Below are 57671 nucleotides of genomic sequence, written 5' to 3'. Positions count from 1 at the left end.
CGATCTCTACCGTGTTATCTGTGCTGCCAGAATCAACGACAATAATTTCATCTGCCCACGAGACAGACTTTAGGCAATCGGCGATCAGTTCCGTTTCATTTTTGGTAATCATGACGACGGATAAACGTTTATGCGCGTTCACTATATGCCCTATGGTGTTGAAAATGATGATACAGACGAGAGAGGTGTTCTCTTGCCGTCTAAGCGTTGAACCCAATGGCACCGAGATTTTTAAGTGCCATTGGGTGAGCAGCATGATTCTAGCGTAACGCTATTCTGACGTAACTATGATGGCCTGCTGGGCTGTGGTGATTCATTTTTCTTACGTTGCACAAATGGAATATGCTTCGCCAGAAGGAGCGCGGTCAGAATGACAAACAGGTGCCCTTCCGTTGAGTCCAAAAGGAATGAGTTAAAGAGATTACCACTTAAATAAATGACCAGAAGAGTAATAAAAATGCTTTTCTCTCGAGAAGGTTGTTTCCAGGCGGCGAGAGCAAAATTGGCCATCCATAGTAAGAAGATGATAAGGCCTACGGCACCATTCTGTATCGTTTCCAGTAAATACTGGTTGTGTGGGTTATTTACGCTGTAACCTGTTTCCGGGTTGTGATACCAGAAGCTTCCTGCGCCATTGCCCAACAGCGGAGCCTGCTCAATTAATTGCGTCGCCTGTAAAATAAACGCGGTCCGTTGCCCCATTGAACTGTCACAAGCAGAATACGCATCGCCCGTTTTTTGCTGTAGACAGTTTTGTATTTCGTGGACGCCAAGCGTAATTCGTTCGGCTGCACGGTTAGGAATCGTAAATAACAGGCAAATGACGACAACGCCAGAGCCTAGTGCGAGCAGGGCCTGACGCGGTTTCAGAGAGAGCAATGCCCAAGCGCCAATACCTGCAATAAGGGCGATGTATCCGATTCTACCTTGCACCATAAACAGTATGTTGCAGCAAGCGACTAGTGCTAATAGTAGGTAACCGATCCGTCCAGATCCCTGGCTGATTCTGGCTCGCTCAAGCCAGAGAAATACGGCCATGGCCATAAAAAAGTTTTGAGTAATCTGTAGCTTAAAAACGGTCGGGTTCGCAGGGTCGATATGCCCAGGAAATAGATGAAACAAACCACCCGCTAGGCTCAGTGCAAGGACAATACCATTTCCCAATAGAAAGCCGCTGAATAACGCCTTGCTCTGTGCTGATTGGAGCACAAAGAATAAAGCAAGAGGCAGGACGTACAGCAGCTTCTTATATTTTTCGACCATCTCCGGCCCTGCCTCATGATGATGAGTGAGCAGGGAAAGTGCTAATAAGCCGGTCATCAGCGCAGGCAGAATCACCATCGGATGAATAATCATCTGGCGCCAATACTTCATATCCCGGTATTTCAAGACGCAGAGGAGCGCCAGGACCAACGCGACTTTCAACAGTTGATTCGAAAGCGGTAGAGAAAGCCCAAGTAAGAAGGCGGTAATGGTAGGGAAATTTCTCTTATCGGCGTCCGTAAGGATCGCGGGAAAAAAATCAAGTTTCATACAATCTCACAGGTGTAAAAAGCGACTTGTTGGCGTCTTCTTAATTTACAGATTAATAGGTTTAGGAAAGCCATTTGCGGGTCGCAGCAATCACGTCAGAGACCGGAATGGCATCAAGGTAACGCTCCTGTGTATTAGTATCAATTTCCTCAGGCTTGGGGAGTGGGCGATAGTCGCCAGCCCATAATAATGTGTGTGGTGCCTGCCATGGATGCCACTGTTTCAGATTACTCGGGCCAAATAGCGCAACAGAAGGTGTTTGTCGTGCAGCGGCCATGTGCATAGGTGCAGAATCAACACCAATAAATAACGTTGCTTTATCAATCAGTACCGCGAGCTGAGGTAATGCCAGCTGTCCGGTCAGATTTACGACCTGCGCTGGGTTTGCCACGTGATTAAGAATGGTTGTGGCTATCTGTAATTCTTCAGCTGATGGCCCGCCAGCAAGCACGATGCGTTGTCCCTGATTTGCCAGATGATCAATCAAGGCAGCGAAGGAGAGTGCAGACCAGGTTTTGAACGCCCAGCGAGCGCCCGGGTGGATCAATATATAGTCAGGTAAGCTGTGCTGTTCGAGTAATTGGTTAACACACTTTTCATCTTCTGGTAGCCAGCACATATTCACTGAGGTATCCGTGTCAGGAAGGCTCAGAGGCGATAGGATGGAAAGGTTATTTAAAACAGTATGTTGATCATTATGCTGCGTAGTTTCAACCAACATATCATGGCAAGATTTCCATAAGATGTTGTCTCTTTTTGGCCAATTGAAGCCAATGCTGACACCAGAAGTGAGAAACTTACAGTAAAGCGCAGCACGCCATTGATCGGAAAGGTTGATGATGAGGTCGTATTGTTGCGCCTTCAGCGTTTTCCAAAGCGTACTTTCTCCATGCAATTGTGCACGGATGCCTTCATGTTTGAGATTCCTGTCAACCGTAAAACAGGTGTTAACCGCCGGGTTACCAGAGAGCATGACCTCTGTACCGCGATAAACCAGTACATCAATCTGGGCACTCTCGTAATGCTGTTTCAGCGTCCCCAGGAGCGGGGTGGTCAACAAAACGTCACCGAAATGTCGTAGTTTGATTACCAGAATTCGCTTAACGCGTTCTCTGGAGAGCCGTTTTTCTTTCGAATGCATCTGCATTGCCAAAAACTCGTCGGTTATATAAAAGATTGTAATTGTTGAAAGATTGTTTGGGATGAAATGGTATCCATGGAATTGTCACCAGACATTTCCACCACCTGATTCATCCCGTAGCCGCCAATCAGCCCCGGGTCGGTTGGCCCATATAAGGTGATATTTGGGCGATCCAGCGCTGCCGTCAGGTGGCTAAGTCCGGTATCGACGGAAACGACGACTTTGGCGCCAGCTAATACCTCGGCGACCTGTTGCAGCGTGAGGCGTGGTAAGACGTCAACATGCGGAAAGCCTTCCGCCAGCCGTAAGGCGCGCTGGTGCTCATGCTCCGCTCCCCAGGGGAGTTTGATGCGTAATCCACTCGGTGCTAATAGAGCAATCAGTTCACGCCAGTGTGCTTCTGACCAGTGTTTTTCATCACGCGTCGTGGCGTGGAGAAACACCAGATAGCGATTGGCGTCTGCGGGTGACTGAGAGAGAAAACGCGAAGCAATCGCATAGTCGCCACGCTCGGTGGGTTTCCGATAGTTCAGGCTGGCGGCAAACAGTTCCCGTACGCGCTCGACGGCATGCTGCCGACGGCTTATTGGGTGGCGGTAGTTATAAAACCAGCTTGCCAGTGGTTCACGTGCACTTTTGCAATCCAATCCGTGCTTCTTTCCGTTGGCGAGTCGCGTAACCAGCAGCGCGCTTTTAATCAGCCCTTGCGCATCAATAACCGCATCGTAGCGATACTGGCGTAGTTGGCGTGTGAACTCTGCACGCTCCTGACGTATCGGAGCGCTGAACCAGCTTTTGCGCCAGCGGCGTATTGCGACGGGAATTACGCGAGAAACCGCCGGGTGCCAACTGGGAATTTGCGCGAAACCTTCTTCAACCACCCAGTCGAACTGGATACCGGGAATAGCCTGCATTGCATCGGTTAAGGCGGGCAGCGTATGCAGCACATCGCCCATCGACGATGTCTTCACAATCAGCACTCTCATGCGTCCGCTCCCGGAATGAGACTTTCTCTTGGAACGATATACTTATCCAGTGCGCTGAGCACGCGTTCAGGCTGAATGTCGATCAAACTCTGGTGATAACCCTGTTCGGCATCCCCTTTGCGCACTCGGTGATAGCCGGTAATCAGGCGAATCACCTCGGCCTGATGGGACAGCGGCGGGGTAAAATCGGGGCTGCTTGGGCCATAAAGCGCGACAAGCGGACGATGAAGTGCCGCCGCAACGTGCATGAGCCCAGAATCGTTGCTGACGACGGCGTGGCAGGCGGCAATGAGCACTACCGCCTGTTCCAGCGAGGTTTTCCCTGCCAGATTAGCGCAATGCTGTCGTGCCTCTTCCGTTAATCCTTGAAGGATATCGTCACAGGCCGAACGGTCATTGGCCGAACCGAACAGCGCTATCTGGTAGCCGCGCTCGATCAGTGATTGTGCCAACGCCGCATAGTGATAATGCGGCCAGCGTTTGGCGGGGCCGAACTCGGCACCGGGGCAAAAGCCGATGATGGGGCGCGCATCGCTGAGATCGAAGGCCTGCATCATGTCCGCAATTTCGGCCTGATTAACCTGCAACTGTGGCCACAGTAAAGGCTGCGGTAAGTCTTCGGCCCGACGAATACGGCTACGATCGTAGGCTAACGCAGCATAGCGCTGAACCATCATCGGAAATGCGGCTTTATCCAGCACGCGTACGTCGTTCAGCAGCCCGTAACGCATTTCGCCACGCCAGCCTGTACGCTGCGGAATGTTGGCAAAGAAGGGGACCAGCGCGGATTTAAAGGAGTTAGGCAGCACGTAAGCGCGGTCATAGCCCGCGTCGCGCAGCGATACGCCAAGACGGCGACGTTCGCCCAGCTCCAGTGCGCCGTGACCTAGCGGCATGGCTAACGCCTGATTGACTTCCGGCATCCGTGCCAGCAGCGGACGGCACCAGGCCGGTGCCATCACGTCAATGACCGCTTCCGGGTGTTCAGCCTTCAATGTGCGATAAAGGCTGTGCGACATCATCATATCGCCGACCCAGGAAGGGCCGATGACCAAAATTTTCATACCGCTTATGAATCCTTATCCGATTAAACGGTACGGTTCAGCCAGGCCATATATTCTGCCACACCTTCGGCGACGGTTTTGAACGGCTTGTCATAGCCTGCGGCACGCAAATTGGTGAGGTCGGCTTGTGTATAAGCCTGATAGCGGCCTTTCAGCTTCTCAGGGAACTCGATGTATTCCACGCTGCCTTTTTTATGGAAGGCGAGGGTGGCGTCCGCGACAGCCTGGAAGGATTCGGCGCGACCAGTACCGCAGTTGAAGATGCCGGAAACACCGTTTTGCCAGAACCACAGATTGACGGCCGCGACATCACCGACGTAGATGAAGTCACGTTGGAAGTTCTCGCTACCGGAGAACAGCTTCGGATTTTCACCCTGATTAATCTGGTTATTCAGGTGGAATGCGACGCTCGCCATGCTGCCTTTATGGCCTTCGCGCGGTCCGTAGACGTTGAAATAGCGGAAACCGCAGATCTGCGATTCAGCTTCTGGAAGAATTTCACGCACGTACTGGTCGAACAGGAATTTGGAGTAGCCATAGACGTTCAGCGGCTGCTCGTATTGACGCTCTTCGATAAAGTTATCGTTGCGACCGCCATAGGTTGCGGCAGAAGAGGCATACAGGAACGGAATGTTGCGATCGAGGCAGTAATGCAGCACGTCTTTGGAATACTGATAGTTGTTATCCATCATGTATTTGCCATCCCACTCGGTGGTGGAAGAGCAAGCGCCTTCATGGAATACGGCATCGATATCGCCCAGATCGTCACCTGCAACGATGCTGGCGATGAAATCTTCTTTATCCACGTAATCTGCGATGTCCAGATCGACCAGATTGGCGAACTTGGTGCCGTCTTTCAGGTTATCGACAACCAGAATGTCCCGATAGCCGATGTCATTCAGAGATTTTACGATATTGCTGCCGATAAAACCGGCACCGCCAGTAACGATAATCATGGGCGCGACCTTTATTAATCTTGCCGGTGAGGCACCGCGCCCCACACTGTTTATGACCGCTATAATAGCATTTCATTTTACTGCAAGCAGCCAGAGCTTAATTTATCCCGTGTTGCTCCCACGTTTTTAAGATGATTCAGGCCGTGACGAAGCCAGCATTTTCAGACTGTTTACCCCGCATTTCTGCCCACATCCGCTAGCTTAAAAACCATAACGCAATCTTTTTATGGGAGAGTGACGCTATGCCTGCCGCGTTTTATCAACAACTTACTGCACAAATTATGGCTGCACGCACCGAAGGGGTGTTTAAGGAGGAGCGCATCATTACCTCTGCGCAGCAGGCTGAAATCGAGGTGATGGACAGCAACCACCTGCTCAACTTCTGTGCCAATAATTATCTTGGTCTGGCGGACAGCCCTGAGCTGATTGCCGCTGCAAAAGCCGGATTGGACAGCCACGGTTTTGGTATGGCATCGGTGCGCTTTATTTGTGGAACGCAGGATATCCACAAACAGCTGGAGCGTAAGCTGGCGGAGTTTCTGGGAATAGACGATGCGATTCTCTATTCCTCTTGTTTTGATGCTAACGGTGGGCTGTTTGAAACGCTGATGGGGCCGGAGGATGCGATTATTTCCGATGCGCTCAATCATGCCTCAATCATCGACGGTATTCGGCTATCGAAGGCGCGGCGCTACCGCTATGCCAATAACGATATGAGCCAACTGGAAGCACAGCTGCAACTGGCCAGAGCGGAAGGGGCAAGACACGTCATGATTGCCACCGACGGCGTTTTTTCGATGGATGGCGTCATTGCCGATTTGCAGGGGATTTGCGATCTGGCGGATCGCTATGATGCGTTAGTGATGGTGGATGATTCGCATGCGGTGGGATTTGTGGGCGAACAAGGGCGCGGAACGCATGAACGCTGCGGAGTGATGGATCGCGTTGACATCATCACCGGGACGTTGGGCAAAGCGCTGGGTGGCGCATCGGGCGGTTATACGGCGGGCAAGCATGAGGTGATCGACTGGCTGCGCCAGCGTTCTCGACCCTATCTATTTTCCAACTCGCTCGCCCCTGCCATTGTCACCGCGTCGCTCAGGGTATTGGGCTTGCTGGAACAGAGCGGCGAACGGCGTGAGCGTCTGTGGGCAAATGCCCGTCTGTTCCGTGAAAAGATGACGGCCGCAGGGTTCACGCTAGCGGGAGCCGATCACGCCATTATTCCCGTCATGTTGGGTGAGGCACAGCTGGCACAGGATTTTGCGCAGGCGCTACAGCGGGAAGGTGTTTATGTCGCCGGCTTTTTCTATCCCGTTGTCCCCCTCGGTCAGGCGCGTATTCGCACCCAAATGTCGGCCGCCCATACGCCGCAGCAAATCGAATTCGCCGTCGAGGCGTTTATCCGCGTGGGTAAACGTCTGGGTGTGATCATCTGAGGAAACCATCATGAAAGCATTGGCAAAACTGCGGCCGGAAGAAGGCATCTGGATGGTGGACTCGCCCACGCCGGAGCTCGGGCATAACGACATCATGATTAAAATCCGCAAAAGCGCGATCTGCGGAACAGATGTGCATATCTATAACTGGGACGAATGGTCGCAGAAGACGATTCCCGTTCCGATGGTCGTCGGGCATGAGTACGTTGGCGAAATTGTCGCTATCGGTCAGGAAGTTAACGGTTTTCATATTGGCGATCGGGTCTCTGGCGAAGGGCATATTACCTGCGGCTACTGTCGCAACTGCCGTGCCGGACGGCGTCATTTATGCCGTAATGCTATCGGCGTCGGGGTAAACCGTCCCGGTTCATTCGCGGAGTATCTGGTGATTCCTGCGTACAACGCGTTTCGCATTCCCGACAATATTTCTGATGAGCTGGCCGCCATTTTCGATCCCTTCGGCAACGCGGTGCATACCGCACTGTCCTTCGATTTAGTGGGGGAAGATGTCTTGATCGCTGGCGCAGGGCCGATAGGCATGATGGCGGCGGCGGTATGTCGCCACGTTGGTGCAAGGAATGTCGTGATTACCGATGTGAATGCGTACCGTCTGGATCTTGCCAGTAAAATGGGGGCCACGCGCGTCGTCAATGTGGCGCAGGAAAATCTGGCGGACGTGATGATCGAACTGGGCATGACCGAGGGGTTTGATATCGGTCTGGAGATGTCGGGTGCGCCATCGGCCTTTCGCGCTATGCTGAAAGCGATGAATCACGGTGGGCGCATCGCTATGCTGGGTATTCCGCACGAACCGATGTCGATTGACTGGGGAGAGGTGATTTTTAAGGGATTGTTTATCAAAGGGATCTACGGACGAGAAATGTTCGAAACCTGGTACAAGATGTCGGCGCTGATTCAGTCTGGACTGGATTTGTCACCGATTATCACCCACCGCTTTCACATTGATGAATTTCAGAAAGGGTTCGATGCCATGCGCTCGGGTCAGTCGGGCAAGGTGATTCTCAATTGGGATGAGACATAACCCTGCCGAGGCGAACCCGCGCGATGGCAAAAGAGAATGTGCACTCAGAGATTACGGCTGTTTGGGCGCTTCGGTCTCACCTGAAGCAATCCAGGTCTGCCAGCGGTGCTTGATAAATAGCACGGGGGCGCTTTCCCGAATGCTGCTGCTCACCAGTTTGAAGAACACATCGTTCTTCACCGGTTCCGGCGGCTGTTTGACTTGGCACTGCGGTATACCGCGGAACGGATTACGTGGTTTGACTGGCTGCTGCGGCTGAGGCTCATACTGCCGCGTCGGCTCATTCAGCAACTGGCTGGGGCGGACTAAGACAATATCGGTATCCAGCGTGGGCAACATCTGCTGTAAGACGCGGATGGTTGAAGGATGTGGGTGCCCGATAGCGATGGCAGAACCGCTGCGGCGGGCAATTTGCACCGCACGGGTAAACTGTTTGCGAATCTCGGCTTCGTTTTGCGAGTCATCCAAAAAGACTTTGCGTTTGATGACCTTAACGTTCGTTCCAGCCGCGGCCTGGCTTGATTGGCTGCTGCCAATGGTCATGCTATCGAGGAAATAGAGCTGGTAGGCGCTCAGCGCCTGCATGACTTTTTGCATACCCGGCAGGCTGGCGGTCATCGCGCTGCCCATATGGTTATTCAACCCCACAGCGTAAGGCACGTTATTAACCGATTGGCGGATAATGCGCTGAATTTCTTCGCTGCTCATGTCTGGGCGTAACGTATCGCGCTCCAGCGGCTGCTTGCTCATCGGTGCCATCGGCAGATGGATCAGCACTTCTCGCCCTTGCTGGTGAGCTTTGGTCGCCATTTCACGGGCGTACGGCGCGTTGGGTAATACCGCGATGGAAATCGCCGTCGGCATTGCCAGAATCTGGTTCTCATTATGCGGACGATAGCCGAAATCATCGATAACGATGGAAAGTTTTCCGGCCAGTGCCAAAGGAGACAGGGCGAGCAGACTCAACGCCAATAGTGGTGTTTTGGTTAAATAAGACAAGACTATCTTCCCAGCCAAGGTTGTGGATTGACCGCCTGACCCTGGCGACGGATTTCAAAATACAGTCCAGGCTGACTCTGCCCGCCGCTGGTGCCGACCAGCGCAATGGGTTGGCCTGCCTTGACCTGAGCGCCAACGGAAACCAATGCGCTCTGGTTATAACCGTACAGGCTCATATCGCCTTTACCATGCTGCACAACAACGACCAGCCCGTAGCCCTGTAGCCAGTCGGCCATCAGTACGGTTCCGTCGGCGATCGCCTTCACTTCCGTTCCTTCCGGTGCGGTAATCACCATACCTTTCCAGCGCAGCTCGCCCTGCAACGGTTCACCGAAACGATGCTCAATACGTCCATTAACTGGCCAGATGGCTTGACCTGAAGGTCGCCCTAAACCGCCGGTTCGAGCCATGAGTGAGCGTTCACCTTCAGTCGGTTTGTAACTGCTGCCGCTGCGTTTGGCCTGCTCTTCTTTAGCGCGAACTTTGGCGGCCTCGCGCGCTTCCCGTTCGGCACGGGCTTTCGCTTCTCGCTCAGCGCGGGCGATCTGATCGCGCAACCGCGTTTCATTCTGGCGCAGTTCCGTCAACTGTTGCTGATCTTTTTCCAGCGAACTTTCCAGCGTCGACAGCGTTTTCTTGCGATCGGACTGTGCTTGCTCCAGCGTCTGCTGTTGCTGCTGTTGGTCGCCCAGCAGCGTTTTTTGCTGTGCTTGTTTTTGTTCCAACTGACGCTTTTGGTCAGCCAGCTCTACGCGCGTTTGCTGCAATTCGTGGATAGATTTCTGCCGTGCTTCATTCAGGTAGCCAAAGTAGGCGAGGATGCGCTCGTTGCGCTGGCTCTCTTCTCCGCTCAGCATTAATTGCAGTGCGCTGTGCTGACCTTGCCGGAAGGCGGCGTCAAGCTGACGGGAAAGTAGCGTTTGTTGCTTATCCTGCTGAGATTGCAGTTTTGCGATAGAGGCGCTGAGGCTGGTTAATTCTTTATTGAGCGTGGACAGCGTATTGCGCGTTTCATGCAGTTGACGACTGGCCTGAGAGATGGACTGCTCCTGCTTTTTCAACTGCTGGACTAAGGCACTGCGCTGCTTTTGTTGTTCTTGAACGCTTTTTTCTTTCGCGGCGATATCTTGTTGCAGGGTCTTAAGCTGTGCCTGATTATCTTCAGCCTGGCTGAGCGCGGGCAACAGCAAAACGCCAACGCAGAGTGCGCTGACGCAGCGGGTGAGTAGCCTTTGTAATGCGGATAAATGGCGATCCGCGCTACATGCTACTCGACTCTGTACAAATAACGCGTTTTTACTCATAGCGGTGAATTATTCCACGATGAACAGCAGCTTACCAGTTGTCTCTTGTCTGATTTCTATTTCCAGACGTGACAAGCATGGCACAAAGGTGGGCGTCTGGGCGCATCAATATAGAGATAAATGGAAAGCTCGCCGCAGATTCGATACGCTATATTGGCTTACTGGCTGTAATTGCCGTATCGCGCAGGTATACTCAGGAACCTTATATTTTTGTTGCTTAACTGATCCGGGAGTCGTTACACCCCATGCAAGAGATTATGCCATTCATTAGCAAGCACCCTATTTTGAGCATTTCCTGGGTTGCCCTGTTGGTTGCGGTCATTGTGCTTACTGTGAAGAGTAAACTGTCGAACGTGAAGGAAGTGGTTCGCGGTGAAGCGATCCGACTGATTAATAAAGAAGAGGCTGTCGTCGTTGATATCCGTAACCGTGACGACTATCGCCGTGGCCATATTGCCAGCGCATTTAACCTGTTGCCGAACGACATCAAGAACGGCAGCGTAGGTGAACTTGAAAAACATAAGTCGCAGCCGATTATCGTGGTATGCGCCAACGGTCTCTCTTCACGCGAAGCAGCCGAGAATTTGCACAAAGCCGGTTTTGAGCGTGTGCAGGTACTGAAAGACGGTCTGGCTGGCTGGAGCGGTGAGAATCTGCCTTTAGTCCGCGGCAAATAAAACGGTTTGTGGTAAAACTATCCGCATCGTGCCAAGTGTATCAATCATACACCGTGAAAATGGTGGCGATTTTGCAGGATAACCGACAGGCTGATTGCAGTACTACCGTTATTGCAACTACAGTGATTGCAGTATGACAATGACAGAAATGTGCTGACGTCCGCCCACTTATGACGACGGAAGACGTCAAGAGAATCTAACAAAAGGGTATTACTTAACATGTCTGAACAAAACAACACAGAAATGGCTTTCCAAATCCAGCGTATCTACACCAAAGATATCTCTTTTGAAGCGCCGAATGCGCCTCAGGTGTTCCAGCAGGAATGGCAGCCGGAAGTAAAACTGGATCTGGATACGGCCTCTAGCCAACTGGCTGATGATATCTATGAAGTCGTACTGCGCGTGACCGTAACGGCTTCTCTGGGTGAAGAAACTGCATTTCTGTGTGAAGTTCAGCAAGGTGGTATCTTTACCGTTGGCGGTATCGAAGGAACTCAACTGGCGCACTGCCTGGGCGCATACTGCCCGAACATTCTGTTCCCTTACGCGCGTGAGTGCATCACCAGTCTGGTTTCTCGCGGTACCTTCCCGCAACTGAACCTGGCACCGGTTAACTTTGATGCACTGTTCATGAATTACCTGCAGCAGCAGACCGAAGGTGAAGGCGCTGCGCAGCATCAGGATGCCTGATGAACGCGTCTGACGCTTCAATGACCGTCATCGGTGCCGGTTCGTACGGCACCGCGTTGGCCATTACGCTGGCGCGTAATGGCCATAGAGTCGTGCTGTGGGGTCACAACCCTGTGCACATTCAGGCGTTACAGGCCGCTCGCTGTAATCAGGCATTCCTGCCGGATGTGCCTTTCCCTGATTCGCTACAGTTGGAAACCAACCTCGCGCAGGCGCTTGCTGCCAGCAGAAACGTGCTGGTCGTTGTGCCGAGCCATGTGTTCGGCGATGTCTTGCGTCAATTGAAACCTCACTTGCGTGCCGATGCGCGTATCGTGTGGGCGACCAAAGGGCTGGAAGCGGAAACGGGACGCTTGTTGCAAGATGTCGCACGCGAAGCGTTGGGCGAAACCATCCCGCTTGCAGTGGTATCCGGCCCGACATTTGCCAAAGAATTAGCGGCAGGCATGCCGACGGCGATTGCACTGGCATCAACGGACAGTGAATTTGCTGACGATCTGCAACGGCTGCTGCACTGTGGGAAGAGCTTCCGCGTTTACAGCAACCCCGATTTTATCGGCGTGCAGCTGGGCGGTGCGGTGAAAAACGTCATAGCGATCGGTGCCGGGATGTCTGACGGCATTGGGTTTGGCGCGAATGCGCGTACCGCGTTGATCACCCGCGGGCTGGCAGAAATGACCCGGCTTGGTGCGGCGCTGGGTGCGGATCCTACCACCTTCATGGGGATGGCGGGGCTTGGCGATCTGGTGTTGACCTGTACTGATAATCAGTCCCGTAACCGGCGCTTCGGCATGATGCTGGGGCAGGGAATGGATGTACAGAGCGCGCAGGATAGCATTGGTCAGGTGGTTGAAGGGTATCGCAATACGAAAGAGGTGCTGGCATTAGCACAGCGCTACGGCGTTGAAATGCCAATTACTGAGCAACTCTGGCAGGTGCTGTATTGTGGGAAAGACGCCCGAGAGGCGGCGCTGAGCCTATTGGGGCGCACGCGTAAAGACGAAACCGCCAGGTTATAAAACACGTCGTTCTATGCTGGGCTTCCTAATCCTGGAGGCTCATAGTATCTTCATTTTCTTGTATACGAGCGGTGGCGCTAATCAACCCGCTGTTTGAGAACAGATATACGTTGTGGTGTGTGGTATCTCGGAGAGTAAGGCAATGTCGACAGAAGAACTGGAACTGGTCTGGACCAATATCAAGGCAGAAGCGCGCAGTCTCGCAGACTGTGAACCGATGCTGGCCAGCTTTTTTCATGCCACATTGCTGAAGCACGAAAATCTGGGTAGCGCATTGAGCTACATGCTAGCGAACAAACTGGCAAATGCGATCATGCCTGCGATTGCTATTCGTGAAGTTGTGGAAGAAGCCTACCGCGCCGATCCACAGATGATCGTTTCTGCTGCGCGCGATATTCAGGCCGTTTGCCTGCGCGACCCAGCGGTGGATAAATATTCGACGCCGCTGCTCTACCTGAAAGGGTTTCATGCATTACAAGCTTACCGCATTGGTCACTGGCTTTGGTCGCAGGATCGTAAAGCGCTGGCGGTCTATTTCCAGAATCAGATCTCGGTTTCTTTCGGTGTTGATATTCACCCGGCGGCGAGAATCGGCTGCGGGATCATGCTCGATCACGCAACGGGCATTGTGATCGGCGAAACGGCTGTCGTTGAAAACGATGTTTCCATTCTGCAATCCGTGACGCTGGGCGGTACGGGTAAAACGAGTGGCGATCGTCACCCTAAAATTCGCGAAGGCGTGATGATTGGCGCTGGCGCGAAAATTCTGGGGAACATTGAGGTTGGCTGTGGCGCGAAAATTGGCGCTGGTTCTGTCGTGTTGCAATCGGTGCCTCCACATACGACGGCAGCTGGTGTTCCGGCTCGTATCGTCGGCCGCCCGGAAAGCGATAAACCTGCTATGGATATGGACCAGTATTTCAACGGGGTCAATCGCGGCTTCGAATATGGCGATGGTATCTAGCCCCGTTGTGTAGGCGATTCACCGTTCTGTCTATCTATCTCGAACGTGTCTCAACCAGAATATAAGCCACCGATAAATAAGGTGGTTTTTTGTTATTTCGGCTAAGAAACGTCTGAAAGCACCTCTGAACTCGTTATCTATTTAAGTACAGTTACTGTTTATCCCTTCATAATAGGCTGGCTTAGTTTCCCGTCTATATAGGCAGATGACGTAAACTGAACTATATATTCTGGTAAGAACCAAAAATAGCTTTGTCTGGATCACCTTTGTTTGAATGGAATCGTGACGCTGTTACAGAGAACCTTATATGTATTTGAAGCGAATTTTAATCACGTTGAGTTTGATTACACTACCCGTTGTCCCTTTTTTGAGTTACGCAGCAGAAAGCATAAATAATGTAGGGATAAATAATACAAGCAGCACGGCAAATCTCGCACCTGTCGCGGTTGATTCCAGTGAGTCGGCGTCGGATAAGCAGGATGAAAGCTGGTGGCAGAGAAGTAAAAATAATCTGTCTACGACCTGGAATTCGCCGCAGAGCCACGATATTTATATCCCGGCGATCACCTGGCATAACCGCTGGACGTACGATAAAGAAAAGACGGATAGGTACAATGAAAGACCATGGGGCGCGGGCTACGGTGTTTCCCGTCTGGATAAGGATGGGGACTGGCACGGGCTTTATCTCATGGCATTCAAAGACTCCTACAACAAATGGGAGCCTATCGGTGGCTATGGCTATGAAAAGCGCTGGCGGCCAACCAGCGATCAGGATTTTCAGCTGGGTCTGGGCTTTACGGCGGGTTTCACGATGCGTGATAACTGGAACTATATTCCAATTCCCGTCTTATTACCTTTGGCATCAATAAGCTACAGCAAGCTCTCTTTCCAGGCAACTTACATTCCCGGAACATACAATAACGGTAATGTATTCTTCGCCTGGTTCAGATGGCAGATTTAATTGCTCAGTCACAGGGTCTCTTTATTTTATAAAAAGAGGCCCTATTTTTTGCTAAAAGAGTAGCACTGACAGAATATATTTAATGACGTGGATGCACCCTGCTAAAGGTTATTTCACGTCACCCCTCCCCGTTGTGAAGATTATTTTTCGTTTGTTTACTATTCACCCTCATGTAAACCATATTGCCTGAAATTCATTCAGTCATCTCCGTTACAATGGCGATACTTTTTTCTCAGTGGATGCTGTTGTGCCATTACTTACTATCACCACTATTTTGTGGGCATTTTCATTCAGCCTGATTGGCGAATATCTGGCGGGTCAGGTTGATAGCTGGTTTTCTGCGATGTTCCGCCTGACGGCGGCGGCAGTGGTGTTTTTGCCGTTCCTACGCCTGCGGGGTTACACGCCGCGCGTCATTTTCTTGTATATGTTAGTGGGTGCTTGCCAACTGGGTATCATGTACCTGTTCGTATTCCAGGCTTACCTGTACCTGACCGTACCTGAGTTTTTACTCTTTACGGTGATGACGCCGCTATACGTCACGCTGATTTACGATCTGCTTGCCCGACAGCGCCTGCGCTGGGGTTACGTGATGAGCGCGCTGCTGGCAGTATTCGGGGCGGCGGTGATCCACTATCACGGCGTGAGTGAGCATTTCTGGTGGGGATTCCTGCTGGTTCAGGCGGCGAACGTGTGTTTTGCTGCGGGTCAGGTGGGTTATAAGCGCCTGATGGAACTCTATCCTGTGCCGCAGCACTGCGCGTTTTCCTGGTTTTACCTGGGGGCGGCAATCGTGACGATAATCGCGTGGCTGCTCTTCGGTAATCTGGATAAATTACCCACCACAACCTTGCAGTGGGGTGTTCTGCTCTGGCTTGGGGTTGGCGCTTCTGGCCTGGGTTATTTTATGTGGAACTACGGCGCAACTCAGGTCGATGCCGGAACGCTTAGCATAATGAACAACTTTCACGTGCCGGCTGGACTCTTGGTCAACTTCGCTATCTGGCATAAAACGCCAGACTGGCTGAGCTTTATCGTAGGGACGATAATTATTACGTCCTCACTGTGGGTACACCAGCGTTGGGTCGTGAAGCGTCCTTTACAAACGGTAAGTGCTCACAAGCGTGCTGACGCGCCGAACGAATAAACGCATCAATCACCGGTTGGCGCTGCTCTCCGTCACGGACGGCAGCGTACAACCGGCTCCACAGCCCGTCACCCAGCGATTTAGTCACAATCAGCCCCTGACGCTCGAAGCTTTCCACCACCCAGTGCGGTAGCGCGGCGATGCCCATGCGGGCGGCGACCATCTGAATCAGCAGCAGCGTATTATCCACGCTTTTCAGCGTCGGACTGATGCCTGCCGGTTGCAAAAAGTGACGCCAGACGTCCAGTCGTTGCCGCTGTACTGGATAGATCATCAGAGTCTCGGCGGTGAAATCCTCCGGTTCAATTTTCTCTTTTCCTGCCAGCGGATGGTCGGGAGCCAGTACCAGCCTGACTTCAAAATCAAACAGAGGTGAATAGTGCAGACCGCTGCGCGGCATGATGTCGGAGGTCATAACCAGATCCAGCTCGCCTTGTTGAAGCGCTGGCTGAGGATCGAACGTCACGCCTGATTTAAAGTCCATCGCCACCTGCGGCCAGTGCTGATGGAACTCGTCTAGCGCAGGCGTCAGCCACTGAATACAGCTATGGCACTCAATAGCCAGACGCAGCGTGGTTTGGTGCGGCTCATGGCACGACTGCAACGCCTGCTGGATTTGCGGTAACACCTGCTCTGCCAGCTGCAACAGAATTTCTCCCTGAGGCGTAAAGCGCAGCGGCTGGCTTTTACGCACGAATAGCCTGAACCCAAGGCGCTGCTCCAGATCGCTGAACTGGTGGGATAACGCCGATTGAGTTTGGTGAAGTGCAGAGGCAGCGGCGGCTAACGATCCGGTATTGCGCAGTGCTTGCAGCGTTCGCAGGTGTTTGAATTCGATCATGAGAGTCCTTCACAGTGACAGTGAATAAATTGCGCTTGTGCTTACTACACTACCTGCGGATTATGGATGTGTAAACATCTGGACGGCTAAATGAGGAATTAACGATGGCGATTGTGAATCACACACTGGGTTTTCCGCGCGTTGGATTACGCCGTGAACTGAAAAAAGCGCAGGAAAGCTACTGGGCAGGTAACGCGACACAGGAGGAGTTGCTGACCGTTGGCCGCGAGCTACGTGCGCGCCATTGGCAACAACAGAAGGATGCTGGCGTTGATCTGCTGCCAGTGGGTGATTTCGCCTGGTACGACCATGTGCTGACCACGAGTCTGCTGCTGGGTAACGTACCTGCACGCCATCAGAATAAAGACGGCTCGGTCGATCTGGATACGCTGTTCCGTATTGGCCGCGGACGTGCGCCAACCGGTCAACCTGCTGCTGCGGCAGAAATGACCAAGTGGTTTAACACTAACTATCACTACATGGTGCCGGAATTCACCAAAGGGCAGCAGTTCAAGCTGACCTGGACACAGCTGCTGGATGAAGTTGATGAAGCACTGGCGCTGGGCCATAACGTGAAGCCTGTTCTGCTAGGCCCGGTTACCTACCTATGGCTGGGCAAAGTGAAAGGCGAGCAGTTTGATCGTTTGTCGCTGCTGCAGGACATTCTGCCCGTTTACCAGCAGGTGCTGGCTGAGCTGGCGAAGCGCGGCATTGAGTGGGTGCAGATCGATGAACCTGCGCTGGTGCTGGAACTGCCGCAAGCGTGGCTGGCCGCGTTTAAACCGGCTTACGATGCCCTGCAGGGTCAGGTGAAACTGCTGCTGACGACCTATTTCGATAGCGTTAGTCAGAATCTGGAAACGATCAAAACGCTGCCGGTTCAGGGGCTGCATGTCGATCTGGTTCACGGTAAGGATGATGCCGCTACGCTGAGCGCCCAACTGCCTGCTAACTGGGTACTGTCTCTGGGGGTGATTAACGGCCGTAACGTATGGCGTGCTGACCTGAGCAACTGGTTCGAGCGTCTGCAACCGCTGGTGGGGACGCGCGATCTGTGGTTGGGCAGCTCATGTTCACTGCTGCATAGCCCTATCGATCTGAGTGTGGAAGTGCGTCTGGATGATGAAGTGAAGAGCTGGTTTGCCTTTGCCATCCAGAAATGTGCGGAGCTGTCACTGCTGTCTCAGGCATTGAACAGCGGCAACGGGCAGGCACTGGACGCCTACAGCGCGCCGATTCGCGCTCGCCGTACCTCCACGCGTGTGAATAACGCCGCTGTTGCCCAGCGTCTGGCGGCCATTACTGCGCAGGACAGCCAGCGTCAGAACGTGTATTCGGTTCGTGCGGATGCCCAGCGTGAGCGCTTTAATCTGCCAGCATGGCCGACGACGACGATTGGTTCTTTCCCGCAAACCACCGAAATTCGTGGCCTGCGTCTGGATTTCAAACAGGGTCGTCTGGATGGCAATAACTATCGCACCGGCATTTCCGAGCACATCAAGCAGGCCGTGGCTGAGCAAGAGCGTCTGGGGCTGGACGTACTGGTGCACGGTGAAGCCGAGCGTAACGACATGGTGGAGTACTTCGGTGAGCATCTGGATGGGTTCGTCTTTACCCAGAACGGCTGGGTGCAGAGCTACGGTTCTCGCTGCGTGAAACCGCCAGTCATTATTGGCGATGTGAGTCGTCCAGAAGCGATCACCGTTGAGTGGGCGAAATACGCACAGTCTCTGACTGACAAGCCGATGAAAGGTATGCTGACAGGTCCGGTGACGATCCTGTGCTGGTCTTTCCCGCGTGAAGACGTCACGCGTGAAACCATCGCTAAGCAGATTGCACTGGCATTGCGTGATGAAGTGGCCGATTTGGAAGCTGCAGGCATTGGTATCATCCAGATTGACGAACCGGCGCTGCGTGAAGGTCTGCCGCTGCACCGCTCTGACTGGGATGCTTATCTGGCCTGGGCAGTGGATGCCTTCCGTCTGAACGCCGCGGTGGCGAAAGATGATACGCAAATCCATACCCATATGTGTTATTGCGAGTTCAATGACATCATGGATTCTATCGCTGCGCTGGATGCTGACGTGATTACGATTGAAACCTCGCGTTCCGATATGGAACTGCTGGAGTCGTTTGAAGAGTTCGAGTACCCGAATGAAATCGGTCCGGGCGTTTATGATATCCACTCCCCGAATGTCCCGAGCGTGGAATGGATGGAAGCTCTGTTGAAGAAAGCGGCGCAGCGTATCCCTGCTGAACGCCTGTGGGTGAACCCGGACTGCGGTCTGAAAACCCGTGGCTGGCCGGAAACGCGTCAGGCTCTGGCGAATATGGTTCAGGCAGCACAGCGTCTGCGTGAAACCCAGTAATAGTTAATGGCTAATGCAATCAGGGAGGCGATGGCCTCCCTGATTTTTTTTATAGCTAACGAGTAGATAAAAATACGCACTATTTTTCGTCGTATCTCGATTGTCTATTATTTCTCCCCTGCAAATTTTCTTCCCTCCTGAAAATTAACTATATTGTCTTTCCTTTAATAAAATCGCCGCGCTATCCCCCTTGTTTTTCTGCATCGACTGGTAGGTTATTTGTCGAAAAGGATTATTTATCCGCTATCAATATATTTATTCCTCGGCGGAGTTAATCGACGCCGTCATAAAGCTAGGGAATATTGTGCCGATAAGGTAGACGGCATGGAGGCGGCTCTGGGTTTACCAATAGAGCGAGGTTGTTTGTATTTTTTAACGTTTTATTTATGTTGAAAGTGCACCTGCAATTACTCATTTGTGGGTATTTATATACACCCATAAAGCATATTTATTTTCCCGAAAAACGATAATTCCCCACTCTGCGGCGTTATTAGACGAGCAGCAGTCATTATTATGTATTACCTAAAAGGAGTGAGACATGAGTTTAGCGAATTGGCGAATTGGCTATCGATTAGGAGGCGGATTTGCCATCTTGATTTTGATGTTATTTACCGTGAGTATTTTTTCTTTGTCTAAACTGTCCTCTTTTCAGGATGGTGCCAGAGATATCGTCAAAGAGGTTTATCCGCAAACGGTAGATGCGAATGACCTCATCGATAACGTGAATGGGCATTTTGTCGCTTATTTGCAGATGATGCTGGTATCCGGTCAGGAACAGCGTCAGGGATATGTCGATCGGATTATGGCGTACCGCAAGGAAATTAGTCGTCTTCTCGACAATCTGGAAAACAACGCGTCAGGCGAACTTGCCCGTAAACAAGTGGGGGTTGTCCGCGGATTTCGTGCCGAGTTCATCAAGTCTGGCGATAAAATTATCAGTGATGCGCTGGTGGGTAATAACGACGTCGCCGTCGCGGAATTCAATAACACCCTGAACGTCATTCAGCGCAATTACCGTGACTCGGTGAAGCAGTTGGTGAATTACCAAAATGATGCGATGGATAACTCTGTCGAGACCATGGCTGAGGTATACAGCAACACCCGCATGATTTTGCTGCTTATTTTGGCGCTGGGTGCCGTATTTGGGGTGCTGATTGCCTGGGCGATCACGCGCAGTGTAACCCGTCCAATAGAGCAGGCTTTGCAAGTGGCAGACAGAGTGGCGCAGGGCGATCTGACTTCACGCATCACGGTGACCAGCAAGGATGAAACCGGATTGCTGCTGCAAGCGTTGGATCGCATGAACACCAGCCTGAGCACGATTGTCGGCCAGGTGCGTGATGGCGCGGAAACGATCTCGACAGCGGCGTCACAAATCACGGCCGGTAATCAGGATCTGTCATCGCGTACTGAAGAGCAGGCCAGCTCGCTGGAAGAAACCGCTGCCTCAATGGAGCAACTGGCATCCACCATTAAAAACACCGCGGAAAACACCCAGCAGGCGACGGAGATTGCCAATAAGGCGACCGGTGCGGCGAAACAAAGCGGTGATGTCATGCTTTCCGTGACGCAAAAAATGCGCGGCATTCGTGATTCATCCCAGCGTATGGCGGAAATCATCGGTGTGATCGATGGCATCGCTTTCCAGACCAACATTCTGGCGCTGAATGCCGCCGTTGAAGCCGCGCGTGCGGGTGAGCAAGGGCGTGGTTTTGCCGTGGTGGCGGGGGAAGTCCGTTCTCTGGCACAGCGCAGTGCGACCGCCGCGCGGGAGATTAAGGATTTGATCGACGATTCCGTAAGTAAAATTCGTGAAGGCATGGAACTGGTTGATACCGCTGAAGAAACGATGGGCGGATTAACGGCCCACGTGAAGGACGTACACGGCATTATCAGCGAGATTTCTCAGGCCAGCCGTGAACAGAGTGACGGGATTAACCAGATGAATCTGGCGATTGGACAGATTGATACCACGACCCAGCAGAATGCGGCTCTGGTTGAAGAATCAGCCTCTGCGGCGCTGTCTCTGCAAGCACAGGCCTCCGTTCTGGCGGAAGCGGTGAGTGCATTTAAAATACAGTCATACGGCAGTAGCAACGCTGGGTCTTATGCGCCGATGTCGATGAGCACACCCACGCTGTCTTTGGCGCTGGCAAGCAAAGAGTAAATGACTGCCATCATTTGACGGCGTTGTAACGTAGCACCTATTCCCACAGGGAGGCGACAGCCTCCCTGATTCTTTTCATATGCTACGTAGCGTAAATACATTTTTTCCCCTGCTTATTCAGCTTGTTATCCTTTACTAAGAAATATTCCCATCTCTTTATTTTTAATATCAACTATATCTGACTATCCTTTTATGTAATTGGGGCGTTATTTCTGTTAATGGCTCGTAGATTAATATGTGTTTTTTCCGATCGAAATTTACTATTTGATAGTCATAGGCTATTTATTATTTACTTTTGAATGATTTAAACGATCAAATGATAAAGATCATGGGTGGTGTGCCGATAAGATGGATAACACAGGAGCGGCCATGTCTGCATGAGTGCGGAGAGGGAAGACCATTATTATCACCTCAATAACGTCTCTGCGGTCTTATCCGTTGTATTTGTAGCACTGTTAGATTTATTTCCACTTTTGCACCTCAACACCCGAGGGAAACTATTTGATTTTTGATAGCGCCTCTCATGCTGAGAGCGTGCGTAAAATGCCTACCTCAAGGTATCTCTGGCGCGTCATAAGGTCTGTTCGCCTTCGGATCGCCAACCATTCTCCGCCCTGTGGTTCCATCAATCTGCGACATGTGCGCAATTGACATTGCTATGCATTATCTAAAAGGAGTGAGACATGAATTTAGCGAATTGGCGTATCGGCTATCGACTGGGGGCTGGGTTTGCTGTCCTGATTTTGATGTTGTTTGTCGTGAGTATTTTTTCCCTGTCCAAGCTATCCGGTTTCCAGGATGGTGCCAGAGGCATTGTGAAAGAGGTTTATCCACAAACGGTTGATTCAAATAGCCTTATCGATAATGTAAACAGCATTCTGGTGGCCTATCAGCGGCTGATGCTGGTTTCAGGTGAGGATAAAATCAAGGAAAACGTCGATCGTGTGAATGGATTCCGCCAGGAGATTGGCCGCTTGCTGGATAAGCTGGACAGCCAGACGGTTGAAGAGCGTTCAATCTCTCAGCTGCGTGCTATCCGCGCGATCCGTGCCGAATTTTTGAAATCCGGTGACAAAATTATCAGCGAAGTGGTGGCGGGTAATCGAGAAGCGGCGATTGAGGAATTCAACAACAACCTGAATGTTGTCCAACGTCAGTACCGTGATGCGGTAAGACAATTAGTTAACTATCAGGACGATGCGATGGATACCTCTGTTGAAGCCATGGCTGAGGTGTACAGCGAGACCCGCATTATTCTACTGCTCATTTTAGCGCTGGGCGCCGTATTTGGTGCGCTGATTGCCTGGTCAATTACGCGTAGCGTCACCCGACCGATACAGCAGGCTTTGCAAGTCGCAGACAGAGTGGCACAGGGCGACCTGACCTCACGTATCACTGTTACCAGCAAAGATGAAACCGGATTGCTGCTGCAATCGTTGGATCACATGAACACCAGCCTGAGCACGATTGTTGGGCAGGTGCGTGACGGGGCGGAGACGATCTCGACGGCGGCCTCGCAAATCGCCGCAGGTAATCAGGATTTGTCATCGCGCACCGAAGAGCAGGCCAGCTCGCTGGAAGAAACGGCGGCGTCGATGGAGCAACTAACGTCTACCATTAAGAACACGGCGGAAAACACCCAGCAGGCAACAGATATTGCGAATAAAGCCTCTGGTGCGGCGAAGCAAAGCGGCGACGTTATGGTTTCTGTGACGCAGAAAATGCGCGGCATTCGCGATTCATCTCAGCGTATGGCGGAAATCATTGGCGTGATTGACGGCATTGCGTTCCAGACCAATATTCTGGCATTGAACGCCGCGGTTGAAGCGGCGCGTGCGGGCGAGCAAGGGCGTGGTTTTGCCGTGGTGGCAGGGGAAGTGCGTTCTCTGGCACAGCGTAGTGCGACCGCCGCGCGCGAGATCAAGGATTTGATCGACGACTCCGTAAGCAAAATTCAGGAGGGCATGTCGCTGGTGGATACCGCTGAAGAAACGATGAGCGGATTAACGGGCTATGTACAGGATGTGAATGAGATTATCAGCGAAATCTCGCAGGCCAGCCGTGAACAGAGTGACGGGATTAACCAGATGAATCTGGCAGTGGGGCAGATTGATACCACGACCCAGCAGAATGCGGCTTTGGTTGAAGAGTCGGCTTCTGCGGCGCTGTCTCTGCAATCACAGGCCTCTGTGCTCGCGGAAGCGGTAAGCGCGTTTAAGTTGCAGTCATACGGCAGCGGCAAAACCGCGTCTTATGCACCGACACCAACGCGCACGCCAACGCTGTCTTTAGCGCCAGCGACGGCGAAAAGTAAGGGCAATGATGGCGACTGGACGACGTTCTAAGGCTGTCTGTCTCTGTAAAATCGTCAACAGGTAAAACACCAACGCCACCGTTATTCGGTGGCGTTTTAGATCGTGGAATAAGAGGCAAAACGTGTGAAGGTGTTACGCCACGCCGTTTTTCTGGAACCACGCCAGCATACGCTGCCAGCCGTCGCGTGCGGACTCTTCATGATAGCTGGGGCGGTAATCGGCATGGAAAGCATGCCCGGCATCGGGGTAGACGATGATGTCTGCCTCCGCGTTGGCCGCACGCAGCGCCTGCCGCATGATATCCACTTGTTCTAGCGGAATACTCCCGTCTTTCGCGCCGTATAATCCCAGCACAGGCGCTTCCAATTCTGTTGCGATATCAACCGGATGTTTGGGGCTATTCAGCGTTTTCTCGCCGGTAAATTTGCCGTACCAGGCAACGGCCGCTTTGAGCTGCGGATTATGCGCGGCGTAGAGCCAGGTGATGCGCCCGCCCCAACAGAAACCCGTTATCGCCAGTTTACTCGCGTCCCCACCCTGTTTAATCGCCCAGTTGGCCGTGTGATCGAGATCGGATAGCACCTGCGTATCGGGCACCTTATACACCAGCTCGGTCAGTATTCGCTGAATATCGTTATAGTGGCTGGGGTCGCCCTGACGAAAATACAGCTCTGGCGCAATGGCCATATAGCCTTGTTTGGCCAGCCTACGGCAAACGTCCTGAATGTGTTGATGAACGCCGAAAATCTCCTGCACCACCAGAATGATAGGGAGCGGCTTGTCATGGTTCGCCGGTCTGGCGATATACGCAGGCAACTGCTCACCCTGAGAAGAAATAGTGGTCTCACTGGCAATGATACCGACAGAATCCGTCGTAATGATGGAGGAGGTCTGCGGTTCTACCGCCGGGGATAGCCCCTGAGGAAGATGTTTGAAGGTCGTCTGTTCATCAGTCTTCATTACGCGCACTCCTGTTATCGGCCGATTTTCATGTGAAAGAGGGATCTCAGAATATCCATCATAAATACTATCAATGATTAAAGAATCTACACTAGAAGACAATTAATCGGCAAAAATGAATTCCCTACCTAATAAATGGTGATTTATGTCACATTTTTTATGTATGTTGATGTTTGTTTCTTTTTCATCGGTGACTATTGTCACTTAAAAAAACGTCATGATGCGCTAGAGTCTTTTTATTGAACGGACGCTGACTGGCTGCGAAAGGCAGCATAGATGAGGCGTCCGGCGCGATTTCTCTGAATACCCAATTGATTGCCCGGGAGGCAGTTATGTCTACATCTGATGTGTTCCATCTTGGTCTGGTCAAGAACGATTTACAGGGCGCGACGCTGGCTATCGTCCCCGGCGATCCTGAGCGTGTTGAAAAAATTGCTCGCCTGATGGATAACCCGGTACATCTGGCATCACACCGTGAATTTACGTCCTGGCGTGCGGAGCTGGACGGCAAGGCAGTGATTGTTTGCTCGACCGGTATCGGCGGCCCGTCAACGTCAATCGCGGTAGAAGAATTGGCACAGCTCGGCATCCGTACTTTCCTGCGCGTCGGTACGACGGGGGCGATTCAGTCCGGTATCAATGTCGGCGATGTGCTAGTAACCACGGCAGCGGTTCGCCTTGATGGGGCGAGCCTGCACTTCGCGCCAATGGAATTCCCAGCCGTTGCCGATTTCGGCTGTACTACCGCGCTGGTGGAAGCGGCGAAGGCATCGGGGGCGGCGTTGCATGTAGGGATTACGGCATCTTCCGATACGTTCTACCCCGGTCAGGAACGCTACGACACCTTCTCTGGACGCGTTGTCCGTCGCTTCCGCGGTTCGATGGAAGAATGGCAGAGCATGGGCGTGCTGAACTATGAAATGGAATCCGCCACGCTGTTGACGATGTGCGCCAGTCAGGGGCTGAAAGCGGGCATGATCGCGGGCGTGATCGTGAACCGTACCCAGCAGGAAATCCCGGATGCGGCGACCATGAAGCTGGCCGAAACCACCGTCATCAAGGTGTTGCTGGACGCGACTCGTCGTTTGTTAGCCGCTGAATAAGCACAAAAATTGATGGTATTTTGGGCTGGTCATCGTCGATGCCAGCCCGTATCCTGATAGCCTCTTCAGGTTCATCGGGTTAACCTGCACCGTGCTTAGCGCGTGTAATACGGTTGCCTTGCTCGCCTTTCAACCTCGCAAGGAGATGTATGACCGAACCAACGTTGCTTCATCCCTCTTTATTACCGCTGGACGGCGGAATCAACTTCCGCGATTTAGGCGGTAACCGCGCTGCTGATGGGCGGCTTATCCGACACGGTAAACTTTTTCGCTCCGGCTCGCTGGATATGCTGAGTCAGGCTGATTGTGAACACCTTGCTGGCGTGCCGATTTCTCACGTGGTGGATTATCGGGATGCCGATGAAATTGCGCAGAAGCCCGACGTCTTGTGGACGGGAGCCAACTACCACGCTTACCCAGCCAACCCATTGCGCCATGAAGTGACGGCCAATCTGGATTCATTGGGATCTGATGTGCTGGCGGCGTTTGATTCCCGCGCGTTTATGTTGGAGCTTTACCGCCGTCTGCCTTTCAATAACTCAGCCTATAAACAGCTGGTATCGCTGCTATTGCGGCCGGATGAGGGCGGGCTGGTACAGCACTGCGCAGTCGGTAAAGATCGCACCGGTATCGGTTCGGCGCTGGTGATGTTTGCGCTGGGGGCAGATGAGCAGACGGTGATGGAAGATTACCTGCTCACCGAGACGACGCTGACGCCATTCCGCCAACAGCTACTGGCACATCTGTCGGCAACGCTGAATGAAAAAGCGCTAGGACAGTTCTCTTATGTACTGTCGGTGCAGGAAGAGTTCATCGTGACGGCGTTGCAGGCTATCTACGAACGACATGGCTCAATCGATAGCTGGCTTGAGGTGGAATACGGTCTGGATAATCGTGCGCGGAACTATTTGCAGGATAAATACTTGGCGTGAGGTTTTTGGTGTTAGGCCGGTCAACTGACCGGCCTTTGTTTTGCTATGTATAGCTTTGCTGTGTAGTTTTTTGCTGGATGCGCAATTAACCCGTATTACGCATACCCGCTGCGACACCGGCGATCGTCACCATCAGCGCGAGTTCCAGATCGGCATCCGGTTTTTCCTGCTGACGTGAACGATGCAGCAATTCGGCCTGCAATACGTTCAGAGGATCGGTATAGACGTTACGCAATGCGATCGACTCGGCGATCCACGGCAGATCCGCCATCAGGTGATCGTCGTTGGAGATCGCCAGCACGACATTGATATCGGCGGCCAGCTGATCGCGCAGCTGTTTCCCTAACGGCCACAGCTTCTCTTCTACCAGACGCTGATCGTAATACTCCGCCAGCCACAGGTCGGCTTTGGCGAATACCATCTCCAGCATACCAATACGCGTTGAGAAGAACGGCCAGTCGCGGCACATGGCTTCCAACTGTTCTTGCTTACCGTCATCCACCACTTTCTGCAACGCGGCACCTGCACCCAGCCACGCTGGCAGCATCAGACGGTTCTGCGTCCAGGCGAAAATCCACGGGATAGCACGCAGGCTTTCTACACCGCCGTTCGGACGACGCTTGGCCGGACGTGAACCCAGCGGCAGTTTACCCAGCTCCAGCTCCGGCGTAGCGGCGCGGAAGTAAGGGACGAAATCTGGGTTCTCACGCACGTACCCACGGTACATATCGCAGGACACGCGGGACAGCTCATCCATCACCTCGTGCCATTCCTGTTTTGGTTCCGGCGGCGGCAGCAGGTTTGCTTCCAGAATCGCACCGGTATACAGCGCCAGACTGCTGATGGTGACTTCCGGCAGGCCGTATTTAAAGCGGATCATCTCGCCTTGTTCCGTCACGCGCAGGCCACCTTTCAGGCTACCCGGCGGTTGTGACAACAGCGCAGCATGAGCCGGTGCGCCACCGCGACCGATGGAACCACCGCGTCCGTGGAACAGCGTCAGTGCGATACCCGCTTTCTCACAGGTTTTGATCAGTGCGTCCTGTGCACGATATTGCGCCCAGGAAGCGGCCATCACGCCCGCGTCTTTCGCGGAGTCGGAATAGCCGATCATGACCATCTGTTTGCCTTGGATAAAGCCGCGATACCAGTCGATGCTCAGCAACTGCTTCATGACATCATCGGCGTTGTTCAGGTCGTCCAGCGTTTCAAACAGCGGCGCGACCGGCAAGGCAAACGGGCAGCCCGCTTCTTTGAGCAGAAGGTGAACGGCCAGCACGTCGGAAGGCGTGCGTGCCATTGAAATGACATAGGCTGCGACTGAACCGATTGGCGCTTTGGCGATGACACGACAGGTATCCAGCACTTCTTTGGTATCCGCACTCGGCTCCCAGTAGCGCGGCAGGAGCGGGCGCTTGGAGCTCAGTTCACGGATTAGGAAGGCTTGCTTATCGGACTCTGACCAGCTTTCGTAGTCGCCCAGACCCAGATAGCGGGTAATTTCGGCCAGCGCTTCGGTGTGGCGGGTGCTTTCCTGACGGACATCGATGCGTACCAAAGGCACACCGAAGCAGCGCACGCGACGCAGCGTATCCAGCAGACGACCATCGGCGATAATGCCCATGCCGCAGGTTTTCAGCGACTGGTAGCAGGCGTGGAGCGGTTCCCAAAGCTGTTCGTTGGTAACCAGCAGATCTTTAGGAGGCAGACGCTCTTCACCCGTCAGACGGGCTTCCAGATAGCTCAGCGTACTGCTCAACTGTGAACGCAGTGACTTCATGATGGCGCGGTACGGTTCCTGTACCTCGCTGCCGCCGGCCAGCTCCAGCAGCTCCGGCGTACATTCGGACATCGACAGCTCGGAAACCAGCACCTGAATATCACGCAGGAACAGATCGGCTGCTTTCCAACGGCTGAGTAACAGCACATGGCGAGTGACTTCCGCTGTGACGTTCGGGTTACCGTCGCGGTCGCCGCCCATCCAGGACGTAAAGCGCACCGGAACCGCATCAACGGGCAGACGGTAGCCAAAAGCCTGTTCCAGCTGTTCATCCAGCTCGCGTAAAAACGCAGGCACACCTTCCCACAGGCTGTTTTCCACCACGGCAAAGCCCCACTTGGCTTCATCTACCGGGGTAGGACGAATTTTACGGATTTCATCGGTATGCCAGGACTGTGCGATCAGCTGGCGCAGGCGGCGCATGATCTGATTACGTTCATAATCAGCCAGATCGTTATGGTCGAGCTGCTTGAGGCAGGTATTCACTTCCACCAGTTTGTGGATCAGCGTCCGGCGGGTAATTTCGGTCGGGTGCGCGGTCAGCACCAGCTCGATCGACAAGGACTCCACAGCATCGCGGATATCGCGTTCGGTCAGATTTTTGCTTTCCTTCAGACGCTCAAAGGCGTTGGAAAGCAGTGCCGGGTTACTCGCCGCTTCACCGTGCGGTGAAATCGTATGGTATTGCTCGGCGGTATTGGTCAGGTTAAGGAACTGGCTGAATGCACGGGCAACGGGCAACAGTTCATCGTTAGACAGGTTTTGCAGCGTGGTCAGCAGCTCCTGACGATGTTTTTCATTACCTGCGCGGGAAGACTTTGACAGCTTGCGGATTGTTTCGACTTTATCAAGGATGTTTTCACCCAGCGCTTCCTTGATGGTATCGCCGAGAAGCTTGCCGAGCATACTGACGTTACTGCGCATTGCGGAATATTGTTCGTTCATAGTTACCCTGACCATCCCTACCATTTTTGTAAGTTTATTTCACTTGACATATTTTGACGCACTGCCTCCATCTAGCCACGATAAGGCGGATTCGTCAATTGACGATTCTTTCTTCTCCTTATTCTTTGTACTTGCATTGAGGCGGGCTTGGCAATTTGTGAAATTTAATTACAGACGCGCGGATATTAGGCTAACTAATATACTCGTCATACTTCAAGTTGCATGTGCGTTGGCTACGTTCAGTCACCCGAATCACTTACCTGAGTAAGTTCATCGGGATTCCTTCGCTTGCCGCCTTCCTGAAACTCGAATTATTTAGAGTATCGCGGAGGGGGGATGGCGGGGCGCAAAGGCCCCGCGAGTGCGGTTACGCCTGTTTGGACGCTCTGACGACCAGAATATAAGTCAGCGTGAAAGAAAGCACGATGGCGATGGCCATGCCGGATACCGCGTAGCTAAAGTACGGGCCGATATAGGCTGGCAGGCTGAAAATACTCGACAAGATGTAGCCATACAGCCGGACACCGAAGTACGCGATAAAGGCCGAGGCGATGGAGCTGGCAATAGTTGCGGAGATAAACGCTTTTTTATACTTGGTCAGTACGCCGAAGAGTGCAGGTTCGGTAATACCGAGCAGCGCGGAAACCCCAGCAGACAGCACGACCGATTTGTCCTGACGGGTTTTGGCATGGAAGTAGATGGCAAACGTGGAACCCGCAATCGCCATGTTCGCCATACACATCATTGGCATCAGCATATCAAAGCCCTGATTGCTGAAATTTTGCAGCGCAATGGGCGTCATCGCGTGATGCATACCAGTCAGAATCGCGACAGGCCGAATCGCACCGACCACGAAACCAGCAAAGATAGACGACACATCGAACAAGCTCTGAATAAACAGTGCCAGCAGTTTACCGAGGTAGATCCCGAATGGTCCGATAACGGTGAGCGACACCAGTGCGGCGATAAACAGCGTCAGCGTTGGGGTAAACACGGTTTTCAGCACCGAAGGCATGATGCGGTCGACCCAACGATGGATATAGCTCAGAGCCAGCACGGAGAAAATCACCGGGATGACGCTGGCGGCATAGTTGAACACCGGAATGGGTAGCACACCGATGAAGTAAAAGGCGCTGACCGCATTAGGGCTATTGCTGGCTAGTGCCTTCGCCGCTTCTATCAACGACGGGTACATCAGGCAGGCTGCAACAGCCGCTGCCAGATATTCGCTTGTTTTAAATATCCTGGCTGCGGAGATGGCGAGGAAGAAAGGTAAGAAATAGAACACACCGCTGGCGATCAGATCGAGGACGATCACAGTATCGGTTTTGGCAGAGACCACTTTCAAGGCGATCAGCCCTGCCAGCAGCCCTTTGATCATCCCGGCACCCGCGATGGCAGGGACGATCGGACCAAATACGCCGGAAACGGTATCCATGAACAGCGAAATCAGCCCCTTCTTCTGCTTCTGCACGTCCGGCTGTGATGTCGTTGTAGGCGAAAGCTGGGCGTTCAGCAGCTCGTAATACTCATTGACCTGTGGCCCGATAATAATCTGAAACTGTTCACTCTGGTGTTGCGCACCTAATATACCGGGCAGATTTTTGATCGCCTCGGTTTGCACTTTATTTTCATCAATTAAATCAAACCGAAGCCGCGTCATACAGTGCCAGGCTTTATTTATATTATCGTTTCCGCCAACCAGTTTAATGATTGACTGAATAACCTCATTTTTTCCCATGGAATAAACTCCCCGCATAGCCTTATGTTATTTTTGGCCGAATTATTTCCATCGATAGTAAAAACTTAAAGAAGAAAAAACAAACCAATAAAACATGAAGTTCGTCACATGGTTAGTCTATAAGGGGGTTTTTGTTGCCATTATTTGATAATTGGTATGGTTTTTTAATCAATTAGATGGGTTTTTCAAACCAAAATAAATCTTTTAAATAAGAGGTTTACAATAAAAGAAAAAATAAGTAGAAAACAAAAAAAGAAACTAATTTTAGACTGTGTTTTTGCCGGGTAGCGCTATTCCGGTAAATGCTCTGGAGGATATTTTTGTGTTGCCGACAATCATTACTGACATTGAATGTCTTGTTACCCGCCCTGACCGCCATAATTTAGTGACGGTGGTGGTTCACACGGATAAAGGCGTGACAGGTTATGGCTGTGCGACCTTCCAGCAGCGCCCGCTGGCCGTCAAAGCGATGGTGGACGAGTATCTCAAACCGCTGCTGCTAGGACGAGATGCTAACCACATTGAAGATCTGTGGCACATGATGATGGTCAACGCCTATTGGCGTAACGGGCCGGTTATCAACAATGCGGTGGCGGGCGTCGATATGGCGCTGTGGGACATCAAGGGCAAGCTGGCGGATATGCCGCTCTATCACCTGTTTGGTGGGAAATCCCGCGATGCCATTGCCGCTTACAGCCATGCAGCCAGCGATACGCTGGACGGGCTTTATCAGGAAGTGGATCGGCTGTATGCGCAGGGCTATCGCCATATCCGCTGTCAGCTAGGATTTTATGGCGGCAATCCCGATGCGCTGCACAGCACGCGGCAGCCAACGGAGGGAGCCTATTACGATCAGGATCAGTACATGGCCAACACGCTTGCCATGTTCCGTGCGCTGCGTGAGAAATACGGCGATCGTTTCCACATCCTGCATGATGTTCATGAGCGTTTGTTCCCGAATCAGGCCGTGCAGTTCGCTAAAGCGGTAGAAGTGTATCGTCCCTATTTTATCGAAGACATTTTGCCGCCTGCGCAAAATGAGTGGCTGGCGCAGATCCGCAGCCAGAGCGCGGTGCCGCTGGCGACTGGGGAGCTGTTTAATAACCCCGCCGAGTGGCAGAATCTGGTGATTAACCGTCAGGTTGATTTCATCCGCTGCCATGTCTCACAGATTGGCGGGATCACTCCAGCACTGAAGCTGGGCGCGTTCTGTCAGAACTTTGGTGTTCGTCTGGCGTGGCACTGCCCGCCGGATATGACGCCTATCGGCGCGGCGGTCAACATTCACCTCAATATCCATTTGCACAACGCCGCTATTCAGGAATTTGTCGCTTACCCGGAAAATACCCGCAAGGTCTTCCCGCAGGCGGTGGAGCCGGAGAAAGGCTATCTGTATCCGATTGACCGCCCCGGTATCGGCGTTGGGATCGATCTGGACGCGGCGCGGCAGTTCCCCGTCGTCTATCGTCCGCACGAGTGGACGCAAAGCCGCCTGCCAGATGGCACGATGCATACGCCTTGAGTCTACGGCGACTGGCGGAAGGTCAGGTTGTCGCGGTTGAAGGGGATAACGTAGGTACAGGCGTAGTTAATGTCGATGATGTCGCTCGATTCGTACACGCGACCGCCCTGTAAAATACCGCGATTAAGGATATGCATCGCCGCCGTGCCTTTCTTGCAGCCCAGCAGCTCAGCCTGTGCTTTGGTGACGTTAACCGCCTGATAATGCGTCAGGTAGTGTGAAATCGCGTAGCCCTTGCTGAGCACATACTGCTGAATCGAGCTTTCAATAATCTTCTGGCTCATGTCTGGGAAATCCGCGGCGGGCATTTTCGATATCTCGATCTGCACCTTGCGGTTATCGACATAGCGTAACCGGCTGAATTCCCAAATGAACGTATTTTCGCTGATAGCAAAAACCTGCTGTTCTTCCCGCGTCGGCAGCCGCTTATGCAGGCTAAGCAGACGGAATGAAATCTGATTAAATTTCTTTTCGGTAATAGAGTTATACACCAGCGGATTGCTGCGTACGCCCTGATTAATGAAGTTACCCGAGCCTTGTACCATATGGATCGCGCCGATGCTGGCGAGCTTTTCCAGCGCCTGACGGATGGTAAAACGCGACACGCCGTATTCTTCCGCCAGTTGGCGTTCCGGCGGCAGCTTTTCCGGCAGCGGATCGGTGTGCTGATAGATTTTGCTCAGTAAATCCTGCGCGATGAAGTCTTTCTTTTTCATGAGCTGTCTCAAAGTAGCCCTGCCAGCGTAGCTGACAAGGCCGTTTCCATCGGATCAGTGGTGACAGAAGTGATGAATCACCTGCGAGATCAGATCACGCGTTGGTTTGATAAACTTGGTATCAATATATTCATCCGGCTGGTGCGCCTGCTCAATCGATCCCGGTCCCAGAACCAGCGTCGGACACAGCGTCTGAATAAACGGCGCTTCGGTGCAGTAGTTCACGATTTCCGTTTTCGTCCCCAGCAGCTTCTCTACGACTGACACCAGACGGTGATCGGGTGGGCACTCATAGCCAGGAATCGGAGGATGCAGCTCGCTGATGGTCAACCGACCCGGCCAGCGCTGGCTGACGGGCTCAAGCGCTTCTGACAGCAGTCCGTCCAGATCGTTAAGCGTAATGCCTGGCAGCGGACGGATATCCATATGTAATTCACAGCAGCCGCAGATGCGGTTAGCGGCATCGCCGCCGTGAATGTGGCCGAGGTTCATGGTCGGATGAGGAATGTGGAAAATCGGGTTGTGATAGCGCTCTTGTAACGTGTTACGCAATACCAGCAGATGAGAAATAGCTTCGTGCATTAGTTCAATCGCGTTCACGCCGCGCGAAGGATCGCTGGAGTGACCGGACTGCCCCTGAATGCGGATCGCGTTGGACATATGGCCCTTGTGGGCGCGCACCGGTTGCAGCGACGTCGGTTCGCCGATGATGGCGCAGTCCGGGCGAATCTGCGTGGATTCAGAGAAATACTTGGCACCGGCCATTGTCGTCTCTTCATCTGCCGTTGCCAGCACATAGAGCGGTTTCGTCAGCTTGGTCGGATCGATATCGCGTAACGCATCCAGAATAAAGGCAAAGAAGCCTTTCATATCCGCTGTACCCAAGCCGTACAGCTTGTTGTCATGTTCGGTCAGCGTGAACGGGTCGCGCGTCCAACGACCATCGTCAAACGGGACGGTGTCGGTGTGGCCTGCCAACAATAAGCCACCTTTTCCTTCACCAATCCGTGCCAGCATATTAAATTTATTAAGGGTGCCGGGGACCGGTTGGACTTCCACGTGGAAGCCAAGATCGCCGAACCAGCCTGCCAGCAGGTTGATTAACGTATGATTACTTTGATCGAGCGCGCTGTCGGTGGCACTGATGGACGGTGTGGCGATCAATGCCCGATATAGCTCAATAAAAGGGGGTAAATTCATCTTCACTGTTGACAGCCTCTGGTTAGGATAGTATCAATATTCATGCATTTATTTTGAATAAAAATACAATAATGCTCGGCGAAAGGAAACCCAAAGGTACGGCGATGGCGATTCGTCACTTTCACTGAGTTTCGCGGGTGAACAGCGTACCGACGCTGGTGAGCCCTGTTACCTGTTTCATAGATAAGTAAGAAGGTATACGGATCCCATGCTGAATACGCTGATTGTTGGTGCAAGTGGTTATACCGGCGCTGAGCTTGCGCTCTACCTGAACCGTCACCCACAGATGAACATAACCGCTTTGATGGTTTCTGCGCAAAGTGTCGATGCAGGAAAATTGATTTCTGATTTACATCCGCAGCTCAAAGGCATCATTGATGTACCGGTAAAACCGCTGACCGATGCGGAAGAAGCGGCGAAAGGCGTGGATGTCGTTTTTCTGGCGACTGACCACAAAGTCAGCCACGATCTGGCCCCTGTTTTTCTGGCGGCAGGCTGCACCGTTTTTGATTTGTCCGGCGCGTTCCGCGTACAGGATGCCGACTTTTATCGTCGCTATTATGGCTTTGAGCATCAGCACCCTGACTGGCTGGCGAAAGCGGTTTACGGGCTGGCCGAATGGCGTGCTGAAAGCGTAAAACACGCACAACTGATTGCGGTGCCGGGCTGTTATCCAACGGCAGCACAGCTGGCGCTGAAGCCGCTGCTGGACGCGCAATTGCTGAACCCGGCCCAGTGGCCGGTGATTAATGCCGTGAGCGGCGTGAGCGGGGCAGGGCGTAAAGCGTCGATGACCAACAGCTTCTGCGAAGTCAGCTTTCAACCGTACGGTATTTTCAACCATCGCCATGAACCTGAAATTTCAACGCACCTCGGCACGCCAGTGATCTTCACGCCGCATTTGGGCAACTTCGCTCGCGGTATTCTGGAAACCATCACCTGCCGCCTGCAACCGGGCGTCACCCAGCAGGATGTTGCCGAAGCCTATCACAACGCCTATCACGATAAGCCGCTGGTTCGCCTGTATGACAAAGGCGTTCCAGCGCTGAAATCCGTTGTCGGCCTGCCGTTCTGCGATATCGGTTTCTCCGTTGACGGTGAGCACCTCATCGTGGTGGCAACCGAAGATAACCTGCTGAAAGGCGCGGCAGCGCAGGCTGTGCAATGCATGAACATTCGTTTTGGTTTCCCTGAAACCCAATCGTTAATTTAATGACTACTGGTCCCGACATTTCGAGGCGCGAAGCATAATGAATCCGTTAATTATCAAATTAGGTGGCGTTTTACTGGATAGCGAAGAAGCGCTGGAGCGTCTGTTCACCGCACTGGTGGCTTACCGTCAGGAGCATCAGCGTCCGCTGGTGATTGTGCACGGTGGCGGCTGTCTGGTGGATGACCTGATGAAGAAGCTGGCGCTGCCAGTCGTGAAGAAAAACGGCCTGCGCGTCACGCCAGCCGATCAGATCGACATCATCACCGGTGCGCTGGCGGGTTCCGCCAACAAGACGTTGCTGTCATGGGCGAAGAAGCATGATATCAACGCAGTTGGCCTGTGCCTGGGCGATGGCGGCAGCACGACGGTCACGCAGCTCGATGAGTCTTTGGGCTTTGTGGGTAAAGCGGAAGCGGGATCGCCTGCGCTGCTGAACACGCTGCTGTCTGCGGGTTACCTGCCTGTCGTTAGCTCCATCGGTATTACGGCGCAGGGTGACCTGATGAACGTCAACGCTGACCAGGCGGCGACGGCACTGGCGCAAACGCTGGGTGCGGATTTAATCCTGCTGTCTGACGTGAGCGGTATTCTGGACGGTAAAGGCCAGCGTATTGCCGAAATGACGGCAGAGAAAGCCGAGCAGCTGATTGCTCAGGGCATTATTACCGACGGCATGATTGTTAAGGTCAACGCCGCGCTGGATGCCGCGCGTGCGCTGGGGCGTCCGGTTGATATCGCCAGCTGGCGTCATGCCGAGCAGCTACCTGCGCTGTTCAACGGCGTGGCGATTGGTACACGTATTCTGGCGTAAGTCGTTTCTGGGTATGGCATGATGCGATACCAACATGAATTAAATTCTGGGAGTAATCGTTATGGCTTTGTGGGGCGGTCGGTTTAGTCAGGCAGCAGATCAGCGTTTTAAACAATTTAATGACTCACTGCGGTTTGATTACCGTCTGGCGGAACAGGACATCGTTGGCTCGATCGGCTGGTCGAAAGCGCTGGTGACGGTCAATGTGCTCAGCGAGCAGGAGCAGCAGCAACTGGAACAGGCGCTGAATGCGCTGCTGGTTGAGGTACAGGCTGACCCTGAGATGATCCTGCAAAGCGATGCAGAAGACATTCACAGCTGGGTTGAACAGCGCCTGATTGAGAAAGTCGGCGATTTAGGTAAAAAATTGCATACCGGTCGTAGCCGTAACGATCAGGTCGCGACCGACCTGAAACTGTGGTGCAAGGCGCAGATTTCAGAGCTGCTGCTGTCGGTACGCCAGCTGCGTCAGGCGCTGGTCACGACGGCGGAAGCCAATCAGGATGCGGTGATGCCGGGTTACACCCACTTGCAGCGCGCACAGCCAGTGACGTTTGCACATTGGTGTCTGGCCTACCACGAAATGCTGGCACGTGATGAAAGCCGTCTGGAAGATACGCTGAAGCGTCTGGATGTCAGCCCGCTGGGCTGTGGCGCGCTGGCGGGAACGGCTTATCCGATCGACCGTGAGCAACTGGCGGGCTGGCTGGGATTTGCCTCAGCCACGCGTAACAGTCTGGACACGGTTTCCGATCGCGATCATGTGCTGGAACTGCTGTCCGATGCCTCGATCGGCATGATCCACCTGTCGCGTTTTGCCGAAGATCTGATCTTCTTCAACAGCGGCGAAGCGGCATTCGTTGAGCTGTCTGACCGTGTGACATCCGGTTCTTCCCTGATGCCACAGAAGAAAAACCCGGATGCGCTGGAGCTGATTCGCGGTAAATGCGGTCGTGTACAGGGCGCGTTAACCGGCATGATGATGACGCTTAAAGGCCTGCCGTTGGCGTATAACAAAGACATGCAGGAAGACAAAGAAGGGCTGTTTGACGCGCTGGATACCTGGCACGACTGCCTGATGATGGCGGGTCTGGTGCTGGAAGGCATTCAGGTGAAGCGTCCGCGCTGTAAAGAAGCAGCCGAGCAAGGCTACGCGAACTCGACAGAGCTGGCGGATTATCTGGTCGCGAAAGGCGTTCCGTTCCGTGAAGCGCACCATATCGTGGGTGAAGCGGTGGTTGAAGCTATTCGTCAGGGCAAAGCATTGGAAGCGTTGCCGCTGGCCGATCTGCAAAAGTTCAGTGCTGTGATTGGTGAGGATGTGTACCCGATTCTGGCGTTACAATCCTGCCTGGATAAGCGTGCTGCACAAGGTGGCGTGTCACCGCAGCAGGTCGCTAAAGCGATTAGTGATGCGAAGCAGCGCTTAGCTTAACTCGCCCACCTCTGTTCTGTTCCCCCAGCGTGGTGTTCCGCGTTGGGGGAATTCCACCGTTACCGATCTGATTCTTCTGCAAATTATCATCTATTCATTTTCATATGGAATGCGGCTCGCATTTTTCTGCTCAGCATCTTCCCCGCCGGAATTGTTTCTGGACATCCATACAGTATCATTTTACCTTGACCGACAGCGTGAAAGGCCTGCGGAGGCAAAGTGGATATCAGCATATTTTATGGTCTGGGCGGCAGTGCAGTGGGTCTGTTGGTCGGGTGGTTAATTGCCAGCCTGATTCATCAGCAGAAGCTGTCGCGGCATGACACCGAACAGCAACTGCTGGCGCAGACATTGCAGCAGACTCAGCAGTCGCTCAGCGAACAGCAGCAGGCAAAGCAGCTGCACGAACAGCGGCTACGGCAAAACGAGCTGGAGCTGCGTACGGTCCACGCTCAACTCTCTGCCAGCCATGAAAAGCTGCAACAGCTCGGTGAACTCCGCGAGGAGTGCGTGCAGCTCAATCAGGAACTGCGAACGCTGCGTGAAATAAATAGCGCACAGGAAGCGGAGCTACGGGAAGTCACCATTCGGCTGGAAGAAACCCGTATGGCGGCGGAAGAGAAGCAGCGGCTGCTGGCAAACAGCGAACAGCGGTTGACGACACAGTTTGAGAATCTGGCGAACCGGATTTTTGAACACAGCGGTCGCAAAGTGGATGAACAAAATAAACAGAGTCTGGATAAGCTGCTGATGCCGCTGCGTGAGCAGCTTGATGGCTTCCGTCGTCAGGTGCAGGACAGCTTTGGTGCGGAAGCGCGTGAGCGTCACACGCTGGCGCATGAAATCCGCAATCTGCAACAGCTGAACGCGCAGATGGCACATGAGGCCATCAACCTGACGAAAGCGCTGAAAGGCGATAACAAAACGCAGGGTAACTGGGGCGAGGTGGTGTTAAGCCGCGTACTGGAAGCTTCCGGCCTGCGTGAAGGTTATGAGTACCAAACACAGGTCAGTGTGCAGACGGGGGCAAATAGCCGCCTGCAACCGGATGTCATCGTGCGTTTACCGCAGGGCAAAGATGTCGTGATCGATGCCAAGATGTCGCTGGTGGCTTATGAGCGTTATTTCAATAGTGACGATGACGCAGAGCGCAGTGTGGCGTTGAACGAACATTTGCTCTCGGTTCGCAGCCATATTCGGCAGTTGAGCAGCAAAGATTACCAGCAGCTGCCGGGGCTGCGCTCGTTAGACTATGTGCTGATGTTTATTCCGGTCGAACCTGCTTTTCTGGTCGCTATCGATCGTCAGCCCGAATTGATCAACGAGGCGCTAAAGCACAATATTATGCTGGTCAGCCCGACCACGCTGCTGGTGGCATTACGCACTATCACTAATTTATGGCGCTATGAACAACAGAGCCGCAATGCACAGCAGATCGCTGAAAAAGCGTCGCGGCTATACGATAAACTGCGGTTGTTTGTCGATGATATGGAAGCGCTGGGGCAAGGTTTGGATAAAGCGCAGGGCACTTATCGTCAGGCGATGAATAAACTTTCCTCTGGGCGTGGTAACCTTATTGGCCAGGCTGAGGGGTTCCGTGCGCTGGGTGTAGAAATTAAACGCACAATCAGCCCGTCATTAGCAGAAAAAGCAACGGCCCATGAGCACGCTGAACGCGATGAATTACCGGATTCCGTAGCGCCCGACGCTGTTTCACCAACCGTGAAAACGGAGGGCGAAGAAGGGGAAATCCCCCTTAGCAACCCGTAACCTATCCTAAATAATTCGAGTTGCGTGAAGGCGGCAAGCGCACGAGTCCTCAGGAGCTTACTCAAGTAAGTGACTGAGGTGAGTAAGTGAAGCCAACGCACAAGCAGCTTGAAGTATGACGGATATAAATAGGTATGAATTTCGTGGGCTTGGCACCATGCTATGCGAAATTAGTGCAGTGGGGTTTTTATACGGGTCTGGTACACTCTCACCATTAATGGGTAGACCCGAAATTTGACTGAAATAGTAGGCGGATAAGATGGCAAGTGAGCAGGAGAAAACGGCCGACTTTGGTTTTCGGACTGTCGCCAGGGATGAAAAAGAAGTCATGGTGGCTGAGGTTTTTCATTCTGTAGCAGCAAAGTATGACTTGATGAATGACCTGATGTCCTTTGGTATCCACCGTGTCTGGAAGCGTTTCACTATCGAATGTAGTGGAGTAAGACGTAACCAGCGAGTTCTGGATCTTGCCGGAGGCACAGGGGATTTAACCGCCAAATTCTCCCGCATGGTTGGCGAAGGTGGTGAGGTCATTCTGGCGGACATCAACGCATCAATGCTGAAAGTGGGCCGCGAAAAACTGCGTAACAAAGGCATTATCGACAACATCAACTACGTGCAGGCCAATGCTGAAGCGCTGCCGTTCCCTGATGACTTCTTCGACTGCATTACTATCTCCTTTGGTCTGCGCAACGTGACGGACAAAAACAAAGCGCTGCGCTCCATGTACCGCGTGCTGAAGCCGGGTGGCCGCTTGCTGGTGCTGGAGTTTTCTAAGCCGATCATTAAACAGCTGAGCACCGTTTACGATGCGTATTCATTTCATATCCTGCCGAGGATTGGCGAAGCCGTGGCGAGTGATGCCGGGAGCTACCGCTATCTGGCGGAATCTATCCGCATGCACCCCGATCAGGAAACGCTGAAAGGGATGATGAGCGATGCCGGTTTTGACAGTGTTAACTATTTCAACCTCACCGGTGGAATCGTTGCGCTGCATCGTGGGTTTAAATTCTGATTGGAAACGCCAATGCTGATAACGTCTTTTCTGACTGCTACGCTGGAAACCGCGCTGAATCAGCTGCTTTTTCACGATACGGTTTCTTGCGATCGAAGCATGAAGTCTGCCCGCCAGCGCTTACAAGGGAAAACACTTCAGATCGAGCTGGCTGAACTGGATATGCCCTTGGTGCTGGTGTTTAACGAACAGCGGCTGGACGTGATCAGCCAATGGGGCGAGCCAGCGGATTGCTGCCTGAAAACACGCGTTCCGGTTCTGATGAAATTACGCGATCGTCAACAGCTATCGTCGCTGATGCGCAGCGGCGAGCTGGTGATAGAAGGCGATATTCAAGTTGTTCAACAGTTCATCGTGCTGGTTGATCTGGCGGAGTTCGATCCGGCGGAGTGGTTGTCCCCCTATCTGGGCGATATTGTTGCTCAGGGGCTTACCCAAACGGCACAGAAAACCCTGAGTTTCCTGAGACGCTCATTCCATCAGCAGCAACATTTCTTGTCTGAGACGCTAACGGAAGAGTGGCGACTGGCTCCGGGAAAACTGGAAAACGCCTGGTTCCATGAGGAAATTGTTGCGCTGGATAAATCCGCCGATACGTTGTCCGAACGGCTGGCGAAGCTGGAGGCTTTACGATGACGCCCAGTGAATTACGCCGCCTTTACGGCATTGTGCGTGTGCTGTTGAGCTATGGTCTGGACGAACTGATTCCTAAAATGCGTCTGACGCTGCCGCTACGTGCGGGCCGTCGTCTGCTGTTCTGGTTACCCAATCGTCACCGGACTAAGCCTTTAGGGGAACGTCTGCGTTTGGCGCTTCAGGAACTAGGGCCCGTGTGGATTAAGTTCGGACAAATGATGTCCACACGCCGCGATCTGTTCCCACCGGCTATCGCCGATCAACTGGCGATGTTGCAGGATAAGGTTGAGCCGTTTGATGGCAAATTGGCGCGCGAGCAAATTGAGCTGTCGATGGGCGGAATCCCCCTTGAAGAGTGGTTTGATGATTTTGACATTAAACCGCTGGCCTCTGCCTCGATTGCACAGGTGCATACCGCCTGTCTGAAAAGCACGGGAAAAGAGATCGTTATCAAGGTTATTCGCCCGGATATTTTGCCTGTCATCAAGGCGGATATGCGCCTGATGAAACGTCTGGCGGGGTGGTTGCCGCACCTGTTGCCGGATGGTCGTCGCCTGCGTCCGCGCGAAGTGGTGCTGGAATATGAAAAAACGCTGCTGGATGAGCTGAACCTGCTGCGAGAAGCGGCAAACGCCATCCAACTGCGGCGTAATTTTGAGAACAGCCCGATGCTGTATGTGCCGGAAGTTTATTCGGATTACTGCAGTGAAGGCATGTTGGTGATGGAGCGAATCTACGGTATTCCTGTTTCTGATGTCGACGCGCTGACAGCCAATGGCACGGATATGAAGCTACTGGCAGAACGCGGCGTTCAGGTTTTCTTCACGCAGGTGTTCCGCGACAGTTTCTTCCACGCAGATATGCACCCCGGCAATATCTTTATCAGCTACGAGCACCCGGAAGACCCGCAATACATTGGTATTGATTGCGGCATCGTTGGTTCGTTGAATAAAGAAGATAAGCGCTATCTGGCTGAGAATTTCATTGCCTTCTTCAACCGCGATTATCGCAAAGTTGCCGAACTGCATGTGGATTCGGGCTGGGTGCCTCCAGACACCAATGTTGCCGATTTTGAGTTTGCTATTCGTACGGTCTGTGAGCCGATCTTTGAGAAGCCGTTGGCAGAAATTTCGTTCGGCCATGTATTATTGAATCTGTTTAATACGGCGCGTCGCTTCAATATGGAAGTACAGCCTCAGCTAGTGTTGCTGCAAAAAACGCTGCTGTATGTCGAAGGTGTGGGGCGGCAGCTTTATCCGCAGCTCGATCTGTGGAAAACCGCCAAGCCGTTTTTGGAAAATTGGCTGAAACAACAGGTCGGTTTGCCTGCGGTTTTCCGTGCGCTCAAAGAAAAGGCGCCATTCTGGGCTGAAAAATTGCCGGAAGTCCCTGAATTATTTTATGACGGGTTGCGTCAGCATAAGATGTTAAAGCAAAGCGTCGATCAACTGGCCTATGAATTGAAGACGCAGCAGTCTCGTCAAGGGCAGTCACGATATCTTTTGGGTATTGGCGCAACGTTGCTAATCAGTGGTACGTTATTACTGATTAGCCGTGTTGAAGCCGATATGGTTCCCTCGGGGTTGATGGCCGCAGGAATTGTTGCCTGGATTATCGGTTGGCGTCGAACTCGTTGAAGCAGATCATGATGCACGCCAGAATTACCCGATATAATAACGAGAATTCTGTCGTTCCCCTTTTTGAAAAGAGGTAAATGTTATGGGTGGTATTAGTCTCTGGAACCTGTTGATTATCGCAGTCATCGTCATCTTACTGTTCGGAACCAACAAGCTGAGAACGCTGGGTTCGGATCTGGGTGCATCTATCAAAGGCTTTAAGAAAGCGATGGGTGACGATCAGCCGTCTACTGGCGCAGACAAAACGCAGCCAGATGCCGATTTCTCTACCAAGTCTATCGCTGACAACCAATCAGACGTCAAGCCAGGCGAAACGAAGAGCCAGCATAAAGAGCAGGTGTAATCTGTGTTCGATATCGGTTTTGGTGAATTGCTATTGGTGATGGTTCTTGGCCTGATTGTCCTCGGGCCGGAGCGTTTGCCTGTGGCAGTCAGAACGGTTGCAAGCTGGATTAGGACGCTGCGTTCGCTGGCGTCTACGGTTCAGAATGAGCTGTCGCAGGAACTGAAACTCCAGGAGTTTCAGGAAAGCCTGAAGAAAGTCGAAAAAGCCAGTTTGCAGAACCTGTCGCCTGAGTTGAAAGCCTCAATGGATGAACTCAAAGAAGCGGCAGAAGCGATGAAACGTGGCTATACCGAGACAGTGTCGCCGCAAAAGCCAGATGACCACCAAACGTCAGAAGGTCATCGCGCGACGGCGGAACCGCAGCACAGCACCCCGCTGAGCGATCCCGAAGCGGCCTACGATGGGGTGATTGAAGCGGAAACCGCAGTACGTCCGGCAGTCAGTCAGCCTAAACCTGAAAGCGCTACTGTGGCTGAACATCACCATGATGGTCACAACGCCGCGAGTGATGACGCTGTCAGCAGCGATAATGTCAAACCTGAGCAGTCCCAGTCTTCTGCTGTTTCTGCCCGCCAACCGAGCGATAGTCGTTAGTTTATGGCCGATGAAGAGACTCAACCGCTAATTAGCCACCTGATTGAGCTACGTAAGCGGCTACTGAACAGCATTATCTGTGTGCTGGCGGTATTTATTTCGCTGGTGTACTTTGCCAACGACATTTATCAACTGGTTTCCGCCCCGCTCATTGAGCAATTACCTGCGGGTGCCAGCATGATCGCGACCGATGTCGCCTCGCCTTTTTTTGCGCCAATAAAACTGACGATGATTGTCTCAGTGTTTGTCGCTGCGCCGCTGGTGCTGTATCAGGTGTGGGCATTTGTGGCCCCAGCCCTGTATAAACACGAGCGTCGCTTAATGATGCCGTTGCTGGTCTCCAGTAGTCTGCTGTTTTATATGGGCATGGCGTTCGCGTACTTCGTAGTGTTCCCGCTGGCGTTTGGCTTTTTTGCGAAAACCGCGCCTATTGGTGTGCTGATTGCGACGGACATCAATAACTACCTCGATTTTGTTATGGCGCTGTTCATGGCGTTCGGGATATCGTTTGAAGTTCCAGTTGCCATTGTGCTGCTCTGCTGGAGTGGCGTGGTGACGCCGGAAGAGCTGAAAAGAAAGCGCCCTTATATTTTGGTCGGCGCGTTCGTTGTCGGTATGTTGCTAACGCCACCGGATGTTTTCTCGCAGACGCTGCTGGCGATTCCCATGTATCTACTGTTTGAAATCGGCGTCTTCTTCTCGCGGTTTTATGTTGGCAAAGGCCGACGCGCTGAAACCGAAGAGCCATCGCAGTAACGAACGGTTTCCTGCGGTAGGACGGTAAAATGACCTCTCTTTGAGAGGTCTTATTTTTTTATTCGCCAGCGTAAAATCGGCGAACGGTCACGGGCAGGTGAGAGTCATGTTTGATATCGGTGTCAATCTAACCAGTTCTCAGTTTGAAAAAGACAGGGAGCAGGTCGTCATCCGGGCAAAGGAAGCGGGTGTCAGCGGCATCTTGATCACCGGAACAAACGCTCAGGAAAGCCATCAGGCCATGTTACTGGCACAAGCCTACCCCGATTACTGTTGGTCAACGGCAGGCGTTCATCCGCATGATGCCAGCCAATGGAATGACACCATCGCTGAGCAGCTTCATCAGATGGCAAGCGCCGCCTGCGTGGTTGCCATTGGCGAATGCGGGTTGGATTTCAACCGTAACTTTTCGACGCCAGAAGAGCAGGAACGGGCATTCAGTGCGCAGCTAGCGATAGCGGCCGAACGCTCCATGCCGGTTTTCCTTCACTGTCGTGATGCCCATTCCCGCTTTATCTCTCTGCTGACGCCGTGGTTGAGTCAGTTACCTGCCGCTGTCGTTCACTGCTTTACCGGCAATCGTCATGAATTGGATGAGTGTCTGGCTGCGGGGCTGATGGTCGGCATTACCGGCTGGGTTTGCGATGAGCGTCGCGGACTTGAGCTGCGCGCCTTACTGCCGCATATTCCTGCCGATCGGCTGTTGGTGGAAACCGACGCACCTTATCTGTTACCCCGGGATTTACGCCCTAAACCGGCCTCCCGCCGTAACGAACCCTGTTATCTGCCTCATATTATTCGCCAGATTGCGGAGTGGCGTGGAGAAGATGCCACATGGTTGGGACAGACAACAGATGAAAATGCCCGCCGGGTTTTCCGGCTGGCCTGATTCAGGAGAATAATGACATGAGCACTGCTTTTCCCGGCACTTTCCCCGGCCGACGTATGCGTCGCATTCGCCGCCATGATTTCAGCCGCCGCCTTGTTGCTGAGAATCAACTGACGGTGAATGATTTGATTTATCCCGTTTTCGTGATGGAAGGGACAAATCATCGTCAGGAAGTGCCTTCAATGCCGGGGGTATACCGGATGACTATCGACGTGCTTCTGAAAGAAGCCGAAGAGATCGCTAAGCTCGGCGTTCCGGTTCTGTCGCTGTTCCCCGTTATTGAAGCGGATAAGAAATCGCTCTATGCCGAAGAAGCCTATAACCCGGATGGTCTGGTTCCTCGCACAATCCGCGCGTTGAAAGATGCCGTCCCAGAACTGGGTTTACTGACGGATGTGGCGCTCGATCCCTATACCACGCACGGGCAGGACGGGATTATCGATGCGGATGGCTATGTGATTAACGACGTCACCAAGGAGATTTTGGTGCGTCAGGCGCTGTCCCACGCTGAAGCTGGAGCCGAAATTATTGCGCCTAGCGACATGATGGACGGTCGCATCGGTGCTATCCGCGACACCCTCGAAGCGCAAAACCTGATCAATACCCAGATCATGGCGTACTCGGCTAAGTATGCGTCGTGCTATTACGGGCCTTTCCGTGACGCCGTGGGCTCAGCTGGCAATCTGAAAGGCGGCAACAAGAAAACCTACCAGATGGACCCGGCTAACAGCGATGAAGCCTTGCAAGAAATTGCGCAGGATTTGCAGGAAGGTGCGGATATGGTGATGGTCAAACCGGGGATGCCTTATTTGGACGTGGTGCGTCGTGTCAAAGATACCTTCGGCGTGCCGACGTTTGCTTATCAGGTATCTGGTGAGTACGCGATGCACATGGCGGCAATTCAGAATGGTTGGCTGCAAGAGCAGCCAGTAGTGATGGAGTCTCTGCTGTGTTTTAAACGCGCGGGTGCAGATGGTGTGCTGACTTATTTTGCCAAACGTGTCGCACAGTGGCTGCACGATCAGCATATGCAGCGCTAAGTCTGTTCTCATCCGGCGCGGCAAGCGCGCCGGGTAGGGCAAACAGACAAGGAACGTCGAGCTAAGCTTTTCGAAGGACTACATTTTTCGAAAGACTATTTTTTCAAAGGGCTATGTTTTAAAAGGATTATATTTTACAAGGACTAGGCTTTGCGAAACTCGCGGTTATCGATGCTCTGTCTGACCTGTTTATTCAACATATTCAGCAACAGCATCGAGCGGGCTTCGCCGTCAGGCTCGGTGTAGATAGCCTGAAGACCAGAGAAAATACCGTCGGTAATGACCACGCTATCGCCGGGCTGTGGCGTCAGTGGGTCAATGATTCCCTGAACAGGGCGAAGTGACAATTCATCGATAACCTGCTGCGGAATGGTCGCGGGCAGTGCACCGAATCGCACAAAGTTGCTCACCCCGCGCGTCGCGCTGATGGTGGTGGTGTGGATGCGTTCGGGATCGAACTCCACAAACAGGTAGTTCGGGAACAGCGGTTCACACACTTCCGTTCGTTTACCACGAACGATCTTATCCAGCGTGATCATCGGGCTCACGCAGGTGACATCCTGACGTTCCAGATGCTCTTTCGCTCGCAGCAGTTGACCACGTTTACAATACAGTAAGTACCAGGCTTCCATAATTTCGCAGACTTATGATTCCGACGAGCAAGCATAACAAAAGCGAGCACGGATAAAAAATTTTCGGCAGATATTTTTGTTACCACATTTTGGCGATCGGATTCTTGATAGCGAGCAGATTCTTACCATAAATAGGCGCTTCGGGAAGCGACAGGTTGGCGAAGAGACTTTATAATAGCCAGAACGATAGACTGCCCCCGATGAATAGCATGAAATACCGTGACTTACGCGAATTCCTCTCACTGCTGGAAGAGAGAGGGGAGTTGAAACGCATTACCCAGCCCATCGATCCCTACCTTGAAATGACGGAAATTGCCGACCGAACGCTGCGTGCGGAAGGCCCTGCGCTCCTGTTTGAGAACCCCAAAGGCTATGACATGCCGGTGCTGTGCAATTTATTTGGCACGCCGAAACGTGTTGCATTGGGAATGGGGCAGGAAGACGTCAGCGCATTGCGTGAGGTGGGCAAGCTGCTGGCGTTTCTGAAAGAGCCGGAGCCGCCCAAAGGGTTCCGCGATCTGGTGGATAAAATGCCGAAGTTCCGTCAGGTACTGAATATGCCAACGAAACGCCTGTCTTCTGCGCCGTGTCAGGAACAGATTTGGCAGGGGGATGACGTTGACCTGCGCCGGATTCCGGTGATGCAGTGCTGGCCGGAAGATGCTGCACCGCTGATTACCTGGGGGCTCACCGTGACGCGCGGGCCGCATAAAGAGCGGCAGAATCTGGGGATCTATCGCCAGCAGGTGCTGGGTAAAAATAAACTGATCATGCGTTGGCTATCTCATCGCGGCGGCGCACTGGATTTCCAGGAGTGGTGTCAGGAAAATCCCGGGCAGCGTTTTCCGGTGTCTGTCGCATTGGGCGCTGACCCCGCGACGATCCTCGGTGCGGTGACGCCAGTCCCTGATACGCTATCGGAATATGCCTTTGCGGGGTTGTTGCGCGGGCATAAGACAGAAGTGGTGAAGTGTCTGTCGAACGATTTGGAAGTCCCCGCCAGTGCGGAAATTGTTCTGGAAGGCTATATTGAACCGGGAGAAATGGCAGCGGAAGGGCCTTATGGTGACCATACCGGCTATTACAATGAAGTCGATCACTTCCCGGTCTTTACCGTCACGCATATTACTCAGCGCCAGAATGCCATTTATCACTCGACTTACACCGGCCGTCCACCGGACGAACCTGCTGTTTTGGGCGTGGCGTTGAACGAAGTTTTCGTGCCGATCCTGCAAAAGCAGTTTCCTGAGATTGTTGATTTTTATTTGCCACCGGAGGGTTGCTCTTACCGTCTGGCGGTCGTTACCATGAAGAAACAGTACCCTGGCCATGCTAAACGCGTCATGATGGGCGTTTGGTCTTTTTTACGCCAGTTCATGTATACGAAATTTGTCATTGTCTGCGATGATGACGTTAATGCGCGTGACTGGAACGACGTCATATGGGCGATCACGACGCGTATGGATCCGGCGCGCGATACGGTATTAGTAGAAAATACGCCGATAGATTACCTTGATTTTGCCTCGCCGATTTCTGGCCTTGGCTCCAAAATGGGTCTGGACGCCACCAATAAATGGCCTGGCGAGACGCAGCGCGAGTGGGGTCACCCCATCAAGAAAGACCCGCAGGTTTGTGCCCGCATTGATGAAATATGGGATGAACTGGCCATTTTTAGTGACAGAGAGCCTCGGCGTTAAGGGCTGCTGCTCTGTTCTCAGTTTTGCTTTTATGACCCTATAGAGGGAATGCATGACAACATTGAGCTGTAAAGTGACTTCGGTCGAAGCCATAACCGATACGGTTTATCGCGTTCGTTTGTTACCTGAAGCGCCGTTTTCCTTTCGGGCTGGTCAGTATTTGATGGTGGTGATGGGCGATCGAGATAAACGTCCTTTTTCACTGGCATCGACCCCGATGGATAAAAATTTTATTGAGTTGCACATTGGGGCGTCCGAACTGAATCTTTACGCGATGGCCGTGATGGAACGCATTCATAAGGAAAAATCCCTGACGGTCGATATCCCGCACGGCGAAGCCTGGCTGCGGGAAGAGAGCACGCGCCCCTTGGTGTTGATTGCGGGCGGAACCGGATTTTCGTATGTGCGTTCTATTCTGCTGACCGCGCTGGCGCAGCAACCCGAGCGTGATATCGCTATTTACTGGGGGGGACGTGAATCCCAGCATCTGTATGACTTAACCGAGCTTGAAGGCTTTGCGGCCAAGCACCCGAATCTGCGCGTAGTGCCGGTAGTCGAGCAGCCGGAAGCAGGATGGGATGGCAGAACGGGGACCGTCCTGAGTGCGGTATTGCAGGATTACGGCTCACTGGCAGAGCAGGATATCTATATTGCTGGTCGTTTTGAAATGGCGAAAATTGCACGTGAGCGTTTTTGTAACGAGCGCGGTGCGCTGACAGCGCATATGTTCAGCGATGCGTTTTCGTTTATTTAAAGCAGTCGATAGCAGTAAGACATAAGCAGCAAAATAAAAATCCCACGGCTGTGGGATTTTTGGTTTCTAGTCGTGCTCTGGCAGAACTTTCCTGTGTTTAGACGCGCTCAAATACCGTCGCAATGCCTTGTCCCAGCCCGATGCACATCGTCGCCACGCCAAACTGAGCGTCGCGGCCTTCCATCAGATTAATCAACGTGGTGGAGATGCGTGCGCCTGAGCAGCCGAGCGGGTGACCCAGCGCAATCGCGCCGCCGTTGAGATTGACCTTTTCATCCAACTGTTCCAGCAGCCCCAGATCTTTAATACAGGGTAGCGTCTGGGCGGCGAAGGCTTCATTCAGTTCAAAGATGCCGATATCGGTCAGACTGAGCCCTGCTCGTTTCAACGCCAGTTTGGTCGCGGGGACGGGGCCGTAACCCATAATCGAAGGATCGCAGCCAACCACGGCCATCGCTCGGATGCGAGCCCGTACGGGTAAGCCTAACGATGCCGCGCGGGATTCGCTCATGATCAACATGGCTGCCGCACCATCGGATAACGCCGAGGATGATGCGGCTGTCACCGTACCGTTAACCGGATCGAACGCGGGTTTGAGTGCCGCAAGGCTATCGACGGTGGTGTCTGGGCGAATGACCTCATCATAATCGAAACGTTGAAGCACGCCGTCTGCAGCATGGCCCGCCGTGGGGATGATTTCATGACGAAACGCTCCTGACTGGGTGGCGCTGTGGGCGCGCTGGTGCGAACGTGCGGCGAACTGATCCTGCATCTCACGGCTAATATTGTGCATACGCCCCAGCATCTCAGCCGTGAGCCCCATCATACCTGCGGCTTTAGCTATGGTGCGGCTCAGCCCCGGATGAAAATCGACGCCATGATTCATCGGCACATGGCCCATATGCTCAACGCCACCGATTAAGCAGACATTCGCATCGCCCACCATAATGGCGCGGGCGGCATCGTGGAGCGCCTGCATGGAGGAACCGCACAGCCGATTAACCGTGGTCGCAGGGACGTTCATCGGGATTTCTGCCAGCAAAGCGGCATTGCGGGCGACGTTGAAGCCTTGCTCCAGCGTCTGTTGCACACATCCCCAATAGATATCGTCGATCTCATGGGCGTCCAGCGCAGCGTTACGGCTCAGCAGGCTACGCATCAGATGTGCAGACAGGTCTTCGGCTCTTACCTGGCGGAAAGCGCCGCCTTTGGAGCGTCCCATCGGCGTACGTACGGCATCAACAATTACTACCTTTTCCATATTTCCTGTCCTCATGCCGGTTGACCGTAAGAAACGTCCGCGTGTGGCGCGACCGACGGATAATAGCCTTCATTGCTTTTGGCTTTTTGCTGCAAGCCGTCAGGCACCTGATAGATGGCACCGAGGTGTGCCAGCTGTTGCGCCATCTCGACATAACGTTCGCTACCTAATGTATCCAGATAGCGGCAGGCTCCGCCGTGGAAGGGAGGGAAACCTAACCCATATACCAGCGCCATGTCTGCTTCGGCGGGGCTGGCGACGATACCTTCTTCCAGACAGCGAGCGACTTCATTAATCATTGGGATCATCATGCGCGCGATAATCTCTTCTGCGCTGAACGTTTTTTTCGGCTGGCTGATGTCCTGAAGGATCGCATCTACAGCTTCATCCTGTTCTTTACGCAGCTTCCCCTTACTATCGGTTTGATAACGGTAGAAGCCGTGACCATTCTTCTGCCCGAAACGCTGGTGTTCAAATAGCACATCAATCGCATCGCGATAGTCTTTCGCCATGCGCTGTGGGAAGCCCTCAGCCATCACAGCCTGAGCATGGTGAGCGGTATCAATACCGACAACGTCCAGCAGATAGGCCGGGCCCATCGGCCAACCGAACTTTTTCTCCATGACGTTATCAATATCGCGGAAATCAGCACCGTCTCTGAGCAATAGGCTGAACGCAGCAAAATAGGGGAACAGCACCCGATTCACGAAGAATCCAGGGCAGTCGTTCACGACAATTGGCGTTTTGCCCATCTTGTTGGCGTAAGCCACCACGCTGGCGATGGTTCTGTCGCTGGTTTGAGGGCCGCGAATAATTTCGACCAGTGGCATGCGGTGTACCGGGTTGAAGAAGTGCATACCACAGAAGTTTTGCGGTCGTTTTAGCGACGCAGCCAGTGAAGCAATCGGGATCGTTGAGGTATTCGAAGCCAGAATCGTATTCTCACTCACGTGCGATTCGGTTTCTGCCAACACGTTGGCTTTGATTTTCGGGTTCTCAACCACAGCCTCAACCACGATGTCGGTGCGCTCGAATCCGACGTAATCCAGCGTTGGCTGAATACTGGCCAGAATCGTCGCCATTTTCATTCCGTCCAGCTTGCCGCGCTCCATCTGTTTATTCAGGAGCTTAGCGGCTTCATTCATCCCCAGCGCAAGCGGCTTCTCGTTGATATCTTTCATCCGAATCGGCACGCCTTTGAACGCAGATTGATAGGCAATGCCGCCGCCCATAATGCCCGCACCTAGCACGGCGGCCTGCTGCGGTACGGATGTCTCGCCAACCAGCTTCTTCGCTTTGCCTTTAACATATTGATCGTTGAGGAAAATGCCGACGAGTGCACGAGCTTCATTGGAACGCGCCAGTTGAACGAAGTGCTGCGTCTCAAGCTGCAATGCGTCATCGCGTGTCATGGTCGCGGCGGCTTCGATGGTCTTGACTGCTAGCATTGGTGCCGGATAGTGCTTGCCCGCAGTTTGTAGCACCATCGCTTTGGCGGTGGTAAAGCTCATCATGGCTTCGATCTTATTGAGCTTCAGCGCTTCAAGTTTCGGACGTCGGTAAGCCTGCCAGTCCAGTGAGCCATTAATCGCCTGTTTCAACATCTTGATGGCGGCGGGAACCAGCTTGTCATTGGCGACAACGGCTTGCACCAGCCCCACTTTTAAAGCATCGGCTGCGCCGATGTCTTTGCCTGCGGCGATAATCTCCAGCGCGCTGTCCGCGCCCAGCAGGCGTGGTAGCCTGACCGTGCCGCCAAAGCCCGGCATGATCCCCAGTTTGGTCTCAGGCAGCCCGATTCGCGCATCCGTCGTTGCCAACCGAAAATCGGTCGCCAGCACACATTCACACCCGCCGCCCAACGCATAGCTATTAATCGCGGACAGTGTGGGAACGGGCAAATCCTCAAGGCGGCTGAAAATGTTGTTGGCGAAGACAAGCCATTCATGCAGCTTTTCGGCCGGTGCGGCAAAAAGGGAAAGGAATTCTGTGATATCGGCACCGACAATAAATGCCGGTTTATCAGAACGTAGCAGTAAGCCCTTCAGATTCGGCTGTTCCGCCAGAACGTCCAGCGCTTTACCCAGGCTGGCAACCGTGCGGGTATCTAGCTTGTTTACGGAGCCAGGGGCAGAAAATACCAGCTCGGCAATGCCGTCCTCAAGCCAGTTAAGGTAGAGGGATTCACCTTGATAAAGCATGTTTATCTCCGCTGTTTGTGTGAGTGATCTGGTATGACCAGATAATCGAATTGTGGTTTTAATGTTAACGTTTTGCAAACGAGAGATTAATTTTTTGCCGAATCGATCACAAAGCACCGGACGCTGCCCTTGGGGAATGCCTGTGTTAAAATGGAGAGATCATGTCGTGACGTACAAGGATACTCATGGAAAAGCTGGCTTCTTTATATCATCACCACCTGGCTACGCTGCAAGCGCGTGCTCAGGCGGTTTTAGCGCGCCATCAGCTTGACGCATTACTGATTCACTCTGGTGAGCTGTTGACCGTTTTTCTGGACGATCACGACTATCCTTTTAAAGTTAATCCGCAATTTAAAGCTTGGGTGCCTGTCACGCAGGTGCCGAACTGCTGGCTATGGGTTGACGGCGTTAACCCGCCAAAACTGTGGTTCTACTCGCCGGTGGATTACTGGCATAACGTTGCACCGGTTCCCGAGAGTTTTTGGACTGAAGACATCGATATTACCGTGCTACGGAATGCTGATGATATTGGGCAACTGCTTCCATCGCAGCGCGAACGTGTTGCCTACATCGGCTATGCTCCGCAGCGTGCGCAGGATTTGGGGATTCGTGCAGACAATATTAACCCTCAGGGCGTGCTGGATTATCTGCACTACCATCGGGCTTATAAAACGGATTACGAACTGGCCTGCATGCGTGAAGCGCAAAAGACCGCCGTTATCGGTCACCGGGCGGCGCATGAAGCGTTCCTGTCCGGGATGAGCGAATTCGATATTAATCTGGCGTATCTGACGGCCACCGGTCATCGCGATATTGATGTCCCTTACGGCAATATCATCGCGCTAAATGAACATGCCGCAGTGTTGCACTATACCCAGCTCGATCATCAGGTGCCTTCCGATGTCCGCAGTTTTCTGATTGATGCGGGTGCCGAATATAACGGCTATGCCGCCGATCTGACGCGTACCTATTCTGCGCAGAGTGATGGCGCGTTTGCCCTGCTGATTAAAGATCTCAATCAGGAAATGCTGTCATTGATTGATACCATTCAGGCGGGAGTGCGTTATACCGATTACCATCTTCAGATGCATCAGCGGATTGCGAAGCTGCTGAAATCACATCAGCTGGTGCAGGACATCAGCGAAGAGGCCATGGTGGAGCAGGGGCTGACATCGCCTTTCCTGCCGCACGGTCTTGGCCACCCGCTGGGCTTGCAGGTGCATGATGTCGCCGGATTTATGCAAGACGATCGCGGCACACATCTGGCGGCACCGTCGCAGCATCCTTATCTGCGTTGTACTCGCGTGCTTGAACCCGGCATGGTCATGACGATTGAACCGGGCATCTATTTCATCGAATCCTTGCTTGCTCCGTGGCGTGAGGGCGAATTGCGTCAGCACTTTGACTGGCAAAAAATCGATGCGTTGAAACAGTTTGGTGGTATCCGTATCGAGGATAATATTGTCATCCATGACGGGCGTGTGGAGAACATGACGCGCGACCTGAATCTGGCCTGATGCAAGCGTATCCCATTCCTGCGGCGCCAGTGAGCTTCAGCGAGGAAATCAAGAAAAGTCGCTTTACGACGATCCTGGCGGCAACGCCGGGAATCGACGCGGCGAAAGCGTTTATCCAGCATGTCAGGGAAGAGCATGCTTCGGCGGGTCACCACTGCTGGGCATTTGTTGCGGGGGCGCCTGACGATTCCCAGCAGCTGGGTTTTTCTGACGATGGTGAGCCTTCCGGCACGGCGGGTAAGCCGATGCTGTCGCAGCTGATGGGAAGCGGTATCGGTGAGATTACGGCCGTGGTCGTACGCTACTATGGCGGAATCCCGCTGGGCACGGGTGGGTTAGTGAAGGCTTATGGTGGTGGTGTTCAGCAAGCGCTGAAGCTGCTATCGCTGCAAGAGAAAGTATTGCAAAAAGAGTATGGCTTACAATGTGACTATGCACTGTTGCCCCAGGTGGAATCCCTGATCTTCCAGCTTGGTGGAAAAGTTCTGCATAGTGAGTATGGCGTGGAAGTCGTATTGCGGTTCTCTATCCCCGTTAGGGGAACTGAGGAGGCGGCAATGAAATTACGTGATTTAAGCCGCGGCGCGTTGCATTTATTGCCGATTCCATAATAATCCCAGCGCTTTTTATGAATCATTAAGGAATTCCCTGCGATGCACTTGCGCGCCATAACTCGTATTGTCGGCCAGTTGGTTATCCTGTTTTCCGGGACAATGGTTATTCCCGGACTGGTGGCGTTAATTTACCGCGATGGCGCAGGCCGAGCGTTTACGCAGACATTTATTGTCGCGCTGGCGATTGGCATCATGCTGTGGTTACCAAACCGCAAACAGAAGCATGAACTGAAATCTCGCGAAGGGTTTCTGATCGTTGTTCTCTTCTGGACGGTGCTGGGAAGCGTCGGTGCGCTGCCTTTCCTGTTTGCTGAACATCCTAATCTGGGCGTAACGGATGCTTTTTTCGAATCGTTCTCTGGCCTAACGACAACGGGTGCCACTACGCTGGTCGGGCTGGATTCACTGCCTAAAGCCATTCTGTTTTATCGACAAATGCTGCAATGGTTTGGTGGGATGGGAATCATCGTACTTGCCGTTGCCATCCTGCCTATTCTTGGTGTTGGTGGGATGCAGCTTTATCGCGCGGAGATGCCGGGACCGTTGAAGGAAAACAAAATGCGCCCGCGTATTGCTGATACAGCAAAAACGCTGTGGCTGATTTATCTCTTACTGACGATTGCCTGTGCTGTCGCGCTTTGGCTGGCTGGCATGCCGGTATTCGATGCGATTGGCCACAGTTTCTCTACGGTGTCCGTCGGAGGGTTCTCTACCCACGATGCTAGTATCGGCTACTTCAATAGCCCAACGATCAACACCATCATCGCGATATTCCTGCTGATTTCCGGCTGTAACTTTGGCTTGCACTTTGCCCTGCTGAGCGGTCGCAGCCTGAAGGTATACTGGCGTGACCCAGAATTCCGCATGTTCATCTTTGTTCAACTGTCGCTGGTGGCCGTGTGTACGATTGTCCTGTGGTTCCACCACGTTTATGACAGCGGGATGCAGACGATCAATCAGGCGTTCTTCCAGGTTGTCTCCATGGCGACAACGGCAGGGTTTACCACGGATAGTATTGCATCGTGGCCGCTTTTCCTGCCGGTTTTGCTTCTATGCTCTGCATTCATTGGCGGGTGTGCGGGCTCAACCGGGGGCGGCTTGAAAGTGATTCGTATCCTGCTGCTTTTCCTACAAGGGTCGCGTGAGCTTAAACGGTTGGTGCATCCGAATGCGGTTTATACGATTAAGCTGGGTCATCGGGCGTTACCTGAACGCATCCTTGAAGCCGTGTGGGGATTCTTCTCCGCGTATGCGCTGGTTTTTATTGTCAGCATGCTGGCCGTCATTGCGACAGGTGTTGATGATTTTTCCGCGTTTGCGGCGGTCGCGGCCACATTGAATAACCTGGGGCCGGGGCTAGGCGTCGTTGCTGAGAATTTTACTTCGATGAATGATACGGCGAAATGGATTCTGATACTGACGATGCTGTTTGGTCGTTTGGAAGTCTTCACTCTTTTAGTGCTGTTTACGCCAACCTTCTGGCGGGAATAGTCCCCATAAGGATAAAGAACAATGAAAGCTTTGATCGTGTTTTCGAGTCGGGATGGGCAAACAAGAGCGATTGCCTCCTATATTGCAAATACGCTGAAAGGAACCCTGGAGTGCGATGTGGTTAACGTACTCAATGCGAATGATATCGATCTGGGCCAATACGATCAGGTCCTGATTGGGGCATCGATTCGATACGGGCGCTTTCATCCTGCGGTAAATCAATTTATCCGTAAGCATCTGACTTCTCTACAGCAGCTACCCAGCGCATTCTTCTCCGTGAACCTCACTGCGCGTAAGCCCGAAAAACGCACGGTACAGACCAATGCCTATACGCGTAAGTTCCTGCTGAATTCTCCCTGGCAGCCAGATTTGTGCTGCGTGTTCGCTGGCGCCCTACGCTACCCACGCTACCGCTGGTTCGATCGGGTAATGATTCAACTCATTATGCGTATAACGGGGGGCGAAACAGATAGTACTAAAGAGATTGAATACACAGACTGGCAGCAGGTTTCCCGTTTCGCTCAGGATTTCGCTCAATTAGCGGCGAAAAATCCGGCATAACGGCGTCTTTTAATTCGCTTTGCTGAAAAAATCCCCACTCGGTAATTTTTTTGCATTTAGCGCTTGTCAGCCGCCGAGAAGTCCCTATAATGCGCCTCCACTGACACGGCAACAGCGACACGCCGTTGCGGTGACAGGAAAAAAGATTCAACGAAGGCAGTCAGTAATGACTTGACTTCACAGCGGAAAAGCATAGTATATGCAGCCCGCGCCACCGATGAAGTGGCACTGCTCTTTAACAATTTAATCAGACAATCTGTGTGGGCACTCACAAGACCGTATCTTAAC

Annotated in this window: 50 protein-coding genes (1 of these 50 running past the window's edge); 32 read left to right on the top strand and 18 right to left on the bottom strand. The window is 52.9% G+C overall.

Translation table 11 applies throughout. The annotated features are described in order from the left end of the window. The 6 genes from ACIPUG_RS12350 to rfaD all read right to left on the bottom strand — a co-directional run. Positions 1-142, bottom strand: partial view of a glycosyltransferase family 2 protein gene (locus tag ACIPUG_RS12350; RefSeq protein ID WP_180790904.1) — the 5' portion only. It extends 632 nt beyond the left edge of the window; only the first 142 of its 774 coding nucleotides appear in the window; it begins with the start codon at positions 140-142; its stop codon lies off the left edge, out of view. A gap of 143 nt (positions 143-285) precedes the next feature. Further along, positions 286-1533: an O-antigen ligase gene (locus ACIPUG_RS12345; RefSeq protein ID WP_039510377.1), complete on the bottom strand. Its 1248-nt coding sequence runs from the start codon at positions 1531-1533 to the stop codon at positions 286-288. Between the two features lie 61 nt (positions 1534-1594). After that, positions 1595-2680 carry a putative lipopolysaccharide heptosyltransferase III gene (gene rfaQ / locus ACIPUG_RS12340; protein ID WP_320699131.1) on the bottom strand — a complete coding sequence of 362 codons (1086 nt, stop codon included), beginning with the start codon at positions 2678-2680 and terminating at the stop codon, positions 1595-1597. Between the two features lie 17 nt (positions 2681-2697). Next, the gene (gene rfaC / locus ACIPUG_RS12335; protein ID WP_400338582.1) at positions 2698-3660 is read right to left on the bottom strand and encodes a lipopolysaccharide heptosyltransferase RfaC; all 963 of its coding nucleotides are present in this window, start codon (positions 3658-3660) and stop codon (positions 2698-2700) included. After that, positions 3657-4724: an ADP-heptose--LPS heptosyltransferase RfaF gene (gene rfaF / locus ACIPUG_RS12330; protein WP_400338580.1), complete on the bottom strand. Its 1068-nt coding sequence runs from the start codon at positions 4722-4724 to the stop codon at positions 3657-3659. The genes rfaC and rfaF overlap by 4 nt, the downstream gene beginning before the upstream one ends. Positions 4725-4747: 23 nt before the next feature. Further along, complete coding sequence (rfaD, locus tag ACIPUG_RS12325; protein WP_014913755.1) at positions 4748-5680, bottom strand: ADP-glyceromanno-heptose 6-epimerase; 933 nt, start codon at positions 5678-5680, stop codon at positions 4748-4750. A gap of 242 nt (positions 5681-5922) precedes the next feature. Between rfaD and ACIPUG_RS12320 the strand changes: the two genes are divergently transcribed. Together ACIPUG_RS12320 and tdh are read left to right on the top strand one after the other, a co-directional pair. After that, a complete protein-coding gene (locus ACIPUG_RS12320) occupies positions 5923-7119 on the top strand; it encodes a glycine C-acetyltransferase (protein ID WP_400338578.1) in 1197 nt (398 codons plus the stop codon). 10 nt (positions 7120-7129) lie between these two features. Beyond that, positions 7130-8161 carry an L-threonine 3-dehydrogenase gene (tdh, locus tag ACIPUG_RS12315; protein ID WP_400338576.1) on the top strand — a complete coding sequence of 344 codons (1032 nt, stop codon included), beginning with the start codon at positions 7130-7132 and terminating at the stop codon, positions 8159-8161. A 51-nt stretch (positions 8162-8212) separates the two neighbouring features. Here the strand turns inward: tdh and ACIPUG_RS12310 are convergent, their stop codons facing one another. Continuing rightward, positions 8213-9160, bottom strand: a complete 948-nt coding sequence (locus tag ACIPUG_RS12310; protein WP_400338574.1) for a divergent polysaccharide deacetylase family protein — start codon at positions 9158-9160, stop codon at positions 8213-8215. Between the two features lie 2 nt (positions 9161-9162). After that, positions 9163-10464 (bottom strand): murein hydrolase activator EnvC, encoded by a 1302-nt coding sequence (envC, locus tag ACIPUG_RS12305; protein WP_039285189.1) that lies wholly within the window; start codon positions 10462-10464, stop codon positions 9163-9165. 245 nt (positions 10465-10709) lie between these two features. Here envC and ACIPUG_RS12300 point away from each other — a divergent pair, with 245 nt between their 5' ends. The 6 genes from ACIPUG_RS12300 to ACIPUG_RS12275 all read left to right on the top strand — a co-directional run bounded on the left by ACIPUG_RS12300 (position 10710) and on the right by ACIPUG_RS12275 (position 15922). Then, positions 10710-11141 carry a rhodanese-like domain-containing protein gene (locus tag ACIPUG_RS12300; RefSeq protein WP_010283734.1) on the top strand — a complete coding sequence of 144 codons (432 nt, stop codon included), beginning with the start codon at positions 10710-10712 and terminating at the stop codon, positions 11139-11141. 219 nt (positions 11142-11360) lie between these two features. After that, entirely contained in the window at positions 11361-11831 is a 471-nt protein-coding gene (secB, locus tag ACIPUG_RS12295; RefSeq protein ID WP_014913761.1) for a protein-export chaperone SecB, read from the top strand. Next, on the top strand, positions 11831-12850 hold the full coding sequence (gene gpsA / locus ACIPUG_RS12290; protein ID WP_010283738.1) for an NAD(P)H-dependent glycerol-3-phosphate dehydrogenase: 1020 nt from the start codon (positions 11831-11833) through the stop codon (positions 12848-12850). Before secB ends, gpsA begins: the two co-directional genes overlap by 1 nt. 142 nt (positions 12851-12992) lie before the next feature. Next, on the top strand, positions 12993-13814 hold the full coding sequence (gene cysE, locus ACIPUG_RS12285) for a serine O-acetyltransferase (RefSeq protein ID WP_039285192.1): 822 nt from the start codon (positions 12993-12995) through the stop codon (positions 13812-13814). Between the two features lie 307 nt (positions 13815-14121). Beyond that, positions 14122-14775 (top strand): lipid IV(A) palmitoyltransferase PagP, encoded by a 654-nt coding sequence (gene pagP / locus ACIPUG_RS12280; RefSeq protein WP_039498449.1) that lies wholly within the window; start codon positions 14122-14124, stop codon positions 14773-14775. A gap of 247 nt (positions 14776-15022) precedes the next feature. After that, positions 15023-15922 carry a carboxylate/amino acid/amine transporter gene (locus ACIPUG_RS12275; RefSeq protein WP_400338572.1) on the top strand — a complete coding sequence of 300 codons (900 nt, stop codon included), beginning with the start codon at positions 15023-15025 and terminating at the stop codon, positions 15920-15922. Here ACIPUG_RS12275 and metR read toward each other — a convergent pair. Further along, entirely contained in the window at positions 15828-16763 is a 936-nt protein-coding gene (gene metR, locus ACIPUG_RS12270) for an HTH-type transcriptional regulator MetR (RefSeq protein ID WP_014913764.1), read from the bottom strand. The genes ACIPUG_RS12275 and metR overlap by 95 nt on opposite strands. Positions 16764-16867: 104 nt before the next feature. Between metR and metE the strand changes: the two genes are divergently transcribed. From metE to ACIPUG_RS12255, 3 genes are all read left to right on the top strand, one after another. After that, on the top strand, positions 16868-19132 hold the full coding sequence (gene metE, locus ACIPUG_RS12265) for a 5-methyltetrahydropteroyltriglutamate--homocysteine S-methyltransferase (protein ID WP_010283745.1): 2265 nt from the start codon (positions 16868-16870) through the stop codon (positions 19130-19132). Positions 19133-19670: 538 nt separating this feature from the next. Next, complete coding sequence (locus ACIPUG_RS12260) at positions 19671-21299, top strand: methyl-accepting chemotaxis protein (RefSeq protein WP_400338570.1); 1629 nt, start codon at positions 19671-19673, stop codon at positions 21297-21299. A gap of 683 nt (positions 21300-21982) precedes the next feature. Then, positions 21983-23644 carry a methyl-accepting chemotaxis protein gene (locus ACIPUG_RS12255; RefSeq protein ID WP_400338568.1) on the top strand — a complete coding sequence of 554 codons (1662 nt, stop codon included), beginning with the start codon at positions 21983-21985 and terminating at the stop codon, positions 23642-23644. A gap of 102 nt (positions 23645-23746) precedes the next feature. On the opposite strand, the gene ACIPUG_RS12250 is transcribed toward ACIPUG_RS12255, so the two are convergent. Next, complete coding sequence (locus ACIPUG_RS12250) at positions 23747-24574, bottom strand: dienelactone hydrolase family protein (protein ID WP_039516286.1); 828 nt, start codon at positions 24572-24574, stop codon at positions 23747-23749. Between the two features lie 332 nt (positions 24575-24906). Here ACIPUG_RS12250 and udp point away from each other — a divergent pair, with 332 nt between their 5' ends. Both udp and ACIPUG_RS12240 read left to right on the top strand, forming a co-directional pair. Then, entirely contained in the window at positions 24907-25677 is a 771-nt protein-coding gene (gene udp / locus ACIPUG_RS12245) for a uridine phosphorylase (RefSeq protein WP_010283777.1), read from the top strand. Positions 25678-25826: 149 nt separating this feature from the next. Next, positions 25827-26609: a tyrosine-protein phosphatase gene (locus tag ACIPUG_RS12240; protein ID WP_400338566.1), complete on the top strand. Its 783-nt coding sequence runs from the start codon at positions 25827-25829 to the stop codon at positions 26607-26609. Between the two features lie 85 nt (positions 26610-26694). Here ACIPUG_RS12240 and ppc read toward each other — a convergent pair whose 3' ends face one another. Beyond that, a complete protein-coding gene (ppc, locus tag ACIPUG_RS12235) occupies positions 26695-29334 on the bottom strand; it encodes a phosphoenolpyruvate carboxylase (protein WP_014913770.1) in 2640 nt (879 codons plus the stop codon). 367 nt (positions 29335-29701) lie between these two features. Continuing rightward, on the bottom strand, positions 29702-31075 hold the full coding sequence (locus ACIPUG_RS12230; RefSeq protein WP_014913771.1) for a PTS transporter subunit EIIC: 1374 nt from the start codon (positions 31073-31075) through the stop codon (positions 29702-29704). 322 nt (positions 31076-31397) lie between these two features. Between ACIPUG_RS12230 and ACIPUG_RS12225 the strand changes: the two genes are divergently transcribed. Continuing rightward, positions 31398-32597: a starvation-sensing protein RspA gene (locus ACIPUG_RS12225; protein ID WP_039316830.1), complete on the top strand. Its 1200-nt coding sequence runs from the start codon at positions 31398-31400 to the stop codon at positions 32595-32597. A 2-nt stretch (positions 32598-32599) separates the two neighbouring features. On the opposite strand, the gene ACIPUG_RS12220 is transcribed toward ACIPUG_RS12225, so the two are convergent. Next, positions 32600-33313 carry a GntR family transcriptional regulator gene (locus ACIPUG_RS12220; protein ID WP_010283786.1) on the bottom strand — a complete coding sequence of 238 codons (714 nt, stop codon included), beginning with the start codon at positions 33311-33313 and terminating at the stop codon, positions 32600-32602. Between the two features lie 54 nt (positions 33314-33367). Next, positions 33368-34519 (bottom strand): acetylornithine deacetylase, encoded by a 1152-nt coding sequence (gene argE / locus ACIPUG_RS12215; RefSeq protein ID WP_131526237.1) that lies wholly within the window; start codon positions 34517-34519, stop codon positions 33368-33370. A 202-nt stretch (positions 34520-34721) separates the two neighbouring features. Here argE and argC point away from each other — a divergent pair, with 202 nt between their 5' ends. The 12 genes from argC (at position 34722) to hemB (ending at position 46655) form a co-directional block, all read left to right on the top strand. Then, positions 34722-35726 (top strand): N-acetyl-gamma-glutamyl-phosphate reductase, encoded by a 1005-nt coding sequence (gene argC / locus ACIPUG_RS12210; RefSeq protein ID WP_014913775.1) that lies wholly within the window; start codon positions 34722-34724, stop codon positions 35724-35726. 37 nt (positions 35727-35763) lie between these two features. After that, positions 35764-36537 carry an acetylglutamate kinase gene (gene argB, locus ACIPUG_RS12205; RefSeq protein WP_010283794.1) on the top strand — a complete coding sequence of 258 codons (774 nt, stop codon included), beginning with the start codon at positions 35764-35766 and terminating at the stop codon, positions 36535-36537. Positions 36538-36598: 61 nt separating this feature from the next. Further along, positions 36599-37972: an argininosuccinate lyase gene (gene argH / locus ACIPUG_RS12200; RefSeq protein ID WP_010283797.1), complete on the top strand. Its 1374-nt coding sequence runs from the start codon at positions 36599-36601 to the stop codon at positions 37970-37972. Positions 37973-38191: 219 nt separating this feature from the next. Then, positions 38192-39742, top strand: a complete 1551-nt coding sequence (gene rmuC, locus ACIPUG_RS12195; protein ID WP_039557520.1) for a DNA recombination protein RmuC — start codon at positions 38192-38194, stop codon at positions 39740-39742. A gap of 259 nt (positions 39743-40001) precedes the next feature. Next, positions 40002-40757: a bifunctional demethylmenaquinone methyltransferase/2-methoxy-6-polyprenyl-1,4-benzoquinol methylase UbiE gene (ubiE, locus tag ACIPUG_RS12190; protein ID WP_014913778.1), complete on the top strand. Its 756-nt coding sequence runs from the start codon at positions 40002-40004 to the stop codon at positions 40755-40757. A gap of 12 nt (positions 40758-40769) precedes the next feature. Next, positions 40770-41393: an SCP2 domain-containing protein gene (locus tag ACIPUG_RS12185; RefSeq protein ID WP_010283805.1), complete on the top strand. Its 624-nt coding sequence runs from the start codon at positions 40770-40772 to the stop codon at positions 41391-41393. Beyond that, on the top strand, positions 41390-43030 hold the full coding sequence (gene ubiB, locus ACIPUG_RS12180) for a ubiquinone biosynthesis regulatory protein kinase UbiB (protein WP_014913780.1): 1641 nt from the start codon (positions 41390-41392) through the stop codon (positions 43028-43030). The genes ACIPUG_RS12185 and ubiB overlap by 4 nt, the downstream gene beginning before the upstream one ends. A gap of 82 nt (positions 43031-43112) precedes the next feature. Next, positions 43113-43373 (top strand): Sec-independent protein translocase subunit TatA, encoded by a 261-nt coding sequence (gene tatA, locus ACIPUG_RS12175; protein WP_039285211.1) that lies wholly within the window; start codon positions 43113-43115, stop codon positions 43371-43373. A 3-nt stretch (positions 43374-43376) separates the two neighbouring features. Beyond that, complete coding sequence (gene tatB, locus ACIPUG_RS12170; RefSeq protein WP_014913782.1) at positions 43377-43970, top strand: Sec-independent protein translocase protein TatB; 594 nt, start codon at positions 43377-43379, stop codon at positions 43968-43970. 3 nt (positions 43971-43973) lie between these two features. Further along, a complete protein-coding gene (tatC, locus tag ACIPUG_RS12165; RefSeq protein WP_010283812.1) occupies positions 43974-44726 on the top strand; it encodes a Sec-independent protein translocase subunit TatC in 753 nt (250 codons plus the stop codon). A 106-nt stretch (positions 44727-44832) separates the two neighbouring features. Continuing rightward, positions 44833-45615 (top strand): 3'-5' ssDNA/RNA exonuclease TatD, encoded by a 783-nt coding sequence (tatD, locus tag ACIPUG_RS12160; protein ID WP_400338564.1) that lies wholly within the window; start codon positions 44833-44835, stop codon positions 45613-45615. 17 nt (positions 45616-45632) lie between these two features. Then, on the top strand, positions 45633-46655 hold the full coding sequence (hemB, locus tag ACIPUG_RS12155; protein ID WP_010283816.1) for a porphobilinogen synthase: 1023 nt from the start codon (positions 45633-45635) through the stop codon (positions 46653-46655). Positions 46656-46798: 143 nt separating this feature from the next. On the opposite strand, the gene rfaH is transcribed toward hemB, so the two are convergent. After that, the gene (gene rfaH / locus ACIPUG_RS12150; RefSeq protein ID WP_010283819.1) at positions 46799-47287 is read right to left on the bottom strand and encodes a transcription/translation regulatory transformer protein RfaH; all 489 of its coding nucleotides are present in this window, start codon (positions 47285-47287) and stop codon (positions 46799-46801) included. A 200-nt stretch (positions 47288-47487) separates the two neighbouring features. Between rfaH and ubiD the strand changes: the two genes are divergently transcribed. Next, positions 47488-48984, top strand: coding sequence for a 4-hydroxy-3-polyprenylbenzoate decarboxylase (ubiD, locus tag ACIPUG_RS12145; RefSeq protein WP_039501920.1), 1497 nt, complete (start codon positions 47488-47490; stop codon positions 48982-48984). Positions 48985-49036: 52 nt separating this feature from the next. Beyond that, positions 49037-49738: an NAD(P)H-flavin reductase gene (gene fre, locus ACIPUG_RS12140; RefSeq protein ID WP_010283824.1), complete on the top strand. Its 702-nt coding sequence runs from the start codon at positions 49037-49039 to the stop codon at positions 49736-49738. Positions 49739-49835: 97 nt separating this feature from the next. Here fre and fadA read toward each other — a convergent pair whose 3' ends face one another. Together fadA and fadB are read right to left on the bottom strand one after the other, a co-directional pair. Then, positions 49836-50999: an acetyl-CoA C-acyltransferase FadA gene (gene fadA / locus ACIPUG_RS12135; protein ID WP_400338563.1), complete on the bottom strand. Its 1164-nt coding sequence runs from the start codon at positions 50997-50999 to the stop codon at positions 49836-49838. 11 nt (positions 51000-51010) lie between these two features. Next, entirely contained in the window at positions 51011-53200 is a 2190-nt protein-coding gene (gene fadB, locus ACIPUG_RS12130; protein WP_400338561.1) for a fatty acid oxidation complex subunit alpha FadB, read from the bottom strand. Between the two features lie 185 nt (positions 53201-53385). On the opposite strand from fadB, the gene pepQ reads away from it, so the two are divergent. From pepQ to hemG, 4 genes are read left to right on the top strand one after another with little or no spacing between them, the layout of a single operon-like run. Continuing rightward, positions 53386-54717: a Xaa-Pro dipeptidase gene (gene pepQ, locus ACIPUG_RS12125; protein ID WP_400338560.1), complete on the top strand. Its 1332-nt coding sequence runs from the start codon at positions 53386-53388 to the stop codon at positions 54715-54717. Next, complete coding sequence (locus tag ACIPUG_RS12120) at positions 54717-55328, top strand: IMPACT family protein (protein WP_014913789.1); 612 nt, start codon at positions 54717-54719, stop codon at positions 55326-55328. The genes pepQ and ACIPUG_RS12120 overlap by 1 nt, the downstream gene beginning before the upstream one ends. 42 nt (positions 55329-55370) lie before the next feature. Next, on the top strand, positions 55371-56822 hold the full coding sequence (gene trkH, locus ACIPUG_RS12115) for a Trk system potassium transporter TrkH (protein WP_010298674.1): 1452 nt from the start codon (positions 55371-55373) through the stop codon (positions 56820-56822). 21 nt (positions 56823-56843) lie between these two features. Continuing rightward, entirely contained in the window at positions 56844-57383 is a 540-nt protein-coding gene (hemG, locus tag ACIPUG_RS12110) for a menaquinone-dependent protoporphyrinogen IX dehydrogenase (RefSeq protein ID WP_039285229.1), read from the top strand. Between the two features lie 56 nt (positions 57384-57439). Here the strand turns inward: hemG and ACIPUG_RS12105 are convergent. After that, positions 57440-57671: hypothetical protein (locus ACIPUG_RS12105; protein ID WP_400338405.1), on the bottom strand; the 232-nt coding region annotated here is incomplete at its 5' end.

It is taken from the genome of Pectobacterium sp. CHL-2024, from assembly GCF_044751765.1.
Classification (GTDB): Bacteria; Pseudomonadota; Gammaproteobacteria; order Enterobacterales; family Enterobacteriaceae; genus Pectobacterium; species Pectobacterium brasiliense.
This window is presented reverse-complemented; position numbering and strand designations above follow the sequence as displayed.

Coding starts and splice junctions, on each gene's coding strand:
- metE (WP_010283745.1), top strand. CDS start 16,868: ATGGCGATTGTGAATCACACACTGGGTTTTCCGCGCGTTGGATTACGC.
- hemG (WP_039285229.1), top strand. CDS start 56,844: ATGAAAGCTTTGATCGTGTTTTCGAGTCGGGATGGGCAAACAAGAGCG.
- ACIPUG_RS12320 (WP_400338578.1), top strand. CDS start 5,923: ATGCCTGCCGCGTTTTATCAACAACTTACTGCACAAATTATGGCTGCA.
- fadA (WP_400338563.1), bottom strand. CDS start 50,999: ATGGAAAAGGTAGTAATTGTTGATGCCGTACGTACGCCGATGGGACGC.
- argC (WP_014913775.1), top strand. CDS start 34,722: ATGCTGAATACGCTGATTGTTGGTGCAAGTGGTTATACCGGCGCTGAG.
- ppc (WP_014913770.1), bottom strand. CDS start 29,334: ATGAACGAACAATATTCCGCAATGCGCAGTAACGTCAGTATGCTCGGC.
- tatA (WP_039285211.1), top strand. CDS start 43,113: ATGGGTGGTATTAGTCTCTGGAACCTGTTGATTATCGCAGTCATCGTC.
- pagP (WP_039498449.1), top strand. CDS start 14,122: ATGTATTTGAAGCGAATTTTAATCACGTTGAGTTTGATTACACTACCC.
- ubiD (WP_039501920.1), top strand. CDS start 47,488: ATGAATAGCATGAAATACCGTGACTTACGCGAATTCCTCTCACTGCTG.
- ubiE (WP_014913778.1), top strand. CDS start 40,002: ATGGCAAGTGAGCAGGAGAAAACGGCCGACTTTGGTTTTCGGACTGTC.
- ACIPUG_RS12240 (WP_400338566.1), top strand. CDS start 25,827: ATGACCGAACCAACGTTGCTTCATCCCTCTTTATTACCGCTGGACGGC.
- ACIPUG_RS12185 (WP_010283805.1), top strand. CDS start 40,770: ATGCTGATAACGTCTTTTCTGACTGCTACGCTGGAAACCGCGCTGAAT.
- rfaC (WP_400338582.1), bottom strand. CDS start 3,660: ATGAGAGTGCTGATTGTGAAGACATCGTCGATGGGCGATGTGCTGCAT.
- ACIPUG_RS12230 (WP_014913771.1), bottom strand. CDS start 31,075: ATGGGAAAAAATGAGGTTATTCAGTCAATCATTAAACTGGTTGGCGGA.
- gpsA (WP_010283738.1), top strand. CDS start 11,831: ATGAACGCGTCTGACGCTTCAATGACCGTCATCGGTGCCGGTTCGTAC.
- secB (WP_014913761.1), top strand. CDS start 11,361: ATGTCTGAACAAAACAACACAGAAATGGCTTTCCAAATCCAGCGTATC.
- argB (WP_010283794.1), top strand. CDS start 35,764: ATGAATCCGTTAATTATCAAATTAGGTGGCGTTTTACTGGATAGCGAA.
- fadB (WP_400338561.1), bottom strand. CDS start 53,200: ATGCTTTATCAAGGTGAATCCCTCTACCTTAACTGGCTTGAGGACGGC.
- fre (WP_010283824.1), top strand. CDS start 49,037: ATGACAACATTGAGCTGTAAAGTGACTTCGGTCGAAGCCATAACCGAT.
- rfaH (WP_010283819.1), bottom strand. CDS start 47,287: ATGGAAGCCTGGTACTTACTGTATTGTAAACGTGGTCAACTGCTGCGA.
- tdh (WP_400338576.1), top strand. CDS start 7,130: ATGAAAGCATTGGCAAAACTGCGGCCGGAAGAAGGCATCTGGATGGTG.
- ACIPUG_RS12220 (WP_010283786.1), bottom strand. CDS start 33,313: ATGAAAAAGAAAGACTTCATCGCGCAGGATTTACTGAGCAAAATCTAT.
- ACIPUG_RS12250 (WP_039516286.1), bottom strand. CDS start 24,574: ATGAAGACTGATGAACAGACGACCTTCAAACATCTTCCTCAGGGGCTA.
- ubiB (WP_014913780.1), top strand. CDS start 41,390: ATGACGCCCAGTGAATTACGCCGCCTTTACGGCATTGTGCGTGTGCTG.
- argH (WP_010283797.1), top strand. CDS start 36,599: ATGGCTTTGTGGGGCGGTCGGTTTAGTCAGGCAGCAGATCAGCGTTTT.
- hemB (WP_010283816.1), top strand. CDS start 45,633: ATGAGCACTGCTTTTCCCGGCACTTTCCCCGGCCGACGTATGCGTCGC.
- rfaF (WP_400338580.1), bottom strand. CDS start 4,724: ATGAAAATTTTGGTCATCGGCCCTTCCTGGGTCGGCGATATGATGATG.
- ACIPUG_RS12120 (WP_014913789.1), top strand. CDS start 54,717: ATGCAAGCGTATCCCATTCCTGCGGCGCCAGTGAGCTTCAGCGAGGAA.
- ACIPUG_RS12345 (WP_039510377.1), bottom strand. CDS start 1,533: ATGAAACTTGATTTTTTTCCCGCGATCCTTACGGACGCCGATAAGAGA.
- pepQ (WP_400338560.1), top strand. CDS start 53,386: ATGGAAAAGCTGGCTTCTTTATATCATCACCACCTGGCTACGCTGCAA.
- ACIPUG_RS12255 (WP_400338568.1), top strand. CDS start 21,983: ATGAATTTAGCGAATTGGCGTATCGGCTATCGACTGGGGGCTGGGTTT.
- ACIPUG_RS12300 (WP_010283734.1), top strand. CDS start 10,710: ATGCAAGAGATTATGCCATTCATTAGCAAGCACCCTATTTTGAGCATT.
- udp (WP_010283777.1), top strand. CDS start 24,907: ATGTCTACATCTGATGTGTTCCATCTTGGTCTGGTCAAGAACGATTTA.
- cysE (WP_039285192.1), top strand. CDS start 12,993: ATGTCGACAGAAGAACTGGAACTGGTCTGGACCAATATCAAGGCAGAA.
- tatC (WP_010283812.1), top strand. CDS start 43,974: ATGGCCGATGAAGAGACTCAACCGCTAATTAGCCACCTGATTGAGCTA.
- rfaD (WP_014913755.1), bottom strand. CDS start 5,680: ATGATTATCGTTACTGGCGGTGCCGGTTTTATCGGCAGCAATATCGTA.
- ACIPUG_RS12260 (WP_400338570.1), top strand. CDS start 19,671: ATGAGTTTAGCGAATTGGCGAATTGGCTATCGATTAGGAGGCGGATTT.
- rfaQ (WP_320699131.1), bottom strand. CDS start 2,680: ATGCAGATGCATTCGAAAGAAAAACGGCTCTCCAGAGAACGCGTTAAG.
- envC (WP_039285189.1), bottom strand. CDS start 10,464: ATGAGTAAAAACGCGTTATTTGTACAGAGTCGAGTAGCATGTAGCGCG.
- tatD (WP_400338564.1), top strand. CDS start 44,833: ATGTTTGATATCGGTGTCAATCTAACCAGTTCTCAGTTTGAAAAAGAC.
- trkH (WP_010298674.1), top strand. CDS start 55,371: ATGCACTTGCGCGCCATAACTCGTATTGTCGGCCAGTTGGTTATCCTG.
- metR (WP_014913764.1), bottom strand. CDS start 16,763: ATGATCGAATTCAAACACCTGCGAACGCTGCAAGCACTGCGCAATACC.